This window comes from Amycolatopsis plumensis (assembly GCF_042652605.1).
In the GTDB taxonomy this organism is placed as follows: Bacteria; Actinomycetota; Actinomycetes; order Mycobacteriales; family Pseudonocardiaceae; genus Amycolatopsis; species Amycolatopsis plumensis.
The window spans coordinates 7,703,117-7,760,787 of record NZ_JBHSJY010000001.1; the positions used below are offsets into that span (position 1 = coordinate 7,703,117).

Below are 57,671 nucleotides of genomic sequence, written 5' to 3' on the forward strand. Positions count from 1 at the left end.
GGCGACGACGTCCGGCGCGGTCCGCTGGATGCGGTCGGTCAACCGGAGCCCGACCAGCGTGCCGGTGGAGTCGACGGTCACCTCGGCCAGCCCGCCGGGGTCGGCGGCACTGATCCGGACCTGCTGCAGCCGGTCGCTCATGACCTGGGTGTCGGCGGCCAGCTTGTCGATCCGGCCTTTCCACGCCGCGAGGCGCTCGCGCGCGGCGTCCGGGTCGAAAACACGTTCGCTCACGGATCCCCCGTCCCCTCGGCGCGCCGTCCGACCACCTTAGGCGAAGGGAATTCCGGCTGTCAGCACCAATCGAGATTTGCCGGGTTCCGCGGGTGGGGCAAGCCGGAATCATCCGGCAAAATTACCCACGCGACGGTGATTCGATGGTGCTTCACTAGCCGCATGGTGAAGAAGCTGGCCACCGCCGTGGCTGTCATGAGCATCGCCGCCGTGTCCCTCGCCGCTCCCGCGGACGCGGCGACGAGGTACTACCAGCAGACCGTCAGCGGTGCCACCAAGTCGGAGTGCGAGACGGTCGGCTGGCAGCTCGCGCAGCAGAAGATGGCCGAAGGTTATCTGGTCACGTGGATCGGCTGCGCGTATTCGAACTTCGCCTTCCGCGGCACCGTCAGCTGGTCCGACTGACCCGGTTCACGCTCATCCCGTTCGGGGACGCCGTCGCCCTCGGATAAACCGCCTCCCGTTCCGGGCGTGAACCACTCGCCCGGACGGAAGGATGACGTATGGCCAGGCTCAGCAGGACGGCAACGCGGCTCAGGGCCGCCACGGTGTGCGGGATCGCCGCGATCTCCATGGTCAGCGGAGCGGGCGTCGCGGCCGCGACCGATCCGCGGGACGCGCCGCCCGGGTACGCCGGTCCGTGGCAACTACGACAGGTACGCCGGAGCCATCTACGTCGGCGGCACCGAGGTGCACTGCGCCTACATCTCCGGGTGGGTGAACATCGACGGCATGGTGTACGACGGTGACCTGCCTCCCGGCGGCAAAAGGGTCTGTTCCTGAACGACACACTCGCCTGTGCCGCGGTCGTGCCCGCTGATAGACGACCGGTCGTACACTCGATCCATGGGCAGGACGAGCGACGGCAGAGAGCGCATCCTCGCGGCCGGACGGCGGCTGATGGAGCAGCGGGGCTACTCCGCGCTGGGCGTCGCCGAGATCTGCCAGGCCGCCGGGGCGCCCAAAGGGAGCTTCTACTACTTCTTCGACTCCAAGGAAGCCCTCGCCCTCGCGGTGATCGCCGAGGAATGGGCCGAACAGCGGCGGGCGTGGGCGGCGATCCTCGACGGGCCCGACGCGCCACTGCGCAAACTCCGTGCGCTGTTCGACTCGACCGCCGCCACCCAGCGGTCCGGCCAGTCGAGCTGCGGCACCGTTTCGGGCTGTCTGTTCGGGAACCTGAGCCTCGAACTGAGCAACCAGGCCGAGCCCATCCGGCTGGCCCTGCAGGACATCTTCACCGAACAGGCGGAGATGGTGCGCACGGTCATCGAAGAGGCCGTGGCGCGTGGTGACGCCCTTGTCGCGGACCCGGCCGGTACCGCCCGGGCCGTCGTCGCGCAGCTGGAGGGTCAGGTGCTCTTCGCCAAGCTCTACAACGACACCGGTCATCTCGATGCGCTGTGGACCCATTGCCTGGCGCTCGTCGGCGCCCAAGCCCAGGCCGCCTGACGCGAAAGTGCGGGTGGCGCCGGCCACCCGCACTTCGCTCCTAGATCCTCGAGACGTGGTAGTGGCCGATCAGCCACCGGCCGTCGTCCTGGCGCTCGAAGATGACCGTCAGGTGGAACCGCCACACGGCGCCGTCCGGGCGTGTGAAGTCCGGATCGACGTACGCCGACAGCACGCCGTCGGCCAGCGGGCGCAGCTCGCGGATCTCGTAGCGGACGGTCAGGCCGATCGGCTGTTGCGCGTAGTACTCCTCGACGCCGTTGCGCCCCAGCGAGTACGCCGGGTGCGCGCCCTGGAAGAGGGCGTTCTCGGTGAAGTACGCGGCGACGTCGGCCGGGCGGTGCTCGTCGATGGCCGCCTTCCAGCCGTCGAGCACCCGGGTCGCGATCTCCCGTTCCTCAGTGGCCGGCACTTTGACCACCGTTGACGTTGAGGATCTCCCCGGTGACGAAGGGCGCGTTCTCCAGGTAGAGCACGCCGTTGACGACGTCGCTGATCTCGCCCATCCGGCCGACCGGGTGCAGCCCGCCGCGCTCGGCGTAGGTCTCCGGCGGGTTGAGGGCCGTCTTGTGGATGCCCGGCGCGACGGCGTTGACGCGGATCCCGCGCCCGGCGTACTCGACGGCCAGGGACTTGGTGACCGCCTGCAGACCGCCCTTGGTCAGCATCGCCACGGACGCGGGCACCGCCGAGAGCGGGTGCTCGACGAGGCTGGTGGTGATCTGCACGATGTGCCCGCCGCCCTGGGCGAGCATGGGCGGCACGACCTGCTGGGTCAGGTGGAACCAGCCGGCCAGGTTCACCTCGACGAAGCGGGTGAAGTCGGCGAAGGTGAAGTCGGTGAACGGCTTCGCGTCGAACACGCCGGCGTTGTTGACCAGGGTGTCGACCCGCCCGAACCGGTCGATCGCCGTGTCCACGACCCGCCGGGCCGTGGCCGGGTCGGTGATGTCCCCGGGTACCGCCACGACTCCGGCGTCGTTCGCCTCGCGCACCGAGCGGGCCGTGGCCACGACCGTCCAGCCCTGCTTGCGGTAGCCCGCCACGATCGCCGCGCCGAATCCCTGCGAAGCCCCGGTGACCACGGCCACCTTCTGCGCACTGCTCATGATCCATCCTCAGTAGTAGACCGGTTGTCTACCTACGACGCTAACCACCCGCGGACCCCACGGCCACGAGACGGAAGCTCCCACCTGGGAGGAATCACCTATGGGAGCGCGCGTACGGATCGGTGGACGGCAACCACACGCTGCCGTCGTCGGGCAGCCCGTCGACGTCGGCGGTCAGGGCCTCGACGACCGCCCGCACGGCGGCGCGGTCGTCGGCGCGGCGGGTGACCAGCGACCAGGTCCAGTAGGGCGCGGGGTCGGCGATCGGCCGGGCCACCAGTCCCGCCGGCAGCGGCGTGGCCTGCCCTTTCGGGGAGTTCACCACCGGCCGGTCCGCCCGCCGCACGTGCTCGAAGAACGCCGGCCCGGTGATCCCGTTGTCGTCGGTCCGCACGACGGTCGCGCCGGTGTCCCGGCTGAACTGGCCGGCGTAGAGGTTCCACGACGCCCAGCTGACGGTGTCGGAGTCGACGAGGACCGCGGTGTCGGCCGCGGCGACCGGCGACGTGTCGGTGCCGGGCGACACGGCGTAGAGGCGGTCGGCGCCGAGGAAGCGGGCGTCGAGGCCCTGTGCGGCCAGGTCGGGCGTCTGCACCCAGCAGACGGCGACGTCGATGCTGCCGTCGGCCACCCGGCCGGCCTGGGCGTGCGACGGCATCACCCAGGCGTCCACCTGCAGGCTCGCGACGCCGGCCGTGCGCTCCGCGAGGTCGGCGGGCAGCCAGTTGACGTACCCCAGCCGGACGGTTTCGGTGCCGCGGAGCCGCCCCGCGTGCTGCCGCAGCTCGTCGGCCCCGTGCAGCAGCTCGCGGGCCCCCGGCAGCAGTGACCGCCCGGCCTCGGTCAGCTCCATCTGGCGGCGGTCGCGGTCGAACAGGCGCACCCCGAGGTCCCGTTCGAGGGCTTTGATCTGCTGCGACAGCGACGGCCCGGCGATGTGCAGCCGCTCCGCCGCCCGGCCGAAGTTCATCTCTTCGGCGAGGATGACGAAGTAGCGCAGCTGACGCAGTTCCACGCCGTCATCCTAGGTCCGGCCACAAAGGACGCTACCGCGGTCGCCGCAGCACCCCGGCCAGCACCACCATGGCCGCGCAGCCGACGGCCACGACCCCCATCGCGGTGGCCGGCAGCAGCCCGCCGACCAGCGCGACGCCCACCGCGCCGCCGGTCTGGCGCACGGCGTTGAGCACCCCCGCGGCGAGTCCCGCCTGGCCGGGCAGGGCGGCCATGGCCACCGACGTCATCGCGGGCATGGCGAGCGAGCAGCACCCGAAGACCGCCGAGCAGGCGATCAGCGGTACCGGAGACGGGCCGGAGGGCAGCAACGCCAAGCCCGCCGCCCCGGCCAGCGCCAGCAGGCCGCCGGCCACGATCGGCCCGCGCGCCCCGAACCGGTGCGTGAGCCGGCCGCTGAAGAACGCGTTGACGCCCACCACGAGCGTGAGCGGCACGAGCAGCAGCCCGGCGGCGAGCGCGTCCAGCCGCCAGACCCTCTGCAGGAACAAGGCGAGGCAGAACAGCGTGCCGTAGAGGCAGAAGTTGAACAGGCCGCCGATGACCGTCGCGACGGCGAAGTCCCGGACCTTCAGCACCCCGAGCGGCAGCACCGGCGCGAGGACCGTGCGCTCGGCCGCCGCGAACGCCAGGCCGGCGGCGACCCCGGCGCCGAGGAGCCCCAGCGCGGCCGGGTCGGTCCAGCCCGCGTGCCCGGCTTCGATGAGCCCGGCGACGACGCACGCCAGCGCGGCCGTGCCGAGGACCTGCCCGGCGACGTCGAGCCGCGTGCGGGTGTGGGGCGTGGTTTCGGCGACGCACCGGCGTGTCAGCACCAAGGTGACCAGCCCGACGGGCACGTTCACCGCGAACACCAGCCGCCAGTCGGCCAGGCCGACGGCGAGGCCGCCCAGCACCGGCCCGGCGGCGAGCCCGGCTCCGCTCATGCCGCCCCACACCCCCAGCGCCCGCGCCCGGTCCCCCGCGTCGGGGAACCGGTGCACGATCAGGGCGAGCGACGACGGCAGCAACGCGGCCGCCCCGAGCCCCTGCACCGCCCGCGCGGCGACCAGCCACGGCAGCGAACCCGCCACGGCACAGGCGAGGGAGGCCAGCACGAACACCGCCGTCCCGGCCTCGAAGACGCGCCGCGCACCCCACCGGTCCCCGGCCGCACCCCAGGTGAGCAGGAAGGCGGCCAGCGCGACCGTGTAGGAGTCGACGACCCACTGCAGGGCCGCGGTCGACGGTTCGGCGAACTCGGCGCCGATGGCGGGCAGCGCGAGGTTCACGATGGTCGCGTCGAGGGTGATCATCAGGAATCCGAGGCACACCGCAGTGAGCGCGAGCCGGGCCGGAGCCCGCCGGTCGATCGGGGCGATCATGGTTTCGAGTGAAACGCGGGCACGCTCGGGCGTCCACAACCTGTTGCCTTCCAGCTGGGAGGTGCGGCCTCCCAGTGCTGTTCCCGCCGCTGCGGCCGGGAAAGTTTCACCGGGAAATGTAGCTTTCACGGAAATCGCGCGGGATCCGAAATCGATCGTTGAGCCGGATATTCCTTCGTGTTAGCGTTCACATCCCTGCCGCACTCCGGCTCGCCGTCCACGCCGATGGGGGTTCCGTTGTCGCCAGCACGCCCCGCCACCTCCCTGCGCCGCCTCAGTCCTTTGTGGACGATCTGCGCGCTGATCGCCGCCTGCTTGTCCCTCGTGGCAACGGGGAACGCCGCCGCCGCGCCGGCTCCCATCACCAAGCCGCCGATGGGCTGGAATTCCTGGAACTCCTTCGCCGGGGCGATCGACCACACCGTCATCGAACAGCAGGCGGACGCGCTCGTGTCCTCCGGCATGAAGGACGCCGGCTACGAATACGTCAACATCGACGACGGCTGGTGGACCGGCAGCCGCGACGCGAGCGGCAACATCACCGTCGACACCGCGAAGTGGCCGGGCGGGATGTCCGCCATCACCGCCTACATCCACAGCAAGGGCCTGAAGGCGGGCATCTACACCGACGCCGGCCGCAACGGCTGCGGCTACTACTACCCGACCGGGCACCCCGCCTACCCCGGCACCGGCGCCGAAGGCCACTACGACCAGGACTTCCTGCAGTTCTCCCGCTGGGGCTTCGACTACGTGAAGGTCGACTGGTGCGGCGGCAACGCCGAAGGGCTCAACGCACGCACCGCCTACACCCAGATCAGCGACTCCATTTCACGCGCCACCGCCCAGACCGGCCGCCCGATGACGTTCTCCGTCTGCGAATGGGGCGGCAACCAGCCGTGGAACTGGGCGCCGGGCATCGCCAACCTGTGGCGGACCAGCGGCGACATCATCTACTGGGGCGAGCGGCCGTCGATGTCGCGGATGCTGGCCAACTTCGACGCCGCGCAGCACCCCAGCGCGCAGAGTCCCGGCCACTACAACGATCCCGACATGCTCATCGCCGGCCTGCCCGGCTTCTCCGACGCGCAGAACCGCACCCACCTGAGCCTGTGGGCGATCTCCGGCGCGCCGCTGATCGCGGGCAACAAGCCCAGCGACATGAGCGCCGCCACCCGCGCCACGCTGACCAACCGCGAAATGATCGCCATCGACCAGGACCCGCTCGGGCGGCAGGGCACCAAGGTCGCCGAGGACGCCGGCGGCCTGCAGGTGTACCAGAAGGTGCTGTCCGGCACCGGTCGCCGGGCCGTCGTCCTGCTCAACCGCACCGGCTCGGCCGCCACCATCACCGCCCGGTGGTCCGCGCTCGGCCTGTCGGGCTCGGCCGTCGTCCGCGACGTCTGGGCCGGCGCCGACCGCGGCACCTTCACCTCGAGCTACGCCACCTCGGTCCCGGCCGGGGAGGCGGTGCTGCTCACCGTCACCGGCACCGACGGCACTCCCCCGGCCGGCGGCGGCCCGATCACCGGAAAGCAGTCCGGCCGCTGCCTCGACGTGCCGAACGCGACCACCGCGAACGGCACCCAGCTGCAGCTGCAGGACTGCCAGGGCGGCCCGGGCCAGACCTGGACCCGGACCGCGAGCCGCCAGCTCACCGTCTACGGCACCAAGTGCCTCGACGCGTCCGGCCAGGGCACCGCCAACGGGACGCCCGTGGTCATCTGGGACTGCAACGGCCAGGCCAACCAGCAGTGGACGGTCAACGCGAACGGCACCATCACCGGCGTCCAGTCCAACCTCTGCCTGGACGCCAGCAACCAGGGAACCGCCAACGGCACCAAGGTCCTCCTCTGGGCGTGCAACGGCCAAGCGAACCAGCAGTGGACGGCACCCACGGCGTGACGTCCGAGCGCCGCCACGGGCGACGGCGGCAGGCTCGACGGGTCACCACGAGACCGTGCTCACGAGGATGTCGTGGTGACCGGAGGCCGGGAAGTGGCCGTCGTTGGCGAAACCCGGGTTGGGCTGCGGCGACTGCGGGTGACCGAGGATGTGGTCGAGGTCGTCGGAGACGCCGACCCAGTCGCGCAGCAGGTACGGCAGCAGCGGGTTGCCGGTGGGCGCGTTCAGCTCACCGACGGGCACGTTGAGGTCTCCGGCGATGAGGCCGAGGTTGTTCTGCCCCGGGCCGACGAGCACCTGGTACACCTGCGAGTTCTGCAGGAAGAGGAAGGCGTCGGGGTTGGCCCCGCGCGAAAGCCGCCCGCCGAGCACCTGGCCGGGCCCCAGCGGCACGTGCCAGGTCAGGAACGGCATCGCCACCCCGCCCGCCGAGAGGCTCGCGATGGCGGGCATCCGCATGGCCGCCAGCTCGTTGCGGGCGATCCCCCGCGCGGCCAAGCTCAGGCTGGCGTTGATCCAGGCGTTCGCCGGTGGGAGCACGGGGACGCGCAGCCGAGCCTCGAGTACGGGCAGGTGCTGTGCCGGCTCTACGGCGCGCGCCCCGACCAGCTGGGCCTAACGCGCCCGGTGATCCCGGTGCCCCGTGCTCCCACCGACGTCCCGGTTTCGCCGGCGGCGGTGTCGGAGTCGGTCGAGCTGGTGCTGGAGGTGGAGGGCCCGGTCGGCGGGCCGCTCACCCTCGCGCAACTCGACCAGGCGGTGCGGTACTACGCCACCGAGTACGCGCGCTTCCCGCCGGACCGGCTGACCGCCGAGGTGCGTCGCTGCCGCAGCGCGGTCAACTCGATGCTCGGCCACGCCCCGCCGGCCGGCCGACGCGGCGAACTGCGCGTGCTGGGCGGCTGGCTGTCGGCGTTGCTGGGCAACCTCGCGCACCACCGCGGCGAGCACACCGTCGCGGACATCCACCTGCGTACGGCGGTCGGGCTGGCCACGGACGCCGGCCACCCGCGGCTGCGCGCGTGGGCCCTGTGGGCGCGCAGCATGGTGGCCCGGCGCCAGGGAAACGCGGCCACGGCGCTCGTACTGGCCCGCGCGGGAAGCATCTCGGCCCAGGGGCCGCTGCAGCAGGCGCAGGGGCTGGCGTGGGCGGAGCTGCCGTCGCTGGTCGCGCTGGGCCACGACCCGTCCCCCGCGATCGCGGCGGCGCAGCGCGCCATGGACGCCGCGCCCGCCGAAGAGCCGGGCCGCTTCGGCTTCGACCGCGCGGAGTTCCACCTGCACCTGGCGGAGGCCCTGCTCGCGGCCGGCCGCCCGGCGGCCGCGCTGTCCCACGCGACGACGTCCCGCGACCGCAAGCCGCCGGGCAGCCCCGGCTGGGTGGCGGCCACACTGGCGCTGGCGCTGGCCGAGGTCCGTCGCGGCGAACTCGAGCACGCGACCGGGCTGGCCGCGCTGGTGCTGGACACCGTGCCACCCGGCCGATTCCGCGATACGTCCCGTCAGCGGTTGACGCGGTGCGTCGCGGAGCTGAACCACCACGATCCGGCGAGAACCGCGCAGGTCCTCGGCGATCGCCTCGGGTGGCTCTGACGTCGCACGGGGCTTGCGCCGTCCCGGGGACCACCGGGTAGGGTGCGGGGAGAATTTCCGTATGGCGTACTAAAATGGAGGCAGCAGTGGTGGCAGGATCGTTCCGGGTGGGACTGCGGGTCGGCGACGTGGATGCCGCCGCCCGGTTCTACCGCGGGTTCGGGTTCGATGAGGTCGGCAGCGTGCCGGACCCCGACGGCCGTCCGGTGATGACGATCCTCCAGCGCGGCGACGTCCAGCTGATCGTCGACGCCCTGGTGGGCATGCCCTTTCCCGACAGCGAGCGGGAACGGCGAACCCAAGCCGGCCCCCGGGGGCTCGGCGTGGCGATCGGCCTGGGGGTGGACGACCTCGCCGCACACTACGAGTACTGCCGCGGCGCCGGGTGCACGATCACCTCGGAGCCGGCGGACGAAGCGTGGGGTGACCGCGTGTTCGAGTGCCTCGACCCGTTCGGCTACCAGTGGGAGTTCTCCCAGCCCCTCAAGGACTGGCAACCCACCGACGGCCTGCAAGCCGCACGGGACAACTGGTTCGGCGCGCAGTGACCACCCCGGAGGTGCGGGCCAGCCCCGTCGGCTGGGTGGCCAGGCAAGCCCGGGTGTACGAAGAATCCGGCGGCATCAAGGGAACCACGATCAGCGGCGCACCGTGCCTGCTCCTGGACTACCGGGGACGGCGCAGCGGCCGGTGGCACCGGACCGTGCTGATCTACCGCGCCCACGGCGATTCGTTTTTGGTCGTCGCGTCCAACGGCGGCGCCGACCACCATCCGCTGTGGTACCTCAGCATCCGGGAGAACCCTGACGTGCGGGTGCGCGTAGGCACCCATCGGTTCTCCGCCCGCGCCCGCACTCTCTCCCGCGAGGAGAAATTGGACGTGTGGGCCGGTCTGGTGGAGGTGTTCGCACCATACGCGACCTATCAGCGCAAGACCTCCCGCGACATCCCCGTGGTGCGGCTGCGAGCGATCGCATAGCCCTTCGACACGCCGATGAGCGACGCCCTGCTGCGGGATAGTGACATCTGCACGAGCAGTGGTCCCGGTGATACCGAGTACATCGTCTGAGTGAAACCCGCCTGAGCCGGAAAGGCAGCACGTGGTCTCGATGTCGAGCGCGCCGTGGACGGTCGTCCTGGGGTATTCGCACCCGCTGGCGTTCGCCCTGGCCGTCCGCGACGCGCTCGACATCCCGTGCGCGCTGGAAGTCCCGCCCGCGGTCCGGCGCCCGACGCTGACCACGCCGCCGGGCGTCACCGGCGAGCACGTTCCCGACCTGTGGCGACATTGGTGGGAAACCACTTTGTCGCTCACCCGCGACGACGCGCCATCGATACCGCTTGTCCCGGCCGAGCCACTGGCGCCGATCGTGGAAGACAACCTCCACACGCTGCACCGCTGGAGTTCGGCGCACAAACGTGAAGTGGCGCGGGTGAGCAATCCGTTCCGCAACGCACCGAGAATGCGCGATGCGGTGCACGAGCACGAAAAGCAGTTCGGGATCCGCATCGGCGGCTTCCGGCTCCAGGTGACGGCCCTGCCGGTGGCCGGATCGTTTTTCCACCCCACCACGAACCACCACGTTCTCGTCAGCGTGGATCTGCTGGCCGATCGCGCGCAATACGTCCGCCGGGTCATCGCTCACGTCACGTCGTGATGGTCTGGGGCTGTCAGGACGTCACCGCCACCCCCTCCGGTTCACTGCCCACCGGCACGGTCGCCACGACCGTGTTCGTCGCGATGTCGATCACCGACATCGAGCCCGATGCCGCGTTCGTCACGAACACGTAGCTGGAGTCCGGGGCCGCCGCCACGCCTTCGGGCTCGTCCTGGACCGGGATCGCCAGCGGCGGGTTGCGGCCCAGCAGCGACACCGTGTCCGAACCGGCGTTGGCCACGTACACCTGACCTCGCGGGGTGACCGCCACCCCCATCGGGACCTCGCCGACCGGCTGGGTCGTCATCAGTGTCGGACCGGTGGCGCTGATGGCGTTCACGCTGTTCGCGCCCGTCGCCGCCACGTAGAGGCGGTCGCCCGCCGGGCTGGTGGCGACGCCGGCCGGGAAGCGGCCCACCGGCAGCGTCGCCACCACCTGGTCGGTACCGGTGTCGATCACCGACACGGTGGCCGAGCCGTTGTTGGTCACGTACACCCGGCGCCCGTCCGGGCTCGCGGCCGGGCTGTGCGGGAACCGGCCGACCGGGATCTGCCGCACGACCGTGTTCGTCCCCGTGTCGATCACCGAAACCGTGTCCGCCCCGAAGTTCGTCACATACGCGCGCGAGCCGGCCACGGCGACACCGAACGGGTGCAGCCCCACCGGAACCGTGGCCAGCGTGGAATACGTCCGGGCGTCGATCACCGAAACCGTGTCGGAAAGCTCGTTGGTGACGTAGACCCGCTCGCCGCCGGGCGCGGCGCCCACACCGACCGGCGAGTGGCCGACCCGGACCGTCGCGACCACCTCCTGCATCCGGGTGTCGTAGACGGTGACGTTGTCCGAACCGCTGTTCGCCACGAACACCTGCACCCGCGCCGGGTAGGCGTGCGCGACCGGGCACACCCACGCGGCGGCCAGCAGCAAGGCCGCCAATACCCCGGCGGCGGGCCGGGGCGCGCGCGGAACAGCGCCATTGCCGAATGACATAACCTTCTCCGGTTCAGCAGCCAACCCTGGCCTGGTTCGAAAACGAAGGCTCTTCGGATTTCCTGATCGGACGCCTTCGGGGAAGCCGGTCGGCGAAGCGCTTGTGGCGCGCCGTTTCCCCGGCCGGGAGTCACGCTAACCGACGGTCCGGCGGACCTGCCACCGGAACAAGATCATGATCGCCTTGACGAGTGAACACCACCGTGAATCGCGCTGATTCGGCCCGTAAACCTTTTCAACCCGTCCGGGTGTCACGCAATTTCCGGTGAAGCCGGCCGCGTTTTGCTCCCGTTGTCTCTGCCGTCTTGGCTGTCTTTGTGTGGTGCGGCGATTTGTTGCATCACACTCCAGCTGTATAGGTCGTTATACAGTAGTTGACCCGGAGACCGGGTGGAGGATCGGCTGGACGGCGAACGGCCGGTACCCCGCCACCTCGGGCAGGCCGAAGTGGTCGAACCGGCCGGACCGGAGGTCCCAGCGCACCAGCCGGCTCCGGCCGCCGCGCTCGCCGGTGAACACCAGCGTCGTGGGTGTCTCCCAGAACGGGGCCGCCGGGATCGCCGTGCTGAGGTCGCAGCCTTCGGGTAATGGGTGCTCCTCCGGTTCGCCGCCGTCGAGGAGCCAGACCGACGGCGGCGCGTACTGGAACGCGTACAGCAGCTCGCCGCCCGGGGCGAGCTCGTACTGCCGGTCGGACGGCAGCGGGGTGCGGACGCCGGCCGGGTCGTGCCGGAAGACGCCGCCGGTGCCGCGTTCCAGCGCCGCGCCCGAGAGCGGGTCGATTTGCCAGAGGTCGGCCGCCACCGGCTCGGGGTCGGCGCCCGGGAGCCAGCGGAAGGTCCGGCTGCCGGTGTGGAAGCCGTCGGCGTAGAACAGCGCGCCGTCGATGACGGCCAGCGCGCGGCGGGTCAGCTCGTCGGTCCGGGGCAGGCTCACGACCTCGCCGGTGGTGGTGTCCAGCAGGTGCGGCCGGTCCCACGAGTGGCGGCCGACGTGGTGTTCGACTCCGGCCAGGAATCGTCCGTCGGCGCTGCGGACCGGGTTGGTCCCGAGGTCGGCGGGCAGCCGCTCGCTCGTGCCGTCCCACCGCACCAGCGTTCCGGGGCCGCCGGAGGTGGCCACCACGATCCCGGCCGGTGTCTCGTGCGCGCGGTAGCGGTGCTGATCGGGGACGCGGCCGAGCACGACCGGTTCGCCTTCTCGCCACACGATGACCTCGCCGTTGCCGCCGATGACCCCGGCCCGCGGGGGCGCCCCCGGGATCGTGGCCGGGTTTTCCGGCCGCGTCGGCACCGCCGGGACGAGCACCGACACCGGCTCCGGCCGCCGCCGCGGCAGCGCCGCGATGCCCGCACCGGCGCGCCGCACCAGATGGTCCGACACGGCGAAGTCGAGCAATCCGGGAACGTCGTCCGGGGCGATGAGCAGCCGCTCGGCGAGGTCGTCGACCGGGGCGGGGTCGCCCCACGCGGCGACGCTGGCGAGGTCGGCCGCGGCCCAGGTGTAGCGGGCACTGGCGGCCGTCCGCGCGACCTGCGCGGCCAGGCCTTCGGGCAAGGTGACGCGCTCCGCCGCGAGCGGCGGGTGGTCGGCGAGCCGGTACCCGTCGCCATCGGTGAGGAGCACGCCGGCCGCGACCAAGAGCGCGACCGCGTCCCGCTGGGACACCGGTGGTTCGAGGCCGAGCTGCGCGCAGATCGCCGCGTCGGGCGGATCCCCTTGCAGGGGCTCGTCGAGCCAGGAATCCGGCCGGGGCGGGCCGTACCCGGCGGCGGTCCACCCGGCCGACATCACCGGGTAGCCGAGCACTTGCTGCCATCCCGGATCGGCCGGGAAGAGAGCCGGCCGGGTCCGCCGGAGCCAGCGGGGCAAGCCGGGACCGGCGGCGGGCCAGAACTGGACCAGCCAGACGTCGCCCTCCTCCCCCGCCGCGGCCGCGCGGCGAGCGACCCGCACCCGGAACAGGCCACGGCGGCCGAGTTCGAGCGTTTCGTCGTGCTCGCCGCCGGTCAGGAACCCGAGCGAGACCCGCCCGCTGCGGCTGTGGAACGGCGACTCGACGACGTCCTCCCAGTCCTCGAGCACGAGGGAGGGCGGTGCGTCGTGGGCCTCGAGCCGCACCGATTGGAACGGGTCGCCGGCATGACCGTGCACCCACCCGTCCCCCGCCGTCGCGACGGTGCCGGACAGCGCTTCGGTCGCCAGCTCGCCGAGCAGCTCGTTCGCCAGCGGCTCCAGCCCGTCGGCGGCGTAGCGGTCGCGGACCACCAAGGTCCCGTACTCGGGCAGGTACTCGTCGTCTTCCAGGATCCCCAGCAACGTCACGCCACGACCGTAGCGAGCATCCCGGTCCGTGGTGGCGCCGGCGGGCGCCACCACGGAATCCGGTCAGCTCGCGAGACTGGCCTGCAGCGTCACCTCGGGCACGCCGGCCAGCGCGCGGCTGACCGGGCAGTTCGCCTTGGCCTGCTCGGCGTACTCCTGGAACTGCTGCTCGTCGATGCCGTTGACGCGGCCCTGCGTGGTGAGCTCGATCTTGAGGATCGTCGGCGCGCCGTCGACCGGGCGGAGGGTCACCGCCGCGTCCGTTTCGATCGACTCGGCCGGGAACCCGGCCCCGGCCAGCGTGCTGGCGAGCGCCATCGAGAAGCAGGACGCGTGCGCCGCGGCGATGAGCTGCTCGGGGTTCGAGCCGGGGCCGTCCTCGAAGCGGGACTTGTAGGTGACTCCGCCGCTGATGCTGCCGTCGCCCGCGCTGAACTGCCCGGACCCGGTGGGAATGTCGCCGTTCCAGTTCGCGTGGGCCTTCGAGACCGGCATGCGTCCTCCAGAGATCGTGATCGGTGTCGGTGCCGAGTCAATCAGCATCGCGCGGCGCGCGCCAAAACGAAGGCCGGAGTAGCGCATTCACTGCACACCACCCGATCCCGGACGGACGCGGCTGCCACTGCGGTGATCACCCCCGCCCGGCGGATCCTGCCGAAATGGCGCCTCCGCCGTTCAGGTGAACCCGCTCCGCTCGCGCGGCTCGGCATGACACTGGGACTCACGGCGGCAGCCGTCACGGCGACCGCCGGGGTGGCTTCGGCCGCCCCGCCCGGCTTCACCGTGAACTTGAACCACAGCTCCGGGGTGCCGGCGACCGCGGTCAGCGGGAAGCTGGCCTGGTCGACCTCGCTCAAGACGGTCACGGTCACCGGCATGACCCTGTTCATCCGAGCCGGTGAATGCGCCGACCTGACCGTGGCCGGCTTCCAGGGCTCGACGCGGGTGACCGACACCGCGCTCGTCCAGGACTGCGCGGACGTCGGCGTCAACGAGACGTGGCCGTTCGAGCCGTTCGGCCTGACCTCCTCGGTCCCGGGCTGGGTCGAGCACGTGATCGTCCGCCTGACCGACCGGAATCGCCAGATCGGCCACTACGCCAACTGCTACCGGACCGCTTCCACCTGCGCGATGGGCTAGCAGCCACCACCCTCACCGCCGGGACGGGGCGAGCGCTGCGGCCACCTCGGCGGGTGTCGGCCCGCCCGCGCGGGCTCCGGGTGCGGACACCGACAGCGCAGCTGCGATGTTCGCCGTACGGACCGCCCGGTCGAGCGGGTCGCCTGCCGCGAGGCGGGCGACCAGTACCCCGTTGAACGTGTCGCCGGCGCCGGTCGTGTCGACCACCGTTGCCGGGTGCGGCGGGATGTCGACCGGGGGCGAACCCGGGTGCACGTACCGGACTCCCTCGCCGCGGTTCGGGGTGAGGATCGGCCCGTGCCGCAGCAGTTCGGCGACGACCGGGACGACCGGGGCCGGGTTGAGCACGCAGCTCACCCCGGCCCCGCGAGGCCGAGGCGCACCTGATCGGGCACGGCCACACGCGGATCGCCTGCCTCAGCGGCCCGGACGTCTCGACCTCCCGCGACCGCGTCGTCGGGTACGAGCGGGCGCTGGCCGAAGCCGCGCTCACCGCCCTGCCGGTGCTGCGCCGCCCGTTCGGCGGCCGGGCCGGGTACGAGGCGCTCGAAACCCTGCTGGCCGGGCCGAACCCGCCGACCGCGTTGTTCGTCACCAGCGACCTCGCCGCGCTCGGCTTGCTGCGGGCTGCCACCGACCGCGGCCTGCGGGTGCCGGACGATCTCGCGGTCGCCTCGTTCGACGGGATCGAGTACGCGGCCTACACCAGTCCCGGCCTCACCACGGCCGAGCAGCCGATCTTCGAGATGGGCAAGCTGGCGGCCGAGCTGCTCGTGGGTGCTCTCGGCGACGAACCGCGGCCGAGCGGGCTGCGGACCCTGCCGACCCGGCTCACGGTCCGCGGTTCGTGCGGGTGCGCGGATTCGTTCGTCCGGTCCTCGAACACCCTGCTGGACCGCGGCGACCGTCGTGAGTGAGAAACAGCGTTAGAACACTGTTTCTCACTCACGACCTCGTGAGCGGGAGTTCCTGATTTTGCGGTGTCCGCATGCGGCCAATGGCCGGTTCAGCTCATGCGCGGGCCCGAAAATCGCTCATATGCTCTGCCTCGTCGAGCCGCCTTCCCGGGGTCGCGGCCGGCACAATCTTCCATTCGACGAGGGGTTCTCCCATGTTCGGAACCAGAATGCGCGCCGCTTTGCTGGCGTTCTTCGTGCTGCTGAGCGGCCTCACCACCACGGCACTGACCGCGGCTCCGGCCTCCGCCGCCGCGGCGTGCGCCGGCGGGGTCTCGGTCTACGGCGTGCTGCCCGACGGACGGCTCACCTACACCGTGATCGACCCGGACAACGGCAACATCACGCACGTCGTCGTCTCCTCCAAGTCGCTCGGGTTCACGCCGAAGGCGTTGGCCACCCTCAACTTCAACACGCTGCTGGTGACCTCGCCGGCCGGTGTCCTCTACCGCGTCGACATCCTCACCAACAGCGGCAGCCTCACCTTCAACGACCCGATCGACGTCCAGCACGGCTGGACCCACAACCTCCTGGCCTACGACGGCCACGGTCACCTCTACGGCACGACCTCCGGCGGTTCGCTGCTGCAGTACCTCGTTTCGCGGGACAAGCCCGGCACCGCCCAGATCGGGCAGCGCCGGGAAATCGGCAGCGGCGGGTTCGCGCTCAAAACGCTTTCCGCGTCCGGCGACGACCGGCTCATCGCGACCGCGTCCGACGGCCAGCTGATCAGCTACACCGTTTCCCAGACCGGCACGACCTACACCCGCGCCCAGCTCGACGACGCCGGCTGGCAGAGCTTCGAAAACCTCGTCTCCCCCGGCGGCGGCCTGTACTACGGCAAGAACCCCGACGGCGCCATGTACTGGTACGAGGACGACGACCCGGCCGACGGCTCCGGCACCGACATCGCCTACCACCTGAACGACCCGGTCGCCTCGCGCGGCTGGACACAGTACCTGCTTTCGGCCGACCCCGCCGGCTGCACCAGCAGCACCCCGGTCAAGCCGCTGCGCTCGAAGATCGCCACCCTCGCCACCGGCGAGGTCGGCACCACCGAGACCAGCTGCGACAAGTACAACGACGCCTGCGACCGCGGCGCGCTCGACTGGTGCGCGATGTTCGCGACCTGGACCTGGTCCACGGCCGGTGTCTCCGGCGTGCCCCGTGGCACCTTCATCGCCCGCGCCCTCGGCGAGTGGGGTGTCGACCACGGCCTGTTCAAGTCCCGGACCGGCAGCTCGCACGGCAGCCCGAAGATCGGCGACTGGGTCATCTACGGCCCGCCGGACGGCACCACCGGCGGTCACGTCGACGTGATCACCGCGGTGCACCCCGACGGCACCCTCACCGTCGTCGGCGGCAACGTCAGCAACAAGGTCACGCGGCGGGTCATCGACCCCGACACCGCCCGGTCCGGCGCGGACGACGTGCTGATCTCCGGCTACGTCTCCCCGCCCGGCGCCTGAGGCGTCCCCCTTTCCCGGCGGTGCCGCGGCACCGGTCGCGGCACCGCCACTCAACCCCTGGAGTTTCCCTTGCGCACCACCACCAGAGCGATCGCCGCGGGCCTCGCCGCACTGTCCGTCCTGGCCGCCGGCGCCACCGCCGCGAGCGCCACCACCGAGTCCGACGCCGTGGCCGCCCGCGTCCAGCAGCTGGCCGCCTACACGACCGCACCCTGCGTCACCGGCGGCCCGACCGCGGCGGACACCGCCGCGGCCACCCGCCTCAACAGCGTCCTCACCGGCGCGTTGAAGGGCTACCTGACGCCGTACCGCGTTTCCTGCGCCCGCGCGGTCATCGACGCGGTGCAGGCGCGCGGGCTCGACGAGCGGGCCGCGGTCATCGCGATCACCACCACCATCGTCGAATCCACGATCGAGAACATCAGCGAACGGGTCGACCACACCAGTCTCGGCCTGTTCCAGCAGCTCGACTCGTGGGGAACCGAATCGCAGCGGCTCGACCCGGCTTGGGCCACCGGCGCGTTCCTGAACGTGATGCAGGACTTCTACCCCGACGGCAGCTGGCGCACCGCCCCGATCGGCGACGTCTGCCAGCGGGTCCAGCGCTCCGCCTTCCCGGAGCGCTACCAGCCGCAGGCCGCGGACGCGCAGCGGATCGTCGACGAGCTGAGCGGCCCGTCCTCGGCCACCGTGTCGGTCTACGGCGCGCTGTCCGACGGGCGCCTGACCTACAGCACCATCAACTCGCAGACCGGCGACCGCACCAAGACCCTCGTGTCCTCCGACAACCTCGGGTTCACGCCCAAGGCGCTGGCCACGCTGAACTTCAACACCGTGCTCGCGACCTCGCCCGCCGGCGTGCTCTACCGCGTCGACGTCATCACGAACAACAACTCGCTGCAGTTGGGCACGCCCGTCGCGCTCGGCAGCGGCTGGACCCACGACATGCTGACCTACGACGGCCACGGCCACCTCTACGGCATCGCCGGCAGCACCCTGATGTCCTATGTGGTCTCCCGGCCCAAGCCGGCGAGCAGCCAGATCGGCCAGCGCGCCGTGATCGGCACCGGGTTCACCATGCGCACCATCGCCGCCACCGGCGACGACTGGCTCATCGGCATCAGCACCACCAGTGTCCTGCGCTCGTACCACATCGCGGCCGACCACACCTGGACCGGCACGACGCTGGCGGACCGCTGGAGCACCTTCGACCAGATCGTCTCCCCCGGCTACGGCCTCTACTACGGTCAGACCCGCGACGGCGCGCTGTACCGCTACCACGACCACAACCCGTTCGACTTCGACGGCTCCGACATCCAGGGGTTCGGCACCGACCCGGTCGACACGAAGGGCTGGACGCAGACGCTGCTGTCGGCCCAGCCGTTCGGCGCCTAGCCGCGGCGAGCGGCGGTTCCGGCGTGGGAGACGAGACGGCCACCCGCTGGTGGGGCGAACCGGGTGGCGGTCCCCGCCCGGACCCGCCGGGGTGGTGGCCGGAACCGGACAACCTGCACTGGGTGGGCAGTCCCGAGGACGACCGGCCGGGCGATCACGCAGGTCCGGAGGCGGCCCGGCCTGCGTGACCGGATCCGGACATTGGCCGGACTTGCTCTCCCGGCGTAAGACATCGCCGCCTAACTTGTCACTCAGCAAAGATCGCTTTTCGCGGGGAGGACGACATGATCAAGCGAGTGCTGGCCGGGCTGGCCGCGGGGATCGCGGCGACGATCGCGTTCGGGGCGCTGGCCGCACCGGAGGCGGCGGCCATCCAGGATCCGAACACCAAGTGCGTCTGGATCTGGACCCAGGGCGGAGGCGCCTGCAAGAAGCTGGACTAGTTCAGCCAGCCCAGCCGGGTGGCCGCGTGCACCGCGGCCACCCGGTTGTCGGCTTGCAGGGCGTCGAGCAGGCCCTGGACGTGGCGGCGCACGGTCCGCTCGCTGACGTCGAGGTGCCGGGCGATGGCCCCGTCGGTCATCCCGGTGGCCAGCAGGTCGAGCACCTTGGCCTGGGTCGGGGTCAGCCCGTGGCGCTGCGGCCCGCCGCCGTCGCCGATCGGCACGGCCTGGCTCCAGACCAGCTCGAACAGCATCCGCAGCGCGGCCACGATGGTCGGGCTGCGCACGAAGACCGCGCCCTCCATCCCGCTCGGGTCGAGCGGCATCAGCGCCGAGTGCTGGTCGGCGATCACCATCTTCATCGGCAGCTCGGGGGCGACCCGCATGGTCCACCCGGCGGCGATGCTGGCCTCGACCACGCCCTTCGCGCCCTCGAACTCCAGCGCGGCGCGCTCGTAGACGTTGCGCAGCCGCACGCCGCGTTCGGTCACCGCGTCGGGCAGGGCCATCACCGTGTTCGCGTCCGGTTTGCGCTTGAAGTGCCGGGTGGTGAAGGTGAGGAACTCCTCCTTCGCCGACAGGCACAGCTCGAGGGACAAGGCCCCGATCCGCTGCGGGTCGGACAGCACCTCGACGGCCGCGTCGCTGCCGCCGCCGTAGGCCGCCCGGTAGACGGTCTGGAGCAGGTCCAGCTGCTGGCGCGCCGCGACGATCTGGCGCTGTTGCTCGAGCAGCCGCTGCTGCGCGCCGAGGATCGCGTGGTCGACGGCCCGGACGGGTTCCATCGGCGCCAGCACCGGGTCGCCGCGGTAGTCGCGCCGCACGAAGCCGCGGTCGATCAGCTCCTGCATCTCGGGGCTGGTGGCACGCGAGTCGTCCAGCGGCACCGGCCCGGACCGCACCATGGCGTCGTACAGCGCGCCCGCGTCGGCCGACAACAGCCCTTCCAGCATCCCCGCCCCCTCCGGCGTCGTCCCGGCTCAGATTAGTCCATCCGGCCGCCTGCCGAAGCCGGGAACGCCGCGCCGGACGCGGGGCCGGTTCAGCCGCCGGGCCGGGCTTCGAGGGCTTCCACGAGGGCCGACGCGACGAGCGCGACGGCCCGGTCCTCGTCGCGGCCCAGGCCCCGCAGGACGTCTCGTGCGGCGCTGCCCGGCAGCTCGGCCAGTGCCTGGGCCACGCGGATCCGCACCGCGGTGTCCGCCGGGTGCGCGGCGAGCGCGTCGGCCAGCTCGCCGGCGATCCCGTCCGCGTGCCCGTCGTCCCGGGACAGCGTTCCCAGCACCTCGGCCGCCTCGACGTCGTTCGTGCCTTCGACCACCATGCCGGTGAGGACCGGTACGGCGGCGATCGCGCCCCGTTGGCCGGAGGCCAGTGCGGCCAGCCGGCGCACGGCGGGGTCGGAGTCCCCGAGCGCCTCCGCGAGCACCGCGTCGGCCTCGGCACCGGGGAGCTCGGCGATCGCCCGCACCGCGCGGCGCCGGACCTCGGCGTCGTCCGAACGCAGGCCGGGCGCGACGCTCGCGACCGCGTCACCGCCGGCGCGGGCGAGGGCCCACCGCAGGGCGCCGGCGACGTTCGGGTCGGCTTCGTCGAGGATCGCCCTGGCCAGCGGGTCGACCGGAACGGGCACCTCCTCGGTCCGCGCCAGGACGGCCTGCTGCCGGCGGGCGGGGCTGGGCGAGCCGAGGCCGCGCAGGAGCTCGACGACCCGCAGGACGTCCGGCCAGCCCGACGGCGCCGAGGCGTCGATCGCCCGGAGGCGCTCGAGGAGTTCCCGCTCACGTTGCAGCCGGTCCTCGGTCCGGCGGACGAGGTCCCCGACCAGGGTGGCCGGGGTGAAGGCGGGATCCTCGAGCGCGCGCCCGATCTGCCGCAGCGACATGCCGAGCGACCGCAGGCCTTCGACGTGGAAGATCCGGCGGATGTCCGCCGCGGAGTACTCGCGGTAGCCGCCGACGGTGCGGCCGGTCGGCCGCACCAGCCCGAGCGACTCGTAGTGCCGGAGCATCCGCGTGCTCACCCCGCAGCGGCGGGCCACCTCGCCGATCAGCACCCGGCTCCCCCGGCGCGCTCCGGGCCGAGCGCGACGATCCGGTTCGCCTCGTCGACGGCGAGGTCGAACGCGGCGTCGGGGTCGTGCAGGAGCCGCTCGGTGGCGCGGGCGTGCGCCCGCACCGCCGGGTCGGCACTCGCCAGTCCCGGCCGCAGAGCCGGCTCGGTGACGTCTCCGAGCGCAACGAGCGCCCGGCTGAGGCTCAACTGCACGGTCCGGTCGCCGCGGCCGAGCTGCCCGGCCAGTTCGGCGGCCAGCGCGGCCCGCTCTCCGGCGGGCACCAGCACGACGGCGGCGCGCCAGGCGCTGCGCGCGACCTCGTCGTCGGCGTCGCGCAGCAGCGCCCCGGTGATCGCGGGCCAGGTCGAGCGGGCCCCGATCTTCGACAGCGTGTGCAGTGCCTGGCTCCGGGCCTGGGCCCGCCCCGAGCGGAGCTCGGCCAGCAGCGCAGGCACCGTCGTCTCCGCCGGGAGGCGGGTCAACGCCCAGGTGAGCATGTCACGCACGAAGAAGTCCGGCTCGATCGCGCACCGGGCGACGAGCGCGCCGGTGAGGGCGGGATCGGCGCGGGTGCCCGCCGCGAGCGCGGCCTGCAGCCGCGTGGACGAGTTCCCGCTGCCCAGCGCGGCGAGCAGACGGTCGTGGTCCTGGGTGTCCTTGGTTACGGGGTTGATGGGGATCACCTCCTGCACGCAGTGAAGACCTTGTCACAGTGTCAAGGTCAAGCGCGGAACCGGGCAGGGCGGAGATCCCGCCGTCCGAGGACCAGTGCATCGTGCCCGGCTACAACCGAGCCCGCCCGGTTTCCGCCGCGCCCGATCGCCTCGCGGCACGCACGAAGGAGCCCCAGCCACCGGAGTGACTGGGGCTCCCTCGCCTCCCTGATCTCGGCTAGCGCTGCAGCGTCAGCACACCCGGCCGCCACGGGAGCCGGTTGTAGTCGCCGCCGGCGGACGGGTCCTTGCCCTGGTAGAGGAACTGGAGGTTGCAGGGGTCGATCGTCTTGGTCTGGTCGGGGTTGGTGCGGACCAGGTCACCGTGGCTGATGTCGTTGGTCCAGCTCGCGCCGCTGTTGGCCTTGCCGGCGAAGGGCCGGCTTTCGCTGGCCGCCTGCGGGGTCCACGAACCGCTCAGGCTGCTGGCGGTGAACGACCGGAAGTAACGGCCGCCCGAGCCCATCGCCTCGACGATCATCAGGTACTGGTTCTGGCCCTGGACCTTGTAGACCTCGACCGCCTCGAACAGGTTCGCCTGCGTGTCGCTCATGACCGTCGTGTAGTTCGACCCGAAGCTGCCCGGGAAGTTCCCGATCGGCATGCTGGCGCGGTAGATCTTGCCGTTGTCACCGGCGAAGAACAGGTACATGTTCGAGCCGTCGGCGATCAGGGTCTGGTCGATCGGGCCGGTGCCGGAGCCGGAGATGCTGCCCGTGAACAGCGGCTGCGGCGCGGACCAGCCGTTGGGGTTGGTCGGGTCGCTCGAGGTGCGGTAGATGAACGGCCACTGGCCCCACTGGTAGGCCAGCACCCAGATGTTCTTGGGCGCGAAGTAGAACAGCGTCGGGGCGACGGTGCCGGAGTTCATCCCGGTCTGCCCGGCCGAGGCCATGTCCGACCAGTTGGTGAAGGGGCTGAACGCCATCGAGCCGTAGGACCCGGACGAGTTGACCGTCGAGCCGTAGACCAGGTGCTTGCCGTTGTAGACGACGTTGGTGAAGTCCTTGAGCGAAAGCCACCCGTTCTTCGGCTGCGCCAGCGCGCCGGAGGACGACCAGCGGTAGGTCGAGGGCAGCGAGCAGCCGCTGCTCCCGGTCGTCGTCGTGGTCGTGGTGGGCGTGCTCGACAGGCCCGTCCACTGCTGGTTGGTGCCGCCGTGGCAGGTCCAGAGCGCCACCGCGGTGCCGTTGGCCGTGCCGGCGCCGGTGACGTCGAGGCAGAGCCCGGACTGCACGCCGACCACCGTGCCGTCGGCGTTCACCCGCCACTGCTGGTTGGCCCCGCCGTGGCAGGTCCAGATCTGCACCCGGGTGCCGGCGGTGGTGCCGCTGCCGGCCACGTCCAGGCACTTGCCGCCGAACACGGTCAGCTGACCGCTGGCGGTCGAGGTCCACTGCTGGCCCGCACCACCGGAGCAGTCGTAGATCTGCACCGAGGTGCCGTCGGCCTGGTTGGCGTTGGGGACGTCCAGGCACCGGCCCGAACCGACCCCGCGCAAGGCACCGGTGACGTCGGCCTGGGCCGCGCCGGCCCCGAACAACGCCGTCACCGCGACCGTCGCCGCGGCGGCGGACACGGCCACCAGGTGCCGGCTCCTGCGGCTGAGACTTCTTCTGTTCATGACGACCTTCCCGGTCCGCCACACCGTCGTGGCACGCCGACTGTTATCGCTAACATGCGTCGCGCCAGCCTGAACGTCACGGCGCGCGATTGTCAATGCACGCGCAGGCGCCGCGAGATCCCCGAAGCGGGAACGGAACGCTTTGCCTCCTCAAGGCCGGTGTAGTCGGTCCACAGAGGACAGCCGAGCGGTGAAAATTACACCGGCCGCGAGCTGTCGAAACTTTCGAGATCGCTGGTCACGGCCTCGGCGTCCGCGAGACCTCCGACCGTGCGTACCGGACACGCTGCGAACGGTGATGATCACCGTTTTGCCGTGCCGGCAAGGAAAGCCGGAATACCATGCCGCATGGACAGTCAGCCGGACCAGAACCTGCTGGGCGAACTGCGGCGCGTCGCCGGTCTCACGCAGGAGGAGCTCGCCGAACGCACCGGGCTGACCGTGCGGGGCATCAGCAACATCGAACGGGGGCGGGTCGCCCGGCCGCGGCGCAGTTCACTGGAAGCGCTTGCCCGCGGCCTCGGGCTGCGCGGCGACCAGATCCGCCGGTTCGTGCTGCACTACTTCCCCGCCGCACCGGAACCGGTGCGCACCGCGCACCCGGTCGCGGTGCCGGCCCAGCTGCCCGCCGGCAGCACCGCCTTCACCGGGCGGCAGCGGGAAATCGCCACGCTGGACGCCTTGAGCGCGCGCCGCGACCGCGGGGTGGTCGTCGCGGTGCTCGAAGGGATGGGCGGGGTCGGCAAGACATCGCTGGCCGTGCACTGGGCCCAGGCCGCCCGCGCGGATTTCCCCGACGGCCAGCTGTTCGCGAACCTGCGTGGCTACGGTCCGGGGGCGCCGGCCGAGCCGGGTGACGTGCTGCACTCGTTCCTGCTGGCGTTCGGGGTGCCCGCGCCGGACGTCCCGGCGGACGTCGACGGGCGGTCCGCGCTCCTGCGCAGTGTCCTGGCCACCCGTTCGGTGCTCCTGCTGCTGGACAACGCGCGCTCGGCCGACCAGGTCCGGCCGCTGCTGCCCGGGCACGCCGGGTGCGTGGTCGTGGTGACCAGCCGGACGATGCTGCACGGCCTGGCCGTCAGCGACGACGCCCACCGCGTGCCCGTGCCGCCGCTGGACGAACGGGAGTCGCTGTCGCTGCTCGACCGCCTCTCGGGCGGCAGGCCCGCCGACCGCGCCGCCCTCGCCGACGTCGTGTCCGGCTGCAGCGGGCTGCCGCTGGCGCTGCGGATCGTCGGGGAACGGCTGGCCCACGACCGGGGCCTGGCCGAGGTCGCCGCGGCGATGCGGTCGGCGGGCGACCGGCTCGACGCGCTCACCACGGAGGAAGCCCGCACGTCGCTGCCTGCCGTGCTGTCGTGGTCCTACGAGGCCTTGCCGGGAGACGTCGCGTCGGCGATGCGGCTGCTCGGCCTGCACCCCGGACCGCACTGGGCGGTGGACGCGGCGGCCGCGCTGCTGGCCGAGGGGCCCGTCGAGGCCCGGCGGCGCCTGCGGGTGCTCGTGTCCGGGCACCTGCTGGAGCACCGGGTGGACGGCCGGTACGAGTTCCACGACCTGGTCCGCGACTACGCGCGCGGCCTCGCCGCCGCGGACGAGCGGCGGACGGCGGCGCTGGGGCGCCTGGCCGGGCACTACCTGGCCGGAGCCGCCGCCGCGGCGGACACGATCGCGCCACGCGATCCCTACCGCCGTCCGCTGCTCACCGACGTCACCGAGGCCCCGCCGCGCTTCTGCGGCGCCGACGACGCCGCGGCCTGGCTGGCCACCGAACTGCCCACCCTGCTCGGGCTCGCCGAACTGTCCGCCTCGACCGGCCGCACGGCCTACGCCCGCGACTTCTCGACGCTGCTGTGGCAGGCACTGCGGGTGCACGGCCACTACGACGCCTCGCGCAGTCTGCACGGCTTCGCGCTCGCGGAGGCCCGCGCCGCCGGGGACTCCATCGGCGCCCAGCAGGCTCTGGTCGACGTCGCCGCGATCTGCGCCAGGGTCGGCAATTACGACAAAGCGGTCGAGCACCTCACCGATTCCCTCGGCTTCGACGGCACCCCGGCCATGACCGCGCGCGCCACGAGCACCCTGGGCACGGTGTACGCCCAGCTGGGCCGGTACGACGACGCGGCGTACCACCTCGGCCGGGCGGTCACCCTGGCCCGGGCCGCGGGCGACACCCTCGCCGAGGGACGCACGTACGGGAACCTGGCCTTCGTCCAGGAACGGCTGGGCGAGTTCGACGCCGCGCTCGAGACCTACCACCACCAACTGGCCATCGCGGAGGAAATCGGCGACCGGGCCAGCGAAGCGATCTGCCTGCACAACCTCGGCGACGTCTACCGCGCGCTCGGCCGCTACGAGGAAGCCCGCGACCACCTCGACCGCTCGCTGTCGGTCAGCCGCGCCGAAGGGCACCGCGAAGCCGAGGGCTACGCGCTGGTCTACCTCGGGCTCGTGCACCCGCACCTGGGCACCCCGCCGGCCGAGGCGAGCCGGTACCTCGAGGACGCCCTCCGCATCGCGGCGGCCACCGGCATCCGCCCGCTCGAAACGCTGGCCCACAACGGCCTCGGCGACAACGCGCGGGCCACCGGCGACCGGGCGGCGGCGCTGGAGCACTACCTGCGGGCCCGCGACCTCGCCCAGGGCACCCACGAGCAGCACGAAGAAGCCCGCGCGCTCGAAGGGATCGCCGGCACCTACGAAGACGCGGGCGAGGCCGGCAAGGGCCGCCCGTACCGGCAGCGGGCGCGGGCGCTCTACGACGCGATGGGGATCAAGGCCGAGGACACCCGGCCGGAGTAGACCCGACCGGAACTTCCGCGCCCGGAACTTCCGGTCCGTTGTTCATGGCCCCGCCGGTCCGGCACCGATTCAATCGCGGCAGGTCCGGATGGACCTACTGGGGCGTGAAAGGTTCGGCGGGTTGCGGGCAGATCTCGGCATTGCTGATCGGGTGAACGACGCCTTCGAGGCGCAGAAGAACAGGACACCGCACCGCTGTGCGGTCGTCGCCGGCGATCGCCGGCTGAGCTACACCGAAGTGGACGAGGCGGCCAACGCGGTGGCTCACGCGCTCCTCGGCCGGGGGCTGCGCCGCGGTGACCTGGTCGGGGTGCGCCTGCGCCGCGGGCCGTGGCTGGTGCCGGTGCTGCTGGGCGTGCTGAAGGCGGGCTGCGCGTACGTGCCGCTCGACCCGGCCGCGCCGCCCGCGTCGATCGCCGCGATCGTCGAGGACTCGCGCCTGACCCTGGTGGTGGCGGACGAGCCGGGGCCGGGCGTGCTCGCCGTCGGCGACATCGACGGGACGCGGACCTCCTCCCCCGGCGTCGCGGGCACGGGGAGCGATCTCGCCTACGTCATTTACACCTCCGGCTCCACCGGCCGCCCGAAGGGGGTGGAGGTGGAGCACCGCAACGTGCTGACGTTGCTGCGCTGGGCCGCGGGCACGTACTTTGACGACGAGCTGCGCGGGGTGCTCGGCGCGGCCTCGGTCTGCTTCGACGCCTCGGTCGCGGAGATCTTTCCGCCGCTGGTCACCGGCGGCAGCGTCATCCTCGCCGAGAACCTCCTGGCGCTGCCCGGGTTGGCGGCCCGCGACGAGGTGACGTTCGTGCAGGGCGTGCCGTCGGTGCTCGCGGTGCTGGCCAGGACGCCGCTGCCGGAGTCGGTACGGACCGTCGCCATCGCGGGCGAAGCGCTGAGCCGGTCGCTGGTCGACCGCCTGTACCGCAACCCCGGCGTGCGCCGGATCGTCAACTGCTACGGCCCCACCGAGGCCACGGTGAACTGCTCGAGCCACGAGGTCGGCCGGGCCGGGCGCGCCGACCCGCCGATCGGCACGCCACTGCCCGGCGCGGGCTTCTCCGTGCGCGACGACGCGGGCCGCCCGCTCGGCGACGGCGTGGTGGGCGAGCTGTGGGTGAGCGGCACGCTGGTGACGCGGGGCTACCTCGGGCAGCCGGAGCTGACCGCGCGCAAGTACGTCCTCGACGACGCCGGTGTCCGGCATTACCGCACCGGTGACCTCGTCCGGCGCGACGGCGGGGTGTACCACTTCGCCGGGCGGGCCGACGACCAGGTCAAGGTGCGCGGGTTCCGCGTCGAACCCGGGCAGGTGCAGGCGACGCTGCTGACGCACCCGGGTGTCGGCAACGCCGTGGTGCTCGCACCGGCCGACGCCTCCGGGGAACGACGGCTCGTCGCGTTCGCCGAGCCGGCCGGGGAGCCGCTCACCGAGGCCGGACTGCGGGACTGGCTGCGGGCCCGGTTGCCGGGACACCTGGTCCCGTCGCGGATCGCGGTGCTGGACGCGATCCCGCTGGGCACGACCGGCAAGGCCGACCGGACGGCGCTGGCGGCGTGGGTGTTCGACCGCGACGACGCGACCGGGTACGTCGCGCCCGGTACGGCCACCGAGCAGCTCGTGGCCTCCGTCGTCGCGGCGGCGTTCGGGCTGCCGGAGATCGGCGTGCAGGACCGGTTCAGCGACTCCGGCGGACATTCCCTCGCCGCGGCGCGGGCTGTCGCGCGGCTGCGGGAGGAAGCGCGCCGCGAAGTGACACTGGAAGAGTTCCTGACCGACGGCACGGTGGCGGCCGTCGCGCGGCGGCTGGACGCGGCCCCGGCGATCGCACCGGCCGCGGCGCCCGTCCGCGATCCCGGACTTGCCGGCCATCCGCTGACCAACACCCAACGCGACCTGTGGACCCTAGCCCAGCTCGGCTCGACGGGCACCGCGACGACGGCCGCGTGGCGGCTGCGGTGGCACGGCCCGTTTTCCGTGGCGGCCCTGCAGACCGCGGCGGACGCCGTGGTGGTCCGGCACCACTCGTTGCGCGCGACGATCCAGGAGCGCGACGGCGAACCGGTCGTGGTCATCGGCGAACCGGCGCCGGTGCCGATCGACGTGCACGACTTGCGTCCCGGGCCGCACGGGCAGGCCGACGAGCTCGCCGCCGCCGCGGCCCGGCACGCCTTCGACCTGTCCGCCGAAACGCCGTTGCTGCGGATCACCGTGCTCCGGCCAGCCGGCGACGTCACCGACCTGGTCGTCGTCTCCGACCACATCGCCACCGACGGCTTCTCGATCGGCGTCCTGATGGCGGAACTCGCCGGGGTCGTGCCGGACGGCACCCCGGCGCAGGTCGGCGAGATCGCCCTGCGGGAACGTGCCCTCGCCCGGCCGGACCGGGAGCGGTACTGGGCCCGCGAACTGGCCGGGGCCACCCCGCCGGACGCCCTGTTCGACCGCGCCGGCCACCGGTTCCTCGGCGACCGGATCAGCAGCCCGCTGCCCGAGTCGCTGCGCTCGGCGGTCCGCGCGCTGGCCGAGTCGGCCGGTGTCACGCCGTTCGCGGTGTACCTGGCGGCGCTCGGTGTCCTGGTCGGTGAGCTCGGGCGCACCTCCGACGTCCTGCTCGGCACGGCCGCGGCCCAGCGGGACCGCCCGGAACTCGAACACACCGTCGGGCCCCTGGTCGACGTGCTCCCGGTCCGGTTGCGGCTCTCCGCGGACATGACGTTCCGCGACCTGCTGCGCGCGGCGATGACCACGACGGCCCGGGCGATCGACCACCGCGGCCTGCCGACCGCCGAGCTGACCCGGCTGTGGGGCGGCGACCGCCCCGCCGGGATGCCGCTCACCCCGGTCTCGCTCGCCGTCCAGCCGGCCGGGCTGCCGGTGTCGGTGCCCGGCCCCGGAGTCCGTCTCGACCTGCTCGGCGAGCTGCCGACCGGCGGCAGCCACACCCCGCTGACCGTCTTCGTCAACGAACACGCCGACGGCGGCGAGCTGATCGTCGAGCACGATCCGGACCTGCTCTCCCCCGCCCGCGCACAGTGGTTCTCCCGTTCCCTGCTGCACGTTCTCCGCACCACACTGTCCACACCGGACACGATATTGTCCACTCTGGACTTCGTCGCCGACGACGAGCGGGCGCAGCTGGAAGCTTGGGGAACGGGCCCCGAACTGCCGGCAGCCGAGACGGTGAGCGTGCCGGACGCGGTCCTGCGGCACGCCGAGCTCACCCCGGACGCGGTCGCGGTGTCCACCGTGGACGGGCAGCTGACGTACGCCGAGCTGGTCCGGCACGCCGACCGGGTCGCCGGTGCCCTGGTCGCCGCGGGAGTCCGCGCCGGGGACGCGGTCGGCGTGTGCCTGCCGCGCGACGAGTACCTGCCCGCCACCCTGCTGGGGGTGTGGCGGGCCGCGGCGGCCTACCTGCCGCTCGAGCCGGACCAGCCGGCGCGGCGGCTGGTCCGGCTCGCCGCCGAGGCCGGTGTGCGGGTCGTGCTCACCCACGGCGTCGCCCGGAACACCGCGGCGGAGGTCGTCGCGGCGATGCCGGACGCCGTCCTCGTCGACGCCGGCGACGACGCCCCGCCCGCCGAACCGGCGATTCCGGGTGGGGACGCCCTCGCCTACGTGCTCTCCACCTCGGGCTCGACCGGACGGCCGAAAGGCGTCGAAGTGACCCACGCGAACCTGCACGCCTTCGTCCGGTCCCGCACGCTGAGCCACGGCCTGCGGCGTGACGACGCGATGGCCGCGATCGCGCCGCTGGCCTTCGACGTGTCCGTGGAGGAGCTGTGGTGGCCCCTGGCGACCGGCGCGCGCTGCGTCGTCGCCGACCGGGACACCGCCGTCGACGGGCACCAGCTCGGGCAGTGGCTCACCAAGACCGGCGTCACCGTCGCCGACCTGACTCCGACGAGCCTGCGGATGCTGCTGGCCGCCGGCTGGACCGGCGATCCCGCCCTGCGGCTGCTGCTCGGCGGTGAGGTGCTCGACGCCGAGCTCGCCGCCCGGGTGCGTCCGCTGGTCGGCGAGCTGTGGAACGGTTACGGCCCCACCGAAACGACGGTAGCGGCGACCGCGCACCGCGTCACCGACGCCCGCGTGCCGCTGGGGACGCCGACGCCGGGGACACGCCTGTCCGTGCGGGACGAAGCCGGCCGCGTGGCGCCGCCCGGAGCGATCGGCGAGCTGTGGATCGGCGGCGCCGGTGTCGCCCGCGGCTACCGCGGGCGGCCGGAGCTGACGGCCGCGGCGTTCACCAGCGGCTGGTACCGCACCGGCGATCTGGTCCGGTGGCGCCCGGAGGGCACCCTCGAGTTCCTCGGCCGCGCCGACGACCAGGTGAAAGTCCGCGGCAACCGGTTCGAGCTCGGCGAAGTCGAGGCGGTCCTGCGGGCGCAGCCCGGAGTCGCCGACGCCGCCGTGGCGGTGGTGGAAGACACCTACCTCGCCGGCTATCTCACGCCCGCCTCGGCCGACGCGGTGGCCGCCGAACGGCACGTGCGGCGGCTGCTGCCCGGGTACATGGTGCCGACCCGGTGGGCCACGCTGGACACGCTTCCGGTGCTGCCCAACGGGAAACTCGACCGGCGCGCACTCGCCCCGATCCCGGCGGCGCACCCGGCTCCGGCCGCGCCGCTGACCCCGGCCCAGGCGGTGGTCGCCGAGGTCTGGCGAGCCTGCCTGGACGTCGGCGAGCTCGGTCCGGACAGCGACTTCTTCGCCCTCGGCGGCCGGTCACTGGCGGCGACGCGGGTGGTCGGGCTGCTGCACCAGCGGCTGGGCCGCCGGATCACCGTCCGGACCCTCTTCGACCACCCGGTGCTCGCCGACTTCACCGCCCACCTGGCCGCGGAAGGGGCACTTTCCCGTGAAAGTGCCCCGGAGGTGGAGGGGGCGATCGAGGAGCTCGTGGCGGCCGTGTGGGCCGACGTGCTCGGCCGGGCCCGGATCGGCGCGCTCGACGACTTCCGCGCCCTCGGCGGCACACCTGAGCACGCGGCCGGGATCACCGGCCGCCTCGGTGAGGCCCTCGGGTTCCCGATCCCGGCCGCCACCCTGCTCGACCGGCCCGTGCTGCGCGACTTCGCGACCGGCCTGGAAAACCTCGCCTTGGCGGCGCTCGACGCCGTCCCGACCGGAGGCACGGCATGACCGAGTCGGTGCTCACCCCCGCCCAGCGCGTGCGGGAACTGCTCGAAACCCGGGCCGCCGCGGCCCTGCGCGCGACCGCCTCCGGCCCGGCGAAACTCTCCCCGGCCCAGGCGCGGCTGTGGTTCCTGTCCCGGTTCGAACCCGCCGGGCACGCCTACAACATCCCGGTCGCGCTGGAGCTGACCGGACCGGCCGACACCGTGGCCCTGCTGGCGGCGATCCGCGACGTCGCGGACCGGCACACCGTGCTGCGCAGCGTGTACCGGGAGATCGACGGCGAGCCCCGGGCCTGCCCGGTCCCCGCGGCCCGGGTCCCGGTGTCCACTGTGGACGTCACGGCGGACGGGCTCGAGGCCGCGCTCGCCGCCGAGGCGGAGAAGCCCTTCGCCCTGGCGGACGAGCCGCCGATGCGGGCGACGCTGTTCCGGCTCGCCGCGGACCACCACGTCCTGGCGCTGACGTTCCACCACATCGCCATGGACGCGGACTCCACCACGGTGGTCCTCGACGACCTCGCCGCCGGTTACGCAGCCCGGCTCGGCGCGCGCCCCGCTCCCGAACCGCCGGCCCGCCAGTACGCCGACGTCGCCTCGGTCCCGTCCGACGACGACCTGGACTGGTGGTGCGAGCGGCTGGCCGGGCTGCCCCCGCTGCTGGCACTGCCCACCGACCGGCCTCGCCCGGTCGTGGCCACCGACGAGGGCGCCGAAGTCGCCGTCGCGGTGCCGCCCGAACTCACCGCGCGGCTGGAGGAGATCGGCCGCGCGACCGGTTGCACGCCGTTCGTGGTGCTGCTGGCCTGCTGGCAGGCGCTGCTCTCGCGGCTGGCCGGCACCGGTGACATCGCCGTCGGCGTGCCCGGATCGGGGCGGGGACCGGAGGCCGACCGCGTCGTCGGCTGCTTCGTCGACACGCTCGTGCTGCGCACCGACCTCTCCGGCGTCACCACCGGGCGCAGCCTGCTCGCCGCCGCCCGGGACACCGTGCTCGACGCCTTCGCGCACCCGGACGTCACCTTCGAGCGGATCGTCGAACGCGTCGCCCCGAAGCGGAGCCTCGGCGCTTCGCCGGTGTTCCAGGTGATGCTGAACGTCCTCGACGACCCGCCGGGCGAGCCCGCGCTGCCCGGGCTGGGGGTGCGGGTCCGGCCGACGCCGGTGCGGGGCGTCAAGTTCGACCTCAGCCTCGCCCTGTCGCGGGTGGCCGGTGGCTACCGCGGCGGGCTGGCGTTCCGCACCGACCTGTTCGACACCGGCACGGCCGAGCGGATCGGCCGGTGGTTCGTGGCCCTGCTCGACGGCGTCACCGCGGACCTCGACCGGCCGGTCGCCGACGTGCCGCTCGAAACCGTGACCGGCCCGGTGCTGGCCGGGCCGGATTCGGACGGGACCGAGCCGGTTCCGGTGCCGGTGCTCATCGAGCGGGCCGTCGACCGGTGCCCGGACGCGGTCGCCGTCGTCGGTGCCACCGGTGCGCTGACCTACCGCGAGCTCGACGAACGCGCGAACATGCTGGCCCACCGGCTGCGGGCGCTGGGTGTGCGCGCGGACGAGCCGGTCGGGATCCTGCTGGAGCAGGGCACCGACGTCGCCTGCGCGGTGCTCGGCATCATGAAGGCGGGCGGGGCCTACCTGCCGATGGACACGACGTACCCGGCCGCGCGGGTGGCCGCGATCCTGGGGACGGCGAAGGCGCGGATCCTGCTCGCGGAGCCCGGCCTGCCGATCGAGGTCCCCGGCGTGAGCGTGCTGACCGTCGGCGACGCGATCGCCGGGCAGCCCCGCACCCGCCCGGACGTCACCATCGAAGGCGGCCAACTGATCCACGTGATCTTCACGTCGGGTTCGACCGGCGCGCCGAAGGGGGTCGCGGTCGAGCACCGCAACGTCGCGCACTACCTGGCGGGCATGCTGCCGCGCCTCGGCGACGTCGCCGGTGCGTCGTTCGCGGTCGTCTCCACCCCGGCCGCGGACTTCGGCCTGACGTGCGTGTACGGCGCGTTGACCACCGGCGGCACGGTGCACCTGGTCGAGCGCGACACCGCGATGGACCCGGAGGCCTACGCCGCCTACGTCGCCGAACACCCGGTCGACGTGCTCAAGTGCGTGCCCAGCCACCTCGAACTGCTGGCCCGCCACGGCGATCTCGCGGCGGTGCTGCCGCGGCGGCTGCTGGTCCTGGCCGGGGAAGCGTGCCCGTGGTCGCTCGTCGAGCGCGTCGAGGCGGCGCGGCCGGGGCTGCGCGTGCAGAGCCACTACGGGCACACCGAAAGCACGATGATCTCGCTGACCTGCGACGTGGCCACCATCCCCGGCCACGAGCGGGCCGGGTACGTGCCGCTCGGGACGCCGCTGCCCGGTGTGGTCGGTCACCTGGTCGACCACACCGGGACGGTCGTGCCGCCGGGCGTGCCCGGCGAACTGCTCATCGGCGGCCCGCAGATCACCCGAGGCTACCTCGGTGACGACGCGCAGACCGCCGCCCGGTTCCGGCCCGACCCGCTGGGCACCGGCGTGCGCTGTTTCCGCAGCGGGGACGTGCTGCGGGTGCGGGCCGACGGCACCGTCGAGTTCCGCGGCCGGGCCGACGACCAGGTGAAGGTGCGCGGCCACCGCGTCGAACTCGGCGAGGTCGCCGCCGCCCTGCGGGACGTCGAGGGGGTCGCGGAAGCCGTCGCCCTGCCGGTCGGCGAGGGCCTCGACCGCCGGCTCGCCGCCTGGCTGGTCCCCGCGGCGGGCACCGCGCTCGACGTCGCCGCCGTGCGCCGGACCCTGCGCGAGCGCCTGCCGGACTACCTGGTGCCGTCGTCGCTCACGGTGCTGGACCGGTTGCCACTCAACGCCAACGGCAAGATCGACCGGGCCGCGCTGCCGGACGCGGCCGCCCCGGCACCCGCGGTGCGGCGCCCGGTCGCCACCCCGGCGGAACGGCTGGTGGCGCGGATCTGGGCCGACGTCCTCGACGTGGCCGAGGTCGGCGCGGACGACGACTTCTTCGCCGTCGGCGGCCAGTCCTTCGCCGCGGTCCGCGTGGCCGGGCGGCTGAGCGAGGCGCTGCGCCGGGACGTCGCCGTCCGGACGGTGTTCGAGTACCCGGTCCTGGCCGACCTCGCCGCCGCGCTGGAGTCCGGCGCGGGCGGGGCGTTCGGCGGCGCGCCCATCCCGGTGCGGCCCGACCCGGAGGCGCCCGCGCCGCTGTCCTCGGCGCAGGCGCGGCTGTGGTTCCTGGACCTGCTGGAGCCGGGTCCGGCCTACAACCGCGGCATGGTGCTGCGGCTGCGCGGCCCCTTGGACGCCGAAGCGATGCTGCGGGCGGTCCGGGAGGTGGCGGCCCGGCACGTGGTCCTGCGCAGCGTGATCGAGGAGCGCGACGGCACGCCGACCGCCGTGCCCCAGGAGTCCGTCCCGGTGTCCCTCGTGGACGCCGACGGCACCGAGCCCTGGCTGTCCGAAGTGGACCGCCCGTTCGCCCTCGACCGCGAACCACCGTTGCGGGCCAAACTGTTCCGCGTCGCCCCCGACGATCACGTCCTGGCGATCACCGTCCACCACATCGCCACCGACAACTGGTCGCGGGGCATCATCAGCGCCGAGCTGGCCGCCGCCTACGCGGGCCGGCCGCTCGCGCCGGCCCGCGTCCAGTACGCGGACTACGCCGCCTGGATGGCCGGCCGCGGCAACACCGCCGACCTCGACTGGTGGTGCGAGCGGCTGGCCGGGCTGCCGCCGCTGCTGCCCCTGCCCACCGACCGGCCCCGGCCGCCGGTGGCCGACTGGTCCGGCGGGCACGTGCGGTACACGCTCGACGCCCCGCTCACCGCGGCGATCCGGCGGGTCGCCGTCGAACTGGGCGCCACCCCGTTCATGGTCCTCCTCGCCTGCTGGCAGGTGCTGCTCGGCCGGCTCGCGCGCACCGGCGACGTCGCGGTCGGCGTGCCGGAGTCGGGCCGCCACCACCCGGACGTCGAGTCGACCGTCGGGTGTTTCGTCAACACCCTGGTGCTGCGCACCGACCTCGGCGGCGAGCCGACCGTGCGGGACCTCGTCGCGCGGGTCCGGGAGACCGTGCTCGGCGCGTTCGCCCACGCCGAGACCCCGCTGGAGCAGATCATCGAGCGGCTGCGGCCGGACCGGACGATGGCGGCGACGCCGCTGTTCCAGGTGCTGCTCAACGTCCTCGACGAGCCCGCGGCCGAGCCCGCGTTCCCGGGACTCGAGGTCACGACGCTGGGCGCCGCGGCCGAGCGGGTGAAGTTCGACCTGAGCATGGTGCTGGTCAACGAAGGCGACCACTACCTCGGCGAACTCGCCTACCGCACCGACCTGTTCGACCCCGGCACGGCCGAACGCGTGATCGCCGACTTCCGGCACCTGCTCGCCGACCTGCTGTCCGATGTGGACGCCGTGGTGACGGTCACCGCCTCCGCTCCGTCGGAACCGGTTGCCGTGGCGGAGAAGAAGGGCGGCGGTGTCCTGGCGACGCCGTCGGAGCAGCGCGTGGCCGCGGTGTGGGCGGAGGTCCTCGACGTGCCCCGCGTCGGCGCCGACGACGACTTCTTCGCCCTCGGCGGGCACTCCTTCACCGCGGTCCGGGCCGTGCGCAAGCTCGACGAGCGGCTGCGGGTCATCGATCTCTTCCTGCACCCGACGGTGCGCGAGCTGGCCGCCTACCTCGACGCGGGCAAGGAAACCGGCGGCATGCTGCACCGGCTCTCCCCCGCCGGGACCGCGGAGCTGACGCTGATCTGCGTGCCCTACGGCGGCGCCTCGGCCGCGGTGTTCCGGCCGCTGGCCGACGCACTGGCCGGTTCGGCGATCGACGTCCGGGCCGTGGAGCTGCCCGGGCACGACGTCGCGCGCCCGGACGAGCAGTTCCGGTCGATCGACGAGATCGTGGCGCTGCTGGCCGAGGAGATCGGCCGGACGGTCACCGGGCCGGTCGCCCTGTACGGGCACTGCGTGGGTTCCGCGGTCGCGACGGCACTGGCCGCCCGCTTGGAGGCCGACGGCCGGCCGGTGGTGGGCGTGGTCGTGGCAGGCAGCTTCCCGGCGGCGCGCCTGCCGGGCCGGCTGTCGGCGTGGTGGCAGCGCCGGTTCCCGCGCGAACGCTGGGTGTCGGACCGGCTGTACCGGGACACGCTGCGCGCCGGAGGCGGCCTGCTCGACGACATGGACGAGCGGGCCAGCGCGGCCATGCTGCGCGGGCTGCGGCATGACGCGGAGCAGGCCCAGGCGTGGTTCGGGCGCGAACTGGCCCGGGAGCGGCCGCGGCCTGCTGGGACGAGCGACCGCGCTCCGGCCTCGCCGAGCGCCGAGCAGCTACCGGCCGCCGGGCACCCCGGCCTCCTCTCCGCGCCGATCCTCTGCGTGGTCGGCTCCAGCGATCCCGCGACCGAGCTCTACCAGGAACGCCACCGCGAATGGGGCGCGTTCGCCGACCGGGTCGAGCTGGCCGTCATCCCCAAGGCCGGTCACTACTTCCTGCGTCACCAGGCCGCCGAAGTCGCCGAGGTGCTCAAGACCCGGCTCGCCGGCTGGGCCGCCGGGCACCTGCCGCCGCGCGTCGACAACGTGCCCGTCGCCGCCAAGCGCGGCCTGCGCGCGTTCTACACCGTCGCCGGCGGGCAAGCCGTCTCGATGATCGGCAACGAGCTGAGTTCCTTCGCCCTCGGTGTCTGGGCCTACCAGCGCAGCGGCCGGGTGCTCGACCTCGCCCTCGTCGTCCTGCTCGCCCGCGTCCCGGCCATGCTGCTCACCCCGGTGGGCGGCGCGCTCGCCGACCGGGTCGACCGGCGGCGCATCCTGCTCGCCTGCGACCTCGTCGCCGGAGCCGCGATGGCCGCGCTCGCCGTCCTCATCGCCGTCGGACGGCTCGAACTGGGGTCGGTGTGCGCGATCGTCGGGGTCACGTCGGTGGCGTCGGCGTTCCACCGGCCCGCCTACCTGGCCGCCATCGCCCAGCTGGTCCCGAAACCGTACCTGCCGCAGGCCAACGCGCTCGCCGACATCGGTGCTGGGCTCGGGACCGTCCTCGGGCCGATCCTCGGCGGCCTGCTGATGGGCTTGTCCGGGCTGACCTCGGTGGCCGTGGTCGATGTGGCCACCTTCGCCGTCGGGGTCGGGACGCTCGTGGCCGTGCGGTTCCCGGACCGGCTGTTCTTCACCCGGCACGAGCCCTTCAAGAAGGCGCTCACCGGCGGGTTGACGTTCGTGGTGCGCCGCAAGCCGCTGCTGGCGATGGTCGGCTACTTCGCCGTCGTCAACTACTTCACCGCGCTGATGTGGGTCGTCATCACGCCGCTCGTGCTGTCGGTCGGGTCGGCCGGCGAGCTCGGGCTGGTCAGCGCCGCCGGCGGGATCGGGGCCGCCGTGGGCGCGGTCGTGGTGGTCTTCTGGGGCGGCACGAAACGCCGCGCCACCGGCATGATCGCCTTCGTCATCGGGTCGGGGGCCGGCGTGCTGCTGATGGGCGCGTGGCCGTCGGCCGTCGTCATCGGCGCGGGCCTGTTCGTGCGGCTGGCCTGCATGAGCATCGGCAACGCGCACTGGCTGTCGATCATCCAGACGAAGGTCGGCCAGCACCTGCAGGGCCGGGTGCTCGCCATCAACGTCATGCTGGCGACGGCGATGACCCCGCTCGGCTACCTGACCGCGGGCGCGTTGTCCGACCGGCTGGGCCCGGCCACGCTGATGGTGGTCTCCGGCCTCTTCCTCATGGTCTGGGGCGGGTTCGGGCTGCGCTGGCGGCGGCTGCGCGACATCGACGTCCTGCTGCCGGACGCCGCCCCACCGGCCGAGGTCGACACCGACCTCGACCGCGTGCAGGCCCTCGCCGACCAGGCGCTGGCGCGGTGACGGCGATGACTCTGGTGACCGGAGCGGACATCGCCGAGGCCGCGGCCCTCATCGGCCCGTCGCTGCTCCCGACGGAACTGGCCGGGCCGGTCCGCAGCCTGTGGATCAAACCGGAGAACCGGCAGCGGACGGGCTCCTTCAAGGTCCGCGGCGCGCTCAACGCCGTGGCGCGCCTGTCCGGACGGCAGCACGTGCTCGCCCAGTCCTCGGGCAACCACGGGCGGGCCATCGCCTACGCCGCGGCCCGCCACGGCCTGCGCGCCACCGTGGTCCTGCCCGACACCGCACCCGCGCTCAAGGTCGAGGCCGTGCGGGCGCTGGGCGCGGAGGTGGTCATCGTGCCCCCCGCCCGCCGGGAACCGGCGACGGCCGAGCTGCTGGCGAGCACCGGCGCGGCGCTGGTCGGCTCGGCCGACTTCGCCGTGATCGCCGGGCACGGCACGGTCGGCGCGGAGATCGTCCGGGACCTGCCCTCCGCCGGCACCGTGCTGGTGCCGGTCTGCAACGGCGGCCTGCTCGCCGGGGTCGCCGTCGCGGTCAAGGCCCTGTCCCCGGGGACGCGGGTCGTCGGTGTCGAGCCCGCACTGGCCGCCGACGCCGCCGAGTCGCTGCGGACCGGACGGCTCGTGCGCTGGCCGGTCGCCCGGACCTACCGCACGATCGCCGACGGGCTGCGGGCCCCGGTGCTGGGCGAACTGGCCTGGCAGCACATCCGGGCGCTGGTCGACGACATCGTCACCGTCGGCGAGGACGACATCGTGGCCGCGCAGGCGTTCCTGCTCGAGGCGTTCGGCGTGCTCGCCGAACCGAGCGGCGCGGTGGCCACCGCCGCGCACCTGACCGGGCGGGTCGCCGGGCCCGTGGTCGCCATCGTTTCCGGCGGGAACGTCGCCGCCCCGAGCAGAGAGCGGGTGTCCGTTGAGCACGGCTGAAATCGGCGGGGTGCTCGCGACCATCGGCGGCACGCCCCTGGTCGCCCTGGACCGGATCGGCAAGGGCCTGCGCGTCTTCGCGAAGATGGAGAAGTTCAACCCCGGCGGCAGCGTCAAGGACCGGACCGCGCTGCACATGCTGCAGGGCGCCCTGCGCGCGGGCACGCTGGTGCCCGGCCGCTCGGTCGTGGTCGAGTCCACTTCGGGCAACCTCGGCGTCGGCCTGGCCCAGCTGTGCGCCTACTTCGGGCTCGACCTCGTCTGCGTCGTCGACACCCGCACGACCGCACAGACGATCGCGCTCCTGCGGGCCTACGGCGCCACCGTCGAACTGGTCACCGAGCCGGTGGACGGCGATCTGCTCGGCGCCCGGATCGCCCGGGTGCGCGAGCTGCTCGCGCGCCTGCCGGACGCGTTCTGGCCCGACCAATACGCCAACCCGCTCAACCCCGCGGCGCACGAGCAGACCATGCGCGAGATCGCCGAGGCCCTCGACGGCCGCGTCGACTACCTGTTCTGCTCGGTCAGCACCGGCGGCACCATGCGCGGCTGCGCGGACTACATCCGGCGGCACGGGCTCACCACCGAGCTCGTCGCGGTCGACGCCGCGGGCAGCGCGATCTTCCACGTCCCGACCGAGGGACGGCTGCTGCCCGGGCACGGCGCCGGACGGCGCCCGCCGCTGGTGGACACCTCCGCCGTGCGCGAGGTGGTCCACGTGACCGACCTCGAGTGCGTGCGCGCCTGCCGCGAGCTCGTGGCCTGCGAAGCGATCCTCGCGGGCGGTTCCTCGGGCGCGACCGTCGCCGCGCTGGGGAAGCTGCGGGACCGCATCCCGGCGGGCTCGGTGTGCGTGCTCGTCTTCCCCGACGACGGCAACCGGTACCTCGACACCATCTACTCCGACCACTGGGTGCGCGAACACTTCGGCGAGCTGCCCGCTCCCGCGTCCCGCGCGCTCGCGGCCCTTCCCTGAGGAGCTTCTCGTGCGTCATCTCATCTCGCTGGACGACCTCACCGACGACGACCTGCGGGCCATCGTGCGCCGGGCCGCCCAGCTGGCCGAACGGCCGCGCTCGGCGGGAACGTCGCTGCGCGGCGACGTCGTCGGCATCCACTTCCGCAAGACCTCCACCCGCACCCGCACCGCGTTCTCCGCCGGCGCGCTGCGGCTGGGCGCGCAGATCATCGCCTACGGTCCCGGCGACCTGCAGACCAACACCGGCGAGACCGTCGAGGACACCGGCCGGGTGCTCTCCTCGATGCTCGACGTCCTGGTGGCCCGCACCGCCGCCGACCCGGCCGAGCTGCGGACCCTCGCCGCGCAGGACCGGATGGCGGTGATCAACGCCATGAGCGAGGACGAGCACCCGACCCAGGCCCTGGCCGACCTGACCACCCTGGTCCGCCGGTTCGGCCGCGTCGACGGGCTCCGTGTGCTCTACCTCGGCGAAGGCAACAACTCAGCGGCCGCGCTCGCACTGGCGCTGAGCCGGTTCCCCGGCGCCGAACTGCACCTGCGCACCCCACCCGGGTACGGCCTCACCGCGGACGTGCTGGCCAGGGCCCAGGCCCACGCCATCCGCAGCGGAGCGTCCATTGTGGAGCACCACGACCCGGACGACGTGCCGGACGGCGTCGACGTCGTCTACACCACCCGGTGGGAGACGACCGGCACGAGCAAACCCGACCCCGACTGGCGCAAGGTCTTCGCACCGTTCCAGGTGACGACGCAGCTGTGGCGGACCAGCCCCGGCGCGGTGTTCCTGCACGACCTGCCCGCCCACCGCGGCGAAGAAGTCACCGCCGAGGTGCTCGACGGCCCGCACAGCCTCGCCTTCGCCCAGGCGGAGAACAAGCTGTACTCCGCGATGGCGGCGCTGGAATGGTGCCGCTCGTGACCTGGTTCGACGACGCAGCCACCGGGCTGGCCGGCGCGGGCGAGGTCACCCTGCTGTCCCGGGACGACGTCCGGCGGTGCCTGGCCGGCTTCGACCCCGTCGACGTCGTCCGCACCACGCTGGAAGACCACGACCGGGGCGCCACCCTGCTGCCCGCCGAGGCGTACCTGCGCTGGGAGAACTCGCACGGCGCCTACACGCGGTCGATCGGCATGCCGGGCGCGGTGCGGTCGCACTACGGGATGAAGATCATCAACGCGAGCGTGTCCAACCCGGCGGCCGGCCTGGAACGCGCGGGCGGGCTCGGCCTGTGCTTCGACCCCGAAACCGCGCGCATCACCACGATCATGGAGGCCGGCCTGCTCAGCGCGGTCCGCACCGCCGCCGTCAGCGCGGCCGGGATCGACGCCGCCGGCTACGCGGAGGCGCGATCACTGGCCGTCGTCGGCTGCGGTGCCCAGGGCCGGATGCACGCGCTCCTGCTGGCCCGCCGCCTGCCCGGGCTGCGGACGGTGGCGCTGTACGACCGGTCACCGGAAGTGGCGGCCGCGCTGGCCGCCGCGCTCCCGGGACCGGAGGTGACGGTGCACGACTCCGCGCGGGCCGCGGTGTCGGCCGCCGAGATCGCGGTGTTCACCACCACCGCCGACGACGGCTACGCCGAGCCCGACTGGGCACGGCCGGGCGCCCTGCTGGTCAACGTGTCCCTCGGCGACCTCACCGACGCGGTGTTCCTCGAGGCGGCCGCGGTGTACGTCGACGACCTCGACCTGGTCGCCGACAACCCCCGCCGTCCCCTCGGCCGCCTCATGGCCGCCGGCCGGATCAGCCGCCCCGGCGGCCCGGCGCGCCCGATCGACGCCACCCTCGGCGGCCTGCTCACCGGCCGCTACCCGGCCCGAGGTGTCGCCCACCCGTTCGTGGTGCTCAACCCGTTCGGCATGGGCGTGCTGGACGTCGCCCTCTACGCCGCTGTCGCGGAACAGGCCCGGCGCAGCGGACTCGGGACGGCCGTCCACCTCGGCTGAGTCACCGGCCGACCTTGCGATCGGCCCAGGCGATGACGGCCTTGAAGTAGTCGGGCGCGTTGGGCGCGTAGTTGATCGCGTGCCCGTACCCCTGCAGCGCGTACGTGGTCAGGTCGGCACCGGCGGCGTAGTACGGCGTCTCGGACGTCTTGATCCCGCCCGCCGACGCGCAGTCGGTGGCCAGCAGCCCGCAGAACACCGTGTCCTGACCCAGCACCACCATCACCGGCCGGTCGATCAGCAGCGAGTAGGGCGCGATGATGCCGACCGGGAAGAGGTCGGCCGCCTGCTCGTAGGCCGAAGTGTCCTTCGTCGCCTCGTCGAAGGCGATCGCGCCGTCCACCTTCGGCCCGGGGGCGTGGAAGATCGAGTACCGGCTGCCCGGCACCGTGGTCAGGTAACCGACGTCGTAGCCCCCGCGGGCGAACCGGGGGTCGAGCACGGCCGGGTAGGTCGAGGCGAAGACCGCCGTCGTCCCGGTGAGGTTCAGCCGGTGGGCCAGCCCGGTGACGAGCACCGCGTCGACGTCGTGAAAGGTGGCCGCCTCGATGCTGGCCGTGCCGGAGCCGAACGAATGCCCGGCCAGGATCACCTTGCCGAACCGCGGCCCCTGCGCACCCGACCGGACGGCCTGGATCACCTGGTGCACCACGGCCGCTTCGGTGATCGTCGTCAGCACCGCACTCGGCGGCGTGCTGCTCCCCCCGGTGCCCAGCCGGTCCAGCGCGAGCGTGGCGTACCCGGCGTTGTTCATCGCCAGCCGGTAGGACCGGATCTCCGGCTGGTAACCGATGTCCCAGTAGGAACTGTTGTACGTGCCGCCGGGAATGAGCACCTGAACCGTGTTCGCACCCCCCGGCGGCACGCACAGGGTGCCGTGCATCGTCTGCGGCAGCGCCACGAGCGTCACCGGGAAATACAGCTCCCGGCAGCTGGCGCCGTCCGCTCTGGCGGACACGGGTACCAGCAGGAAACCCAGTGCCACCAGCACGAGCACGACGGCCCGCCGTCGACGACCGGCGGCGCGCTTCAGCCCACCAAGGATTCCGAACACGGGAAACTACCTCCGAAAAAGATCGAGAATCAGGAAAGGGATATTCCGGTGCCGCTCAGGCCGCACGCCGGGGCAGCACGGTCATCGGCATCCGGTCCGGGTAGGCGGCCGAAGTGACGGTGAGCCGCACCGGCACCCCCGGCACCGGGAACAGCTCCCACCCCGCCAGCACGGTGGCCGCGACCAGCGTGATTTCGGTGTGGGCGAACGCCTGCCCCAGACATTGCCGCCCGCCCGCGCCGAACGGCACATACGCGCCCTTCGGGAGGCGCGCCGCTCGCTCGGGCAGCCAGCGATCGGGATCGAACCGCTCCGGATCGTCGTAAAACCGCGGATCGAAGTGCAGCGCAAAGGGACTGAACATGACCTCCGTACCGGCGGGCAGCCGCACCCCGCCGAGCTCGACGTCCCGCAGGGCCCGCCGCATGAGAATCCAGATCGGGTACATCCGGAGGACTTCGCTGACGACCCGCCGCAAGTACTCCAGCTTCGCGACGTCGGCGAAGGTCGCCGCGCGGCCACCCAGGACCTCGTCCACCTCCGCCCGCGCCCGCCGCTCGACCTCCGGGTGCCGCGCCAGCTCGTGGAACAGCCAGGTCAGCGCGACGGCGCTGGTCTCGCTGCCCGCGGTCAGCAGCGTGATCACCTCGTCGTAGACCTGCTCGTCGGTCATCCCCTCGCCGGTGCCGGGATCCCGGGCCAGCATCAGCATGGACAGCAGATCGCCGTGGTCCTCGCCGGTGACGCGCCACCCGGCGATGACCTCGTGCACGACCCGCCGGAGCCGCTCGACGGCCCGGTCGAACCGCCGGTTGGCGGGAACGACCGGAACGTGCTCGAGGAACCGCGGCGACAACGCCCGGACCATCCCCGCCTTCAGCACCACCGGGATCGACCGGCGTGCCTCCGCGACGGCCTGCCGCCCGAGCTCGGTGGCGAACAGCGTCTCCCCCACCACGGTGATCGCCAGCCGCTGCAGGTCGGCGTCCAGCCGGCGGACCTCTCCCGCCCGCCAGGTACCGGTCAGCTCGGTGGCGGCCCGCACCATCGTGTCCGCGTACGCGGCGAGCCGGGCACCGTGGAACGCCGGCTGCATCAACCGGCGCTGCCGCAGGTGGAAGGCCCCTTCCGACATGACGAGCCCGTTTCCCATGAACGGCCGGAAACGGTCGAAGATGATCCCCTTCGAGAAGCTCGTCCCCCGCGTCACGAGGACCTGATTGACCAACTCCGGGCTCGTCAGGAAATACGTCTCCAGCGGACCCAGGAACAGGCGCACGATATCGCCGTGTGCCCGCAGGGAAGACGTGAACCCGACCCGCCGCCGCAACAAAGACGGCGTGTGCCCCAGCAGGATCCGACGGCCGGGCGCGACCGGGACGCTCATTTCCTCTCCTTGGCTGTCCGGAGGAGGACTGCCACCTTAGGCCCAACCGGCGGCACGCGACAGCACCCATCGGCTGAATTGCCGTCACACCGATGGCGTAATCAAGGCCGACGTGGGAGTGAGTATGTTCTTCGTTCGAAGGATCGAGGTGGACCGCGATGACACAACACCGGGAAGAGGAATGGGTTCCTCCGGGTATCGACACGACGAAACCCAGCAGTTCCCGCACCTACGACTATCTGCTCGGCGGCGCGCACAATTTCCAGGCCGACCGGGACGCCGCCGAACAGGCCGAAAAGATCATGCCCGGCATCCGCGACGTCGCCCGCCTCAACCGCGCGTTCCTCGGCCGGGTCGTGCGGACCCTGATGGACCTGGGCATCCGGCAGTTCCTCGACATCGGCTCGGGGATCCCCACGGTCGGCAACGTCCACCAGATCGCCGCCGAGCTCGACCCCCGGTGCCGGGTCGTCTACGTCGACCGCGACCCGATCGCCGTCGCGCACAGCAAGATGCTGCTGCGCGCCAGCGAAACCGCCACCATCACGCACGGCGACTTCACCGACCCCGACGGCATCTTCGCCGACCCGGACGTGCGCCGGCTCGACTTCGGCGAACCCGTCGGCCTGCTCATGGTCGCCATGCTGCACTGGATCCCCGACGCCAGCGACCCCCACACCCTCCTCGCCGAATACCGCCGCCGCGTCCCGCCCGGCAGCTACCTGGCGATCTCGCACATGATCAGCGACCAGGAAGGCAACCGGATCAACACGGCGGTGGGCACGTTCAACCGGGCCAGGGGGCAGGACCAGGCGACCACCCGGACCTTTGGGGAAGTCGCGGCGATGTTCGGCGACTTCGAGCTGATCGAACCCGGCCTGGTCGGCTGCGCCCTCTGGCGACCGGGCGGGCCCGGGGACATCTCCGATGATCCCTATACCAACACGCAGCTCTATGGCGGAGTGGCGCGAAAAGTCGCCGGATAATCCGGCGCCGTATATGTCGTTATACATTCTGCTGTCGCCGTGAGTCCGCATTCGCGGTGAGCGCGGAAAAATATCTCCGGGAAGGCGCCGGGAATGTTATTACCCCGCCTTGAGGCCGTCGCCGCGCGGCCCCGAATGCCTTGCCGGACAACGATCATCGGACCCGACGGCCCGGTCGGCCGAATGCGCCCACCCTGTTGGCCGCGTCGGCTCCGGTGCCTTTTCGGGTAACGTCGACCGGTCGTTCGCCGTCCGTTGTCCGGTCCCTCTCCGAGTGGAGGCCCGTTGAAAATCCTGCTGTTGTGCTCGGCGTTCAACGGACTCAGCCAGCGCGCCTGGCTCGGCCTGCGCGACCGCGGCCACCAGGTCACGGTCCGGACCGTGACCGATCCGCAGGAGATCGCCGCGGCCGCGGCCGCCACGGATCCCGAACTGATCCTCTGCCCGTTCCTGCGGCAGCGGGTGCCGGAAGCCGTCTGGCGCCGCCACCGCACGATCATCATCCACCCCGGGCCCGAAGGGGACCGCGGCTCGTCCGCGCTCGACTGGGCGATCATGGACGCCGAACCCGCCTGGGGCGTCACCGCCCTGCAGGCGACCGGGGAGCTCGACGGCGGGCCGGTCTGGGGCACGCGGGTGTTCCGGATGCCGTCCGATCCGCCGCGCAAGAGCACCCTCTACAACACCGAGGTGTCCGACGCGGCGATGAGCCTGCTCGGCGAGGTCGTGGCCAAGGCGGAAGACCCCGGGTTCACGCCCCGCCTTCAGGATCGGCGGGCGGTGACCGTCCGCCCCTTGGCCCGGCAGGCCGACCGGGCCTTCTCCTGGGGTGAGCCGACCGCCCGCATCCTGCGCCGGATCCGCGCCGCGGACGGCCGTCCCGGCGTGCACACCGAGCTCGCCGGGGTGCCGGTGGCGGTGTTCGACGGCCATCCCGGGGAGGCCTCGGCCGGCGAGCCCGGCACCATCGCGGCCCGCGGCCGGGGTGCCGTGCTGGTCCGCACCGGCGACGGCGCGTTGTGGATCGGGCAGGCGCGGCGGCTGGCTCCGGAAGCACCGGGGACGACCGTCAAGCTGCCCGCGGTGCTCGCGCTCGGGGACCGCGTCCGCGAGGTGCCGGTGGCCGCCGTCCCGCCGGCCCTGCGGGAAATCGGCTACCGGCGGGTGGGCCGGGTGGGGTGGCTGCAGTTCGCGTTCCCCAACGGCGCGATGTCCACTGGTCAGTGCCGCCGGCTCGCCGCGGCCGTGCGCCACGCCGCCGCGCAGGACACCGCCGTCCTGGTCCTGGCCGGCGGCGAAGTCTTCGCCAACGGCATTCACCTGGGCGTGATCGACGCCCACGCGGATCCAGCGGCGGAGGCCTGGCGGAACATCATCGCGATCGACGACCTCTGCCGGGAGATCATCGGCTGCACCGGCCAGGTCGTGGTCGCCGCGCTCGCCGGCGACGCGGGCGCGGGTGGCGTCATGCCCGCACTCGGCGCCGACGAAGTGATCGCCCGGGACGGGGTGCTGCTCAACCCGCACTACCGCAGGATGGGCCTGTACGGCTCGGAGTACTGGACGTACCTGCTGCCTCGCCGGGCCGGCGAAGACCAGGCCCGGCGGCTGACCACCGGCTGCGAGCCGATCGGCGCGGCCGAGGCGGCCGAGCTCGGGGTCGTCGACCGCCTCGTCGGCGGCGACCGCGCGGAGTTCGCCGGAACCGTGCTCGACCACGCCACCGCGCTGACCGCCGACGCGGCCGCTCTCGTCCGCCGCAAGCAGGCCGCGCGCGACGCCGACGAGCAACGCCGTCCACTGGAGACCTACCGGGTCCGGGAACTCGCCGAGATGAGCCAGGACATCTTCGACGACCGCCACGGCTTCGCCGGCGCCCGGCGCGCCTTCCTCACCGGACACGCGCCCGGCCCGGCACCGGAACCGCCCGTGCTGCCGGTCCCCCGCCTGCCCGGGATGACGCCGGTCGGCTGACGGTGCGAGGCCGGCGCCGTCAGCCGGCCGAATCCGGTCCCAGTGCGCGCTCCAGCAGCTCGCCCAGCTGGTCGAGTTCCGCCGCGGAGAGGGCGCCGAAAGACGACTCGGCGATGCCGTCGACGAGTTTCTGGCCTTCGGCGCGCAGCCGCGCTCCCTCCGCGGTGAGCCGGTGCCGGACCGCCCGCCCGGGGCCGGGGACGCGTTCGATGAGCCCGCGGTCGGCCATCCGGTTCGCCAGCGAGCCGAAGGACTGGTCGGTCTGGAAGGTCAGCACCGCCAGCTCGTGCAGCGAGGCGTCCGGGCGGCGGTCCAGGTGGCGCAGGGTGTCCCACTGCACGAGGGAAAGCCCGAGCGGGGCCAGCACCCGGCTCAGCGTCCGGTGGTGGCGGTGCTGCAGGCGCTTGACGGCCAGTGCGACGTCGCCGGGGCGGTACTTCATGCGCTCACCCTATCCCATCGAGGTCAGGTTGCTTATCTAAGGAAGCTTATATAAGGTTACTTAGACGAGACCTCCGAAAGAAGGAACCATGACGACCGTCCACACCGGAACCCGCACCCTCGGCTCGGCCGAGGTGACCCTCCAGGACCGCGACCGCACCCGGACTTTCCTGCTCCTGCACGGCGGTGGCGGCGTGGCGACGATGACCGGCTTCGCCGATCTGCTCGCCGACCGCACCCGCTCGCGCGTGCTGCTGCCCACCCACCCGGGCTTCGCCGGCACCCCGAAGGCCGCCGGCCTGACCGGCGTGCCCGAGCTGGCCCGCCTCTACGTCGACCTGCTGGCGGACCTCGACCTCACGGACGTCACCGTGATCGGCAACTCCTTCGGCGGCTGGCTGGCCGCCGAGATCGCGCTGCAGCGGAGTCCGCGCGTGCGCGGCGCGGTGATCGTCGACGGGATCGGCATCGAGGTCGACGGCCACCCCCTGACCGACATCAGCGGGATGTCCCTCGCGGAGATCCGGGAGCTGTCCTTCCACGACCCCGCCAAGGCGCCGGTCCCGCCGGGCGGCGGCACCGGCCCGAGCCCGGACGTGCGCGCCCTCATCGGGTACACCGGGCCGGCCATGGCCGATCCGGCGCTCGCCGGGCGGCTCGGCGAGCTCGACCTCCCCGTGCACGTGATCTGGGGCGAGAGCGACGGCATCGCCGGCCCGGAGTACGGGAAGGCTTACGCGGCCGCGATCCCGGGGTCGACGTTCACCCTGCTCCCCCGGACCGGCCACCTGCCGCAGGTCGAGACGCCCGAAGAACTGCTGGCCGCGTTACCGGACCTCGCGGGCTGACGGATTCCATTTATCGATCGGCAGATCGAAAACAATCGGCACACCCGTTGCTCGGCCGGTTGCCACCGGTGTTCTGCTCCATCCGCCGTGCGACTTCCCGGAAGTGCAGCGTCCCGGCTCTGTCGAATTTCCACCGGTTCCGCGCGCAGTTCATGAATCGTTTTTGGCCGCCGAAGCCCGTTGCGCCGAACGGATCATTGCCCCGACCTGCACCGTTACGAGCGTTTCCGCATCGGGACCAGACCGTGACCTGCGGCGGTGGCTCCGAATGAAACGCCGGGGCGGGATGCGGCGATTAGTACAGCGGGTGACCATCCCGCTACGCGGAACGGAGCAGCCGGCTGGGCTACCCGCACGAGAGCTGGTTCCCCGGTTCGCGAGGGGGTCCAGACCATTTCTGGCGGACGGGGAGAAGATGCGCCGGACATTCGTCGTCGCCGACTTCGGTCGTCCCGCGGGGTACGAAGACCGGCTCAAACGCGTGCTCCACGATCTGCACGACGGGCTCGGGCCGACGCTCACGGCCGCCGTGCTGGGGTTGCGCGCCGCCCGGGAGCTGATCGGGCGGGACCGGGCGGGCACCGAGCACCTCCTGGCCCGGCTCGAAGACGAGCTCTACGGCGCGATCACCGACCTGCGGCGGATCGTGGCCGACGCCCGGCCGCCCGCCCTCGACGAGGCCGGGCTGGTGCAGGCCGTGCGGCGGTACGCGGCCACGCTCACCGGGCGGGTGCCCGCCGAACACGGGCCGCTGCGGGTCGGGGTCGAGGTCCGCGGCGAGCTGCCGCCGCTGCCGGCGGAGGTCGAGGTGACCGCCTACCGGATCATCCGCGAGGCACTGGTGAACGTCGCCCGCCACTCCGGGGCCCGGGAGTGCACCGTGCACCTCTGGCCCCGGGACGGCGACCTGCACGTGGAGATCATTGACGACGGCGTGGGCACCGACGGCGGCGCCCTGCCCACGGTCGGCGGGACCGGGCTGCGGTCGATGCGGGAACGCGCCGGCGACCTCGGCGGCGGCTGCCGGATCGAACCGGTTTCCTCCGGTGGCACGCGGATCGCCGCCTGGCTGCCGCTCGCCGCGGGGAAGTGAGGCCGTGTTCGGTTCCCTGCGCGTCCTCGTGGTGGACGACCACCCCGTCTTCCGGTCCGCCCTCTGCGCGATGCTCGACGCCACCGACGGGATGGAGGTCGCCGGCGAGGCGGCCGACGGCCTGACCGCGGTCGCCGACGCGGGCCGGCTCGAACCCGACGTCGTCCTGATGGACCTGAACCTCCCGGACCTGGACGGGGTCGAGGCGACGCGGCGGATCGTGAGCGCGAGCCCGCACACCGGCGTGCTCATGCTGACCATGTTCGAGAACGAGGCGGCGGTGTTCGCCGCCATGCGCGCGGGCGCCCGCGGCTACCTGCTCAAGGGCGCGCGCAACGAGCAGATCATCCGCGCGGTCCGGGTGATCGGCGACGGCGAAGCCATCTTCAGCCCGGCGATCGCCACCCGGGTGCTGTCACTGCTCGGGACGGCGACCCCGCGCGACGAGTCGTTCCCGCGGCTGACCCTGCGCGAAAAGGAGATCCTGCGGCTCGTCGCGCAGGGCATGGGCAACGCGGCGATCGCCGAGGAACTGGTGCTCAGCCACAAAACCGTGCGCAACCACGTGTCCCACATCTTCCGCAAGCTCCGGGTCACCGACCGCACGCAGGCCATCGCGAAGGCCCGAGAGGCCGGCATTGCCCGATCGGAGTAAGGAAAGCGGGACATATCGGGACTCCCTGTCCCTGTTCGGCGGGCGTCCGCACCACGATCCTTAGGGGTGGAGCGATCCGACGTCGTTCGAGGGAGGGCCACACCCATGATCACCGACCAGGTTCCGGTGCTGCTGCACGCCACCGACACCATCACCCACGCGGGCGTCACGGCCGCGTTGCGGTCACGTCCCGAAATCCGCTTCGCCGACGAAGACTCCGGTGAGCCCGCCGTCGTGCTGGTCATCGTCGAGCGGCTGAACGAACAGGCGCGGCAGCTGCTGCGCAGCCTCCAGTGCGCCGGCCACGCGGGCGTCGTCCTGGTCGCCGGGGAGGTGGAGGACTCGGAGCTGCTCGACGTCGTGGGCAACGGCGTGTCGGCGATCATCCGCCGGGCCGACGCCACCCCGGACACCCTGGTGCGGCTGGTGAAGGCCGCGGCCGTCGGCGAAGGTGCGCTGCCGCCCGACCTGCTGGGCCGCCTGCTGTCGCGGGTGTCCCGGCTGCAGCGGGACGTGCTGCGCCCGAACGGCTGGGACCTCGCCGGGATGTCCCAGCGGGAGACCCGGGTGCTGCGGCTGGTCGCCGACGGGTTCGAGACCAGGGAGATCGCCGACCAGCTCAGCTACTCGGAGCGGACGGTGAAGTCGATCCTGCACGACATCACCAACCGCTTCCAGCTCCGCAACCGCGCCCACGCGGTGGCCTTCGCCATGCGCGAAGGGCTGATCTAGTGCCGCCCGTCCAAGGTCTGCCGCGGCTTGTCGTGAGTGGTAAGGCGGGTTAGAACCCGCCTTACCACTCACGAGGCGTGGAGGCATGGCTTACTCGACCCGCCCGGAGAAGGAGACCGACGGGGTGCAGCGGCCCCGGTCCCCCGGGTTCTGGCAGCTGACCGCGAGCACGATCTTCTCCCCCGGCTGGAACCGCCAGGCCTGCAGCCAGTGGTGGTCGAGGTCGCGGAAGTTCGAGAGCCCGACCTCCAGCAGCACCGTCTTGGTGCCACCGGAATCCCGCAGCAGCCGCAGGGTTCCGGTGTCACCGCGCGGGTTCTGCAGGATCAGGTCGGTGATCACCAGCGTCTTGGACTCGTCCGGCAGGGTGTAGGGGAATTCGGCGAACCGGTTGACGTTCGAGTCGATCTTCGCGTCCGCCGCCACCCGGAAGTCCGTCGGAGTCCCGTCGGCCGCCGCCGCGTTCGAGACGCGGGTCGGGGGCGTGCCGGGACCGGAGCCGGGAGGCGCGGGGTTGTCACCCGGCGGGGTCAGGCCGACGGCCTTCATCGCCTGCTCGGAGTTCTGCTTGGCCTGGTCGGCCTGCTTCTTCGCCTGGTCGGCCCCGGCGCCCGCGTCCTGCGCCGCTTTCACGATCTCGTGGTTCTGCTCCTGCGCGGCCTCGCGGGCCGCCGACTTCACCGCGGGCCGCAGCACGGTGAACCACAGCGTCACCAGGGCGAGCAGGAGCACCAGCAGCGCGGCGAGCGCGGGCAGCAGCCACTTCGGCAGCAGCTGCCGCTGCACCATCGTGCCTTCGGTCTTCAGCGGCTCGGCCCCGTCGGCGACGACGAACACCTGAAAGCGGTGCCGGATCGGCTGCCCGCGCAGGAACCGCTTCCGCGGCCGGGCGCGCATCCGGATGAACGCGGCGGTGCCGGGCGCCAGGTCGGCCCGGTCGCGCTCGAGCCGGAAGTCCAGCTCGTCCTCCGGGTCCAGCGGGCTCAGCTCGACCGCCACCGGCCGGTTGCCGCGGTTGTCGACGGCGACCTCGAAGTCGGCCTTCGAGCTGCCTTCCACCTTGGCCGGCACGATTTCGGCGGTGACCTCGGTGAAGGCGCCGAGCTCGACGGTGCCCTCCTCGACGACCGAGCCGGCCGGGTCCTCGCTGGAGAACACCCGGACCCCGAACGGGATCGTCCCGGCGGGGACGTCGGAGGACCGCGGCGGCGCGAACCGCACGGTGACCGTCCCGGTCTCCCCCGGCATCAGGTTGACCGTCGCCGGTTCCGCGGTGGCCCACCCACTCGCGTCGCCGACCACGTCGACCGCGAACTGGTCGACGACCTGCCCGGCGTTCCGGATGGTCACCGTGCAGCTCGTCTCCTGACCGGGTTCCGCGACCAGGCCGGCCTCGGACAGCGTCGCCGTTGCTCCCATGCGCGGAAGTCTCCCTTCTGTGTCGCGGGTCCGGCACCAGCGGACGGGTGTGCGGCCGTGCGCCGGTGGTTGCCCCTACGGGCAGCGGTTCCGGCGCGGGTTCAGCCGCGCGAGATGAACGGCGGTTGCTCGGTGCGCAGCACCACCAGGATCGGGTTCGACGGCACGGTCCCGAACTTCGGCCCGCTCACCGAGGCCGCCGACACCGTCCGCGGCCCGATCAGGTCGTGGTGGAAGACCAGGAACTGCGCCTCGAACTTCCCGTCGACGCCGACGGTGGCCAGGCCCGGTGTCTCGGAAATCCCGTCCGACCAGCTCAGCCGGACCGTCGCGCCCGGCGGGAAGTCGGTGCCCGTCACGCGCGGCACGGACCCCAGCGGGGCGACGCCCGGGTCCACGGTGACCACCGGCCGGCGGATCACCACCCGCCCGGCGGCCGTGTTGTCTCCCGGGTTGTCGTCCGGCCCGCTCGTGCTGACCGTGCCGGACACCGGCGCGTCGGCGGCGGCCTTGGCCGCCAGGGAAATCCGGACCTCGACGGTCTGGCCCGGGGCGAGCGTCCCGAGTGCACAGCTGCCGCCGCCCGGTGTGCACCCCGGTGGCACCGAGGTCAGGGGCAGCTGCGGCGGCAGCTGGGTGACCAGGCGGACGTCCGGCATCGGCGCCCCGGAACCGTTGTGCACCAGGAAGGTCAGCACGACGTCGTCGCCGCCGACGAACAGCGGCACCGCCGACACCGCCAAGCCGACCGACAGCGATCCCGGCGTGACCGGGGGCACCGGCCGTTCGCCGACGGTGACCACGGCCGCGGCGGAGTTGTCGCGTGCGTCGGCGTCCTGACCGGACGTGGTCACCGTGCCGGTAGCGGCCTGGGCCCCGGGTTCGGTGCCGGTGGCGGTGAACCGCACCCGCGCCTGCGCGCCCGGCGCGAGCGTGCCGAAGGTGCAGACGAGCTCCGGCGTGCACGTGCCCACGCTGGTGATCGGGGCCTGGGGCCGCAACCCGGCGGTCAGCCTGACGAACAACCCGACGCCGGGCGACGCGGCGACGCCGTGGTTGGTGACCACGAACTCGAACGTCGTCAGCCCGGAGAACGGGATGGCGGCGGGGATGGCGGTCGCGGTCACGCCGACGTCCGCGATTCGCTGGAACGCCGGTTGCGCGGCGCCGCCCGGACTGGCGATCAAGACCGTGGGCGTCCCCCCGGCCGCCGGCACGATCCGGATGTCCGGCTGTCCTTCGCCGGGTGTGCGGTCGAAGGCGACGAGCGTGCCGTCCGGCGACCAGGCCGGGTTGTCGACGGATCCGGCGTTCTGCACGAGCACCCGCGCCGCGCCGCCGTCGGCCGGGGCCACGCAGATCTGCCGCCGCTCGGTCTGGAACGCCAGCGCGGTGCCGTCCGGCGTCACGTCCGCCGAACCCTGCCGCCCTGCGCACGCCGTGCCGAACGACGGCGAGAGGTCCCGCTGGGTCCCGGCGACGACGGTGTCCGCACCCTCGGTCAGCGAGACCTGCCACAGTTCCTGCCGGGACTCCCCGCCCGGGTCGACCGCCATCACGGCGGTCTCGGTCGCGGTGCCGTTCCGCCCGGTCGCCGTGCAGGTCACGATGGTGGCGCCGACCGGGAACAGGCTCCCGGACGACGGCGTGCAGAACGGCGTGATCGGCGTTTTCCCGTCGGCGTCGACCGCGGTCGCGGGGTATTCGATCACCGTCGGCGCGGTGCCGGGCACGGTCTTGTCGTGCACCGTGATCAGCGGCAGCCGCGGATCCTTCACCCGCACGGTGACGTCTTCGGTGTAGCCGGTTCGCGCGGTCGATTCGCCGTTCAGGCGGAAGTCCACCTGGCAGTGCAGCACCGAACCGATCGGCGCGTCCGGGGAGACCGTGGCGGTTTCGACGAAGTGCGCGTCGGTCCCGCCGGGCACCTGCTGCGTCCCTTCGGGGCTGAACGTCAGCGTCAGCCTCGAGTCGCAGTACGGCACCGGCAGCATCTTCACCGGGAGGTCGGTGATCCCGCGGATGATCGCCGGGGTGACCTGCGCCGGGTCCGCGTTCGCGGTTAGGATGCCCTCGGTGGCCCGGGTGATCGCCGTCGCCTGGCCGCGTCCGTCGAGGGTCCCGTCCGTATCCGGCTCCTCCGCGGCGAAGCCCTCCCCCGTTCCGCCGCCGCTGGTGATCGCCGGCACCGCGACGACCCGGATCTTCGCCGCCTTGAGCGCGTCGGCGACGGCCGCAGTGGTCGGGAACGTGCCCCGCTTGTCGTCCTTCGGCGACTCGTGGCTGGCGGCGTCGCCGACCAGCACCACGATCCGGTTGCTGGTGTCGCGGAAGCCGATCGCGCCGGTGGCGATCTTCTGGAGGGCGACGTACCAGTCCTCGGCGGTGTCGTCGCCGCCGGTGGCGGTGATCCGGCCGAAGGCGTCGGTGAGCAGCTTGCGCTGGTCGTCGGTGTCGGCCGCGGTGAGCGGCTGCTGCACGTAGAACGCCCGCGGCGGGTTCGGCGGCGAGCCCTCGGTCACCCGGTCGTCCACCAGGTCGCCGTACGCGGCGACTGCGAAGTGCGCCGACGGTTGCACCTTCCGCACCTCGTCGATGACCGTGCCGAGGTTCTTCTTGACGTCCTCGATGACGCCGCCCATCGACCCGGTCTGGTCGACGAGCAGGACCACGTCCGGGTCCGGCGGGACCCGGTCGGTCTGCACGGTCTTGTCGGTGACCTTGCGCGAAGTGCCCTGGCCGACCGGGATGTCGGCCACCGACGGGTCCACTCTGGACAGTTCGGGCGGTCGCGTCCGGGTGGCCGCCCTGGTCAGCGTGATCTTCGTGCCGTCGGCCGACCACACCGGCTGCGAATCCCAGCCGCGCAGGTAGGGCGGGATCGGGATCTCCCCCAGGATCCGGCCGTCGGCGACGCGCGCGATCCGCACGGTGTCGGCCCGGTGTTCGTTCCGGATGCCGGTGTTGGTGAAGGCGATCATCGTGGCGTCCGGGGACCACGCCGGGTGCTGCTCGCGTTTGGTCCGGTCCGCCGGGGCGGTCAGCGGGCGGGGTGCGCTGCCGTCGGCGTTCGCCACGACGATCTCGGTCTCCGCCGATTCGCCGGGGGCGGCCTGGGTGTAGGCCAGCTGCGCGCCGTCGGCGGAGAAAGCCGGGTCGTACTCGTCGGCGTCCGGGCGCTGGGTGAGGTCCCGCCGGTCGCCGCCGGCGGCGTCGGCGCTCCAGACGTCGGCGGTGCCGCCGTCGCGCAGCTCGGTGAACACCGCCCGGCCGTCCGGCCGGAACGTCGGCTCGGTCTCGCCGGTGCCGCTCAGCGCCGACAGGACCGACACCTTGCCGTCTTCGATCTGCTTGACGTCACCGGCGGGGTCCTGCGCGCGGGTCGTGAAGGCGAGCCGGGTGCCGTCGCGTGACCACGCCGGCTCGGCCGAGTCCCCGGGGTCGGGGACCGCGCGGGTGACCGCGCCGCCGTTTTCGGCGACCAGGACGACGTCGCCGGCCGGGTGGAAGCGGGTCGTGGTGAACGCGATCCGCGCCGGGCCCCACGCGGGCTGGGTGTCCGCCGCCGGGTCGGCGGTCAGGCGCGCCGGCTCGCCGCCGGCGACCGGGACGGTGTAGATGTCCCCGGCCGGGTCGTCGCGGGTGCTGCTGAAGGCCAGCCGGGTGCCGTCGGGGGACCAGCTGGGGGAGTCGTCGGCGGCCGGGCCGGACGTCACCTGGCGCAGGCCGCGGCCGTCCACGCCGATCACGAACAGCTTCCGGCCGCCGGTGCGGTCCGAGGCGAACGCGACCGTGCGGCCGTCCGGCGAGAGCGCCGGGTGGACGTCGACGGCGTCGTCGTCGGTCAGCCGCAGCGGCGCGGTGCCGCCGTCGCGGAGGTAGTACAGCTCGCCGTCCCGCTCGGCACCACCGGACGTCGCGGCGCGGTGGCTCACCCACACGATGCCGCCGGTGCCCGCGGACGCGTCGGAGTCGACGCTGCCGGTGCCCAGCGGCAGCGCCTGCTCCGGACCTTCGCTGCCTGTCTGGTACAGGCCGGTGGTGGCCTCGCTGACGTACCCGACGCGGTACGGCGAGGCCACCGCGGCCGGTGCCTGGGCCTCGGTCGGCGAGAGCGCTCCGGTGATCGCCCAGCCGCCGAGCACCGCGACGACCGCGATGCCCGCCACCGCTCGGTTCGCGCGCATGGTCGGTCCTCCCCAAAAGCTTCGTGATCAGCCGGCTTCGAACAGCTCGATCTCGGAGATCGCGACGTCCGTTCCGTCGAGCGAGCGGTACAGCCCGGCCACGTGCAGCTCGACGCCGGTGGCGCCTTCGCTGTTCTCGATCGGGACTTCCTGGGCGTCCGGCGTGTCGGCCAGCGCCATGTCGTAGGTCTTGCCGGTGGAGAAGACCAGGTGCAGCTTCGACGGCCGGTGCTCGGCCGGGAAGTTCGCCGCGTCACCGAGGTAGACGATCGCCTTCCGCAGGTCCGCCGGGTGGTCGAAGGTGAACACCACGGTCTGTTCCCGGTCGGCGGGCGCCGCCCAGAAGGTGTTCTTCGCGTTGTCGCTGATCAGCGGGGCCGCGTGCCCGGCGGCCTCCGCGGTCGCGGTCACCTTGATCGGGTGGACCGGGTTCAGCTTGGCCTCGAAGATGCCGGTCACCTGGCTCCACAGCCCCACCGCCGCCGTGTTGATCGCGCCGCGGAAGGGCTGGTACAGCGCGTAGATCAACGCCGAGAAGATCAGCGCCACCGCGACGGCCCGGCGGATCACCTTGCCCACGGTCCGGCGCGCGGCCCCGGCCCGGCCGGTCCGGCGGCGGACGCCGTCCTTGCCGGGCCGCTCCCCCGCCTTGTGCTCCTTCGGCTTGCGGCCGAGCAGCCGCCGCCACCACGACGTCTTGACGACCTCGGACTCGGCCAGCGACGTGCCGCAGCGGCTGCAGAAGTTCCGCGTCGGCGCGTTGCCCTTGCCGCACCGGCCGCAGATCAGGT

At 72.9% G+C, this 57,671-nt stretch carries 47 protein-coding genes (2 of these 47 running past the window's edge); 27 read left to right on the plus strand and 20 right to left on the minus strand.

What is annotated here, in order from left to right; all coding sequences use genetic code 11:
- A protein-coding gene (locus ACFPLC_RS37175; protein ID WP_378198041.1) for a YbaB/EbfC family nucleoid-associated protein crosses the window boundary here: on the minus strand, window positions 1-234 show its 5' portion. The gene continues 195 nt to the left of window position 1, outside the view; only the first 234 of its 429 coding nucleotides appear in the window; its start codon is at window positions 232-234; the stop codon falls past the left edge of the window.
- A 162-nt stretch (window positions 235-396) separates the two neighbouring features.
- Between ACFPLC_RS37175 and ACFPLC_RS37180 the strand changes: the two genes are divergently transcribed.
- Window positions 397-639, plus strand: coding sequence for a hypothetical protein (locus tag ACFPLC_RS37180; RefSeq protein WP_378198039.1), 243 nt, complete (start codon window positions 397-399; stop codon window positions 637-639).
- Between the two features lie 441 nt (window positions 640-1,080).
- Entirely contained in the window at window positions 1,081-1,686 is a 606-nt protein-coding gene (locus ACFPLC_RS37185) for a TetR/AcrR family transcriptional regulator (protein WP_378198037.1), read from the plus strand.
- Between the two features lie 40 nt (window positions 1,687-1,726).
- On the opposite strand, the gene ACFPLC_RS37190 is transcribed toward ACFPLC_RS37185, so the two are convergent.
- The 4 genes from ACFPLC_RS37190 to ACFPLC_RS37205 all read right to left on the minus strand — a co-directional run bounded on the left by ACFPLC_RS37190 (window position 1,727) and on the right by ACFPLC_RS37205 (window position 5,173).
- On the minus strand, window positions 1,727-2,098 hold the full coding sequence (locus ACFPLC_RS37190) for a YybH family protein (RefSeq protein ID WP_378198035.1): 372 nt from the start codon (window positions 2,096-2,098) through the stop codon (window positions 1,727-1,729).
- Window positions 2,085-2,795, minus strand: a complete 711-nt coding sequence (locus ACFPLC_RS37195) for an SDR family NAD(P)-dependent oxidoreductase (protein ID WP_378198033.1) — start codon at window positions 2,793-2,795, stop codon at window positions 2,085-2,087. Before ACFPLC_RS37195 ends, ACFPLC_RS37190 begins: the two co-directional genes overlap by 14 nt.
- A 94-nt stretch (window positions 2,796-2,889) precedes the next feature.
- On the minus strand, window positions 2,890-3,810 hold the full coding sequence (locus ACFPLC_RS37200) for a LysR family transcriptional regulator (protein WP_378236060.1): 921 nt from the start codon (window positions 3,808-3,810) through the stop codon (window positions 2,890-2,892).
- A 31-nt stretch (window positions 3,811-3,841) separates the two neighbouring features.
- Entirely contained in the window at window positions 3,842-5,173 is a 1,332-nt protein-coding gene (locus tag ACFPLC_RS37205; protein ID WP_378198029.1) for an MFS transporter, read from the minus strand.
- A 237-nt stretch (window positions 5,174-5,410) separates the two neighbouring features.
- Between ACFPLC_RS37205 and ACFPLC_RS37210 the strand changes: the two genes are divergently transcribed.
- Window positions 5,411-7,075, plus strand: a complete 1,665-nt coding sequence (locus ACFPLC_RS37210; protein ID WP_378236061.1) for a glycoside hydrolase family 27 protein — start codon at window positions 5,411-5,413, stop codon at window positions 7,073-7,075.
- Window positions 7,076-7,117: 42 nt separating this feature from the next.
- On the opposite strand, the gene ACFPLC_RS37215 is transcribed toward ACFPLC_RS37210, so the two are convergent.
- Complete coding sequence (locus ACFPLC_RS37215) at window positions 7,118-7,615, minus strand: hypothetical protein (protein ID WP_378198025.1); 498 nt, start codon at window positions 7,613-7,615, stop codon at window positions 7,118-7,120.
- A 33-nt stretch (window positions 7,616-7,648) separates the two neighbouring features.
- Here ACFPLC_RS37215 and ACFPLC_RS37220 point away from each other — a divergent pair, with 33 nt between their 5' ends.
- The 4 genes from ACFPLC_RS37220 to ACFPLC_RS37235 all read left to right on the plus strand — a co-directional run bounded on the left by ACFPLC_RS37220 (window position 7,649) and on the right by ACFPLC_RS37235 (window position 10,326).
- Entirely contained in the window at window positions 7,649-8,668 is a 1,020-nt protein-coding gene (locus ACFPLC_RS37220) for a hypothetical protein (RefSeq protein ID WP_378236062.1), read from the plus strand.
- 86 nt (window positions 8,669-8,754) lie between these two features.
- Window positions 8,755-9,216: a VOC family protein gene (locus tag ACFPLC_RS37225; RefSeq protein ID WP_378236063.1), complete on the plus strand. Its 462-nt coding sequence runs from the start codon at window positions 8,755-8,757 to the stop codon at window positions 9,214-9,216.
- Window positions 9,213-9,647 (plus strand): nitroreductase family deazaflavin-dependent oxidoreductase, encoded by a 435-nt coding sequence (locus ACFPLC_RS37230; protein WP_378198019.1) that lies wholly within the window; start codon window positions 9,213-9,215, stop codon window positions 9,645-9,647. The genes ACFPLC_RS37225 and ACFPLC_RS37230 overlap by 4 nt, the downstream gene beginning before the upstream one ends.
- A gap of 130 nt (window positions 9,648-9,777) precedes the next feature.
- A complete protein-coding gene (locus ACFPLC_RS37235; RefSeq protein WP_378198017.1) occupies window positions 9,778-10,326 on the plus strand; it encodes a hypothetical protein in 549 nt (182 codons plus the stop codon).
- A 13-nt stretch (window positions 10,327-10,339) separates the two neighbouring features.
- On the opposite strand, the gene ACFPLC_RS37240 is transcribed toward ACFPLC_RS37235, so the two are convergent.
- The 3 genes from ACFPLC_RS37240 to ACFPLC_RS37250 form a co-directional block, all read right to left on the minus strand.
- A complete protein-coding gene (locus ACFPLC_RS37240; protein WP_378198015.1) occupies window positions 10,340-11,317 on the minus strand; it encodes a YVTN family beta-propeller repeat protein in 978 nt (325 codons plus the stop codon).
- 363 nt (window positions 11,318-11,680) lie between these two features.
- Window positions 11,681-13,642: a hypothetical protein gene (locus ACFPLC_RS37245; RefSeq protein ID WP_378198013.1), complete on the minus strand. Its 1,962-nt coding sequence runs from the start codon at window positions 13,640-13,642 to the stop codon at window positions 11,681-11,683.
- A 63-nt stretch (window positions 13,643-13,705) separates the two neighbouring features.
- Entirely contained in the window at window positions 13,706-14,137 is a 432-nt protein-coding gene (locus ACFPLC_RS37250; protein WP_378198011.1) for an OsmC family protein, read from the minus strand.
- Window positions 14,138-14,269: 132 nt separating this feature from the next.
- Between ACFPLC_RS37250 and ACFPLC_RS37255 the strand changes: the two genes are divergently transcribed.
- Window positions 14,270-14,782 (plus strand): hypothetical protein, encoded by a 513-nt coding sequence (locus tag ACFPLC_RS37255; protein WP_378236064.1) that lies wholly within the window; start codon window positions 14,270-14,272, stop codon window positions 14,780-14,782.
- A gap of 12 nt (window positions 14,783-14,794) precedes the next feature.
- Here the strand turns inward: ACFPLC_RS37255 and ACFPLC_RS37260 are convergent, their stop codons facing one another.
- Window positions 14,795-15,130 carry a PfkB family carbohydrate kinase gene (locus ACFPLC_RS37260; protein ID WP_378198007.1) on the minus strand — a complete coding sequence of 112 codons (336 nt, stop codon included), beginning with the start codon at window positions 15,128-15,130 and terminating at the stop codon, window positions 14,795-14,797.
- A 38-nt stretch (window positions 15,131-15,168) separates the two neighbouring features.
- On the opposite strand from ACFPLC_RS37260, the gene ACFPLC_RS37265 reads away from it, so the two are divergent.
- The 5 genes from ACFPLC_RS37265 to ACFPLC_RS37285 all read left to right on the plus strand — a co-directional run bounded on the left by ACFPLC_RS37265 (window position 15,169) and on the right by ACFPLC_RS37285 (window position 19,045).
- Window positions 15,169-15,699 (plus strand): LacI family DNA-binding transcriptional regulator, encoded by a 531-nt coding sequence (locus tag ACFPLC_RS37265; RefSeq protein WP_378236295.1) that lies wholly within the window; start codon window positions 15,169-15,171, stop codon window positions 15,697-15,699.
- Window positions 15,700-15,893: 194 nt separating this feature from the next.
- Window positions 15,894-17,207 (plus strand): tachylectin-related carbohydrate-binding protein, encoded by a 1,314-nt coding sequence (locus ACFPLC_RS37270; protein WP_378198006.1) that lies wholly within the window; start codon window positions 15,894-15,896, stop codon window positions 17,205-17,207.
- A 69-nt stretch (window positions 17,208-17,276) separates the two neighbouring features.
- Entirely contained in the window at window positions 17,277-18,602 is a 1,326-nt protein-coding gene (locus ACFPLC_RS37275; RefSeq protein ID WP_378198004.1) for a tachylectin-related carbohydrate-binding protein, read from the plus strand.
- 23 nt (window positions 18,603-18,625) lie between these two features.
- Entirely contained in the window at window positions 18,626-18,790 is a 165-nt protein-coding gene (locus ACFPLC_RS37280) for a hypothetical protein (protein ID WP_378236066.1), read from the plus strand.
- A gap of 96 nt (window positions 18,791-18,886) precedes the next feature.
- Entirely contained in the window at window positions 18,887-19,045 is a 159-nt protein-coding gene (locus ACFPLC_RS37285; protein ID WP_191306111.1) for a hypothetical protein, read from the plus strand.
- Here the strand turns inward: ACFPLC_RS37285 and ACFPLC_RS37290 are convergent.
- From ACFPLC_RS37290 to ACFPLC_RS37300, 3 genes are all read right to left on the minus strand, one after another.
- Window positions 19,042-19,998, minus strand: coding sequence for a helix-turn-helix transcriptional regulator (locus ACFPLC_RS37290; protein ID WP_191306112.1), 957 nt, complete (start codon window positions 19,996-19,998; stop codon window positions 19,042-19,044). The two genes, ACFPLC_RS37285 and ACFPLC_RS37290, sit on opposite strands and share 4 nt — an antisense overlap.
- 89 nt (window positions 19,999-20,087) lie before the next feature.
- Window positions 20,088-21,101: a HEAT repeat domain-containing protein gene (locus tag ACFPLC_RS37295; RefSeq protein ID WP_378198001.1), complete on the minus strand. Its 1,014-nt coding sequence runs from the start codon at window positions 21,099-21,101 to the stop codon at window positions 20,088-20,090.
- The gene (locus tag ACFPLC_RS37300; RefSeq protein WP_378197999.1) at window positions 21,095-21,793 is read right to left on the minus strand and encodes a HEAT repeat domain-containing protein; all 699 of its coding nucleotides are present in this window, start codon (window positions 21,791-21,793) and stop codon (window positions 21,095-21,097) included. Before ACFPLC_RS37300 ends, ACFPLC_RS37295 begins: the two co-directional genes overlap by 7 nt.
- Before the next feature lie 20 nt (window positions 21,794-21,813).
- Here ACFPLC_RS37300 and ACFPLC_RS37305 point away from each other — a divergent pair, with 20 nt between their 5' ends.
- On the plus strand, window positions 21,814-21,963 hold the full coding sequence (locus ACFPLC_RS37305) for a hypothetical protein (RefSeq protein ID WP_378236067.1): 150 nt from the start codon (window positions 21,814-21,816) through the stop codon (window positions 21,961-21,963).
- Window positions 21,964-21,992: 29 nt separating this feature from the next.
- Here ACFPLC_RS37305 and ACFPLC_RS37310 read toward each other — a convergent pair whose 3' ends face one another.
- A complete protein-coding gene (locus tag ACFPLC_RS37310) occupies window positions 21,993-23,438 on the minus strand; it encodes a non-reducing end alpha-L-arabinofuranosidase family hydrolase (protein ID WP_378197997.1) in 1,446 nt (481 codons plus the stop codon).
- Window positions 23,439-23,786: 348 nt separating this feature from the next.
- Between ACFPLC_RS37310 and ACFPLC_RS37315 the strand changes: the two genes are divergently transcribed.
- The 7 genes from ACFPLC_RS37315 to ACFPLC_RS37345 all read left to right on the plus strand — a co-directional run bounded on the left by ACFPLC_RS37315 (window position 23,787) and on the right by ACFPLC_RS37345 (window position 42,104).
- Window positions 23,787-26,240, plus strand: coding sequence for an ATP-binding protein (locus tag ACFPLC_RS37315; protein WP_378197995.1), 2,454 nt, complete (start codon window positions 23,787-23,789; stop codon window positions 26,238-26,240).
- Between the two features lie 151 nt (window positions 26,241-26,391).
- Window positions 26,392-31,389: an amino acid adenylation domain-containing protein gene (locus ACFPLC_RS37320; protein ID WP_378197993.1), complete on the plus strand. Its 4,998-nt coding sequence runs from the start codon at window positions 26,392-26,394 to the stop codon at window positions 31,387-31,389.
- A complete protein-coding gene (locus ACFPLC_RS37325; protein ID WP_378197991.1) occupies window positions 31,386-38,243 on the plus strand; it encodes a non-ribosomal peptide synthetase/MFS transporter in 6,858 nt (2,285 codons plus the stop codon). The genes ACFPLC_RS37320 and ACFPLC_RS37325 overlap by 4 nt, the downstream gene beginning before the upstream one ends.
- Before the next feature lie 5 nt (window positions 38,244-38,248).
- Window positions 38,249-39,175 (plus strand): threonine ammonia-lyase, encoded by a 927-nt coding sequence (locus ACFPLC_RS37330; protein ID WP_378197989.1) that lies wholly within the window; start codon window positions 38,249-38,251, stop codon window positions 39,173-39,175.
- Window positions 39,162-40,151 carry a 2,3-diaminopropionate biosynthesis protein SbnA gene (gene sbnA / locus ACFPLC_RS37335; protein ID WP_378197987.1) on the plus strand — a complete coding sequence of 330 codons (990 nt, stop codon included), beginning with the start codon at window positions 39,162-39,164 and terminating at the stop codon, window positions 40,149-40,151. The genes ACFPLC_RS37330 and sbnA overlap by 14 nt, the downstream gene beginning before the upstream one ends.
- A gap of 10 nt (window positions 40,152-40,161) precedes the next feature.
- A complete protein-coding gene (locus ACFPLC_RS37340) occupies window positions 40,162-41,076 on the plus strand; it encodes an ornithine carbamoyltransferase (RefSeq protein WP_378197986.1) in 915 nt (304 codons plus the stop codon).
- A complete protein-coding gene (locus ACFPLC_RS37345; RefSeq protein WP_378197984.1) occupies window positions 41,073-42,104 on the plus strand; it encodes an ornithine cyclodeaminase in 1,032 nt (343 codons plus the stop codon). Before ACFPLC_RS37340 ends, ACFPLC_RS37345 begins: the two co-directional genes overlap by 4 nt.
- Window position 42,105: 1 nt before the next feature.
- Here ACFPLC_RS37345 and ACFPLC_RS37350 read toward each other — a convergent pair whose 3' ends face one another.
- Window positions 42,106-43,158 carry an alpha/beta hydrolase gene (locus tag ACFPLC_RS37350; protein ID WP_378197982.1) on the minus strand — a complete coding sequence of 351 codons (1,053 nt, stop codon included), beginning with the start codon at window positions 43,156-43,158 and terminating at the stop codon, window positions 42,106-42,108.
- A 55-nt stretch (window positions 43,159-43,213) separates the two neighbouring features.
- Window positions 43,214-44,545, minus strand: coding sequence for a cytochrome P450 (locus ACFPLC_RS37355; protein WP_378197980.1), 1,332 nt, complete (start codon window positions 44,543-44,545; stop codon window positions 43,214-43,216).
- Between the two features lie 158 nt (window positions 44,546-44,703).
- Here ACFPLC_RS37355 and ACFPLC_RS37360 point away from each other — a divergent pair, with 158 nt between their 5' ends.
- Together ACFPLC_RS37360 and ACFPLC_RS37365 are read left to right on the plus strand one after the other, a co-directional pair.
- Entirely contained in the window at window positions 44,704-45,531 is an 828-nt protein-coding gene (locus ACFPLC_RS37360) for an SAM-dependent methyltransferase (RefSeq protein ID WP_378197978.1), read from the plus strand.
- A gap of 285 nt (window positions 45,532-45,816) precedes the next feature.
- The gene (locus ACFPLC_RS37365) at window positions 45,817-47,505 is read left to right on the plus strand and encodes an enoyl-CoA hydratase-related protein (RefSeq protein ID WP_378197976.1); all 1,689 of its coding nucleotides are present in this window, start codon (window positions 45,817-45,819) and stop codon (window positions 47,503-47,505) included.
- A 19-nt stretch (window positions 47,506-47,524) separates the two neighbouring features.
- Here the strand turns inward: ACFPLC_RS37365 and ACFPLC_RS37370 are convergent, their stop codons facing one another.
- The gene (locus ACFPLC_RS37370; protein ID WP_378197974.1) at window positions 47,525-47,947 is read right to left on the minus strand and encodes a MarR family winged helix-turn-helix transcriptional regulator; all 423 of its coding nucleotides are present in this window, start codon (window positions 47,945-47,947) and stop codon (window positions 47,525-47,527) included.
- An 88-nt stretch (window positions 47,948-48,035) separates the two neighbouring features.
- Between ACFPLC_RS37370 and ACFPLC_RS37375 the strand changes: the two genes are divergently transcribed.
- From ACFPLC_RS37375 to ACFPLC_RS37390, 4 genes are all read left to right on the plus strand, one after another.
- Entirely contained in the window at window positions 48,036-48,794 is a 759-nt protein-coding gene (locus ACFPLC_RS37375; protein WP_378197972.1) for an alpha/beta fold hydrolase, read from the plus strand.
- Between the two features lie 415 nt (window positions 48,795-49,209).
- On the plus strand, window positions 49,210-49,887 hold the full coding sequence (locus ACFPLC_RS37380) for a sensor histidine kinase (RefSeq protein WP_378197970.1): 678 nt from the start codon (window positions 49,210-49,212) through the stop codon (window positions 49,885-49,887).
- A gap of 4 nt (window positions 49,888-49,891) precedes the next feature.
- Entirely contained in the window at window positions 49,892-50,542 is a 651-nt protein-coding gene (locus tag ACFPLC_RS37385) for a response regulator (RefSeq protein WP_378197968.1), read from the plus strand.
- A 105-nt stretch (window positions 50,543-50,647) separates the two neighbouring features.
- The gene (locus ACFPLC_RS37390; protein WP_378197966.1) at window positions 50,648-51,274 is read left to right on the plus strand and encodes a response regulator transcription factor; all 627 of its coding nucleotides are present in this window, start codon (window positions 50,648-50,650) and stop codon (window positions 51,272-51,274) included.
- Between the two features lie 90 nt (window positions 51,275-51,364).
- Here ACFPLC_RS37390 and ACFPLC_RS37395 read toward each other — a convergent pair whose 3' ends face one another.
- The 3 genes from ACFPLC_RS37395 to ACFPLC_RS37405 all read right to left on the minus strand — a co-directional run.
- On the minus strand, window positions 51,365-52,693 hold the full coding sequence (locus ACFPLC_RS37395) for a COG1470 family protein (RefSeq protein WP_378197964.1): 1,329 nt from the start codon (window positions 52,691-52,693) through the stop codon (window positions 51,365-51,367).
- 101 nt (window positions 52,694-52,794) lie between these two features.
- Window positions 52,795-56,880 (minus strand): VWA domain-containing protein, encoded by a 4,086-nt coding sequence (locus ACFPLC_RS37400; RefSeq protein WP_378197962.1) that lies wholly within the window; start codon window positions 56,878-56,880, stop codon window positions 52,795-52,797.
- Between the two features lie 27 nt (window positions 56,881-56,907).
- Window positions 56,908-57,671: the 3' portion of a zinc ribbon domain-containing protein gene (locus ACFPLC_RS37405; protein WP_378197960.1), read on the minus strand. It continues 217 nt past the right edge of the window; only the last 764 of its 981 coding nucleotides appear in the window; its start codon lies off the right edge, out of view; its stop codon occupies window positions 56,908-56,910.

Excerpts from the sequence above, each read along its gene's own strand:
- ACFPLC_RS37235 (WP_378198017.1), top strand. The coding sequence starts at position 9,778 with ATGTCGAGCGCGCCGTGGACGGTCGTCCTGGGGTATTCGCACCCGCTG.
- ACFPLC_RS37250 (WP_378198011.1), bottom strand. The coding sequence starts at position 14,137 with ATGCCGGTCTCGAAGGCCCACGCGAACTGGAACGGCGACATTCCCACC.
- ACFPLC_RS37395 (WP_378197964.1), bottom strand. The coding sequence starts at position 52,693 with ATGGGAGCAACGGCGACGCTGTCCGAGGCCGGCCTGGTCGCGGAACCC.
- ACFPLC_RS37330 (WP_378197989.1), top strand. The coding sequence starts at position 38,249 with ATGACTCTGGTGACCGGAGCGGACATCGCCGAGGCCGCGGCCCTCATC.
- ACFPLC_RS37290 (WP_191306112.1), bottom strand. The coding sequence starts at position 19,998 with ATGCTGGAAGGGCTGTTGTCGGCCGACGCGGGCGCGCTGTACGACGCC.
- ACFPLC_RS37285 (WP_191306111.1), top strand. The coding sequence starts at position 18,887 with ATGATCAAGCGAGTGCTGGCCGGGCTGGCCGCGGGGATCGCGGCGACG.
- ACFPLC_RS37315 (WP_378197995.1), top strand. The coding sequence starts at position 23,787 with ATGGACAGTCAGCCGGACCAGAACCTGCTGGGCGAACTGCGGCGCGTC.
- ACFPLC_RS37205 (WP_378198029.1), bottom strand. The coding sequence starts at position 5,173 with ATGATCGCCCCGATCGACCGGCGGGCTCCGGCCCGGCTCGCGCTCACT.
- ACFPLC_RS37180 (WP_378198039.1), top strand. The coding sequence starts at position 397 with ATGGTGAAGAAGCTGGCCACCGCCGTGGCTGTCATGAGCATCGCCGCC.
- ACFPLC_RS37380 (WP_378197970.1), top strand. The coding sequence starts at position 49,210 with ATGCGCCGGACATTCGTCGTCGCCGACTTCGGTCGTCCCGCGGGGTAC.
- ACFPLC_RS37400 (WP_378197962.1), bottom strand. The coding sequence starts at position 56,880 with ATGCGCGCGAACCGAGCGGTGGCGGGCATCGCGGTCGTCGCGGTGCTC.
- ACFPLC_RS37360 (WP_378197978.1), top strand. The coding sequence starts at position 44,704 with ATGACACAACACCGGGAAGAGGAATGGGTTCCTCCGGGTATCGACACG.
- ACFPLC_RS37370 (WP_378197974.1), bottom strand. The coding sequence starts at position 47,947 with ATGAAGTACCGCCCCGGCGACGTCGCACTGGCCGTCAAGCGCCTGCAG.
- ACFPLC_RS37270 (WP_378198006.1), top strand. The coding sequence starts at position 15,894 with ATGTTCGGAACCAGAATGCGCGCCGCTTTGCTGGCGTTCTTCGTGCTG.
- ACFPLC_RS37185 (WP_378198037.1), top strand. The coding sequence starts at position 1,081 with ATGGGCAGGACGAGCGACGGCAGAGAGCGCATCCTCGCGGCCGGACGG.
- ACFPLC_RS37355 (WP_378197980.1), bottom strand. The coding sequence starts at position 44,545 with ATGAGCGTCCCGGTCGCGCCCGGCCGTCGGATCCTGCTGGGGCACACG.
- ACFPLC_RS37390 (WP_378197966.1), top strand. The coding sequence starts at position 50,648 with ATGATCACCGACCAGGTTCCGGTGCTGCTGCACGCCACCGACACCATC.
- ACFPLC_RS37240 (WP_378198015.1), bottom strand. The coding sequence starts at position 11,317 with ATGTCATTCGGCAATGGCGCTGTTCCGCGCGCGCCCCGGCCCGCCGCC.
- ACFPLC_RS37375 (WP_378197972.1), top strand. The coding sequence starts at position 48,036 with ATGACGACCGTCCACACCGGAACCCGCACCCTCGGCTCGGCCGAGGTG.
- ACFPLC_RS37310 (WP_378197997.1), bottom strand. The coding sequence starts at position 23,438 with ATGAACAGAAGAAGTCTCAGCCGCAGGAGCCGGCACCTGGTGGCCGTG.
- ACFPLC_RS37325 (WP_378197991.1), top strand. The coding sequence starts at position 31,386 with ATGACCGAGTCGGTGCTCACCCCCGCCCAGCGCGTGCGGGAACTGCTC.
- ACFPLC_RS37195 (WP_378198033.1), bottom strand. The coding sequence starts at position 2,795 with ATGAGCAGTGCGCAGAAGGTGGCCGTGGTCACCGGGGCTTCGCAGGGA.